The sequence below is a fragment of the Loktanella sp. D2R18 genome (genome assembly GCF_003318235.1).
Taxonomy (GTDB): domain Bacteria; phylum Pseudomonadota; class Alphaproteobacteria; order Rhodobacterales; family Rhodobacteraceae; genus Yoonia.
Genome location: NZ_QOCG01000016.1, coordinates 1 through 57,077 on the forward strand (window position 1 = coordinate 1; position 57,077 = coordinate 57,077).

General features: G+C 54.1%; 55 protein-coding genes and 1 tRNA gene. 24 read left to right on the forward strand and 32 right to left on the reverse strand.

The window, feature by feature from the left end; translation table 11 throughout:
* Nucleotides 1-117 precede the first annotated feature (117 nt).
* The 3 genes from msrQ to msrP are packed head-to-tail and all read right to left on the reverse strand — an operon-like array spanning nt 118 to nt 2,263.
* Nucleotides 118-762, reverse strand: coding sequence for a protein-methionine-sulfoxide reductase heme-binding subunit MsrQ (gene msrQ, locus DS901_RS09655; RefSeq protein ID WP_113776740.1), 645 nt, complete (start codon nt 760-762; stop codon nt 118-120).
* Nucleotides 759-1,361 (reverse strand): hypothetical protein, encoded by a 603-nt coding sequence (locus DS901_RS09660; protein WP_113776741.1) that lies wholly within the window; start codon nt 1,359-1,361, stop codon nt 759-761. Before DS901_RS09660 ends, msrQ begins: the two co-directional genes overlap by 4 nt.
* Nucleotides 1,362-1,363: 2 nt before the next feature.
* Nucleotides 1,364-2,263, reverse strand: coding sequence for a protein-methionine-sulfoxide reductase catalytic subunit MsrP (msrP, locus tag DS901_RS09665; protein WP_113776742.1), 900 nt, complete (start codon nt 2,261-2,263; stop codon nt 1,364-1,366).
* A gap of 280 nt (nt 2,264-2,543) precedes the next feature.
* Between msrP and DS901_RS09670 the strand changes: the two genes are divergently transcribed.
* A complete protein-coding gene (locus DS901_RS09670) occupies nt 2,544-3,020 on the forward strand; it encodes a fasciclin domain-containing protein (protein WP_113776843.1) in 477 nt (158 codons plus the stop codon).
* Nucleotides 3,021-3,070: 50 nt separating this feature from the next.
* Here the strand turns inward: DS901_RS09670 and DS901_RS09675 are convergent, their stop codons facing one another.
* Together DS901_RS09675 and clpB are read right to left on the reverse strand one after the other, a co-directional pair.
* Nucleotides 3,071-3,436 (reverse strand): STAS/SEC14 domain-containing protein, encoded by a 366-nt coding sequence (locus DS901_RS09675; RefSeq protein WP_113776743.1) that lies wholly within the window; start codon nt 3,434-3,436, stop codon nt 3,071-3,073.
* A 106-nt stretch (nt 3,437-3,542) separates the two neighbouring features.
* Entirely contained in the window at nt 3,543-6,155 is a 2,613-nt protein-coding gene (gene clpB / locus DS901_RS09680; RefSeq protein WP_113776744.1) for an ATP-dependent chaperone ClpB, read from the reverse strand.
* Nucleotides 6,156-6,312: 157 nt separating this feature from the next.
* Between clpB and pyrF the strand changes: the two genes are divergently transcribed.
* Nucleotides 6,313-7,020 carry an orotidine-5'-phosphate decarboxylase gene (gene pyrF / locus DS901_RS09685; protein ID WP_113776745.1) on the forward strand — a complete coding sequence of 236 codons (708 nt, stop codon included), beginning with the start codon at nt 6,313-6,315 and terminating at the stop codon, nt 7,018-7,020.
* Nucleotides 7,021-7,059: 39 nt separating this feature from the next.
* Here pyrF and DS901_RS09690 read toward each other — a convergent pair whose 3' ends face one another.
* Both DS901_RS09690 and DS901_RS09695 read right to left on the reverse strand, forming a co-directional pair.
* The gene (locus DS901_RS09690; RefSeq protein ID WP_113776746.1) at nt 7,060-7,332 is read right to left on the reverse strand and encodes an NfeD family protein; all 273 of its coding nucleotides are present in this window, start codon (nt 7,330-7,332) and stop codon (nt 7,060-7,062) included.
* 1 nt (nt 7,333) lies between these two features.
* Nucleotides 7,334-8,224, reverse strand: a complete 891-nt coding sequence (locus DS901_RS09695) for an SPFH domain-containing protein (protein WP_113776747.1) — start codon at nt 8,222-8,224, stop codon at nt 7,334-7,336.
* Nucleotides 8,225-8,407: 183 nt separating this feature from the next.
* Here DS901_RS09695 and DS901_RS09700 point away from each other — a divergent pair, with 183 nt between their 5' ends.
* Both DS901_RS09700 and DS901_RS09705 read left to right on the forward strand, forming a co-directional pair.
* Nucleotides 8,408-9,661 (forward strand): DNA polymerase IV, encoded by a 1,254-nt coding sequence (locus DS901_RS09700; RefSeq protein WP_113776748.1) that lies wholly within the window; start codon nt 8,408-8,410, stop codon nt 9,659-9,661.
* Between the two features lie 880 nt (nt 9,662-10,541).
* Nucleotides 10,542-12,053: an ABC-F family ATP-binding cassette domain-containing protein gene (locus DS901_RS09705; protein WP_113776749.1), complete on the forward strand. Its 1,512-nt coding sequence runs from the start codon at nt 10,542-10,544 to the stop codon at nt 12,051-12,053.
* On the opposite strand, the gene DS901_RS09710 is transcribed toward DS901_RS09705, so the two are convergent.
* Nucleotides 12,050-12,922, reverse strand: coding sequence for a LysR family transcriptional regulator (locus DS901_RS09710; RefSeq protein WP_113776750.1), 873 nt, complete (start codon nt 12,920-12,922; stop codon nt 12,050-12,052). The genes DS901_RS09705 and DS901_RS09710 overlap by 4 nt on opposite strands.
* A gap of 94 nt (nt 12,923-13,016) precedes the next feature.
* Here DS901_RS09710 and DS901_RS09715 point away from each other — a divergent pair, with 94 nt between their 5' ends.
* Entirely contained in the window at nt 13,017-13,298 is a 282-nt protein-coding gene (locus DS901_RS09715) for a DUF1330 domain-containing protein (protein ID WP_113776751.1), read from the forward strand.
* A gap of 28 nt (nt 13,299-13,326) precedes the next feature.
* Here the strand turns inward: DS901_RS09715 and DS901_RS09720 are convergent, their stop codons facing one another.
* The gene (locus DS901_RS09720) at nt 13,327-14,190 is read right to left on the reverse strand and encodes an N-formylglutamate amidohydrolase (protein WP_113776752.1); all 864 of its coding nucleotides are present in this window, start codon (nt 14,188-14,190) and stop codon (nt 13,327-13,329) included.
* Between the two features lie 154 nt (nt 14,191-14,344).
* On the opposite strand from DS901_RS09720, the gene DS901_RS09725 reads away from it, so the two are divergent.
* The 3 genes from DS901_RS09725 (at nt 14,345) to DS901_RS09735 (ending at nt 16,017) form a co-directional block, all read left to right on the forward strand.
* Nucleotides 14,345-14,419: transfer RNA gene (locus tag DS901_RS09725), tRNA-Val, on the forward strand.
* 74 nt (nt 14,420-14,493) lie between these two features.
* On the forward strand, nt 14,494-14,619 hold the full coding sequence (gene ykgO / locus DS901_RS18745) for a type B 50S ribosomal protein L36 (RefSeq protein WP_037210500.1): 126 nt from the start codon (nt 14,494-14,496) through the stop codon (nt 14,617-14,619).
* Nucleotides 14,620-14,823: 204 nt separating this feature from the next.
* Nucleotides 14,824-16,017, forward strand: coding sequence for a PPC domain-containing protein (locus tag DS901_RS09735; RefSeq protein WP_181820830.1), 1,194 nt, complete (start codon nt 14,824-14,826; stop codon nt 16,015-16,017).
* 68 nt (nt 16,018-16,085) lie between these two features.
* On the opposite strand, the gene DS901_RS09740 is transcribed toward DS901_RS09735, so the two are convergent.
* On the reverse strand, nt 16,086-17,576 hold the full coding sequence (locus DS901_RS09740) for a peptidoglycan-binding domain-containing protein (RefSeq protein ID WP_113776845.1): 1,491 nt from the start codon (nt 17,574-17,576) through the stop codon (nt 16,086-16,088).
* Between the two features lie 231 nt (nt 17,577-17,807).
* Here DS901_RS09740 and DS901_RS09745 point away from each other — a divergent pair, with 231 nt between their 5' ends.
* Nucleotides 17,808-18,539 carry a hypothetical protein gene (locus DS901_RS09745; protein WP_113776754.1) on the forward strand — a complete coding sequence of 244 codons (732 nt, stop codon included), beginning with the start codon at nt 17,808-17,810 and terminating at the stop codon, nt 18,537-18,539.
* Between the two features lie 122 nt (nt 18,540-18,661).
* Here DS901_RS09745 and fdhF read toward each other — a convergent pair whose 3' ends face one another.
* On the reverse strand, nt 18,662-21,430 hold the full coding sequence (gene fdhF, locus DS901_RS09750) for a formate dehydrogenase subunit alpha (RefSeq protein WP_113776755.1): 2,769 nt from the start codon (nt 21,428-21,430) through the stop codon (nt 18,662-18,664).
* A 159-nt stretch (nt 21,431-21,589) separates the two neighbouring features.
* Here fdhF and DS901_RS09755 point away from each other — a divergent pair, with 159 nt between their 5' ends.
* Nucleotides 21,590-21,889: an ArsR/SmtB family transcription factor gene (locus DS901_RS09755; RefSeq protein WP_113776756.1), complete on the forward strand. Its 300-nt coding sequence runs from the start codon at nt 21,590-21,592 to the stop codon at nt 21,887-21,889.
* Entirely contained in the window at nt 21,886-22,920 is a 1,035-nt protein-coding gene (locus DS901_RS09760; protein WP_113776757.1) for a permease, read from the forward strand. The genes DS901_RS09755 and DS901_RS09760 overlap by 4 nt, the downstream gene beginning before the upstream one ends.
* 43 nt (nt 22,921-22,963) lie before the next feature.
* Here the strand turns inward: DS901_RS09760 and DS901_RS09765 are convergent, their stop codons facing one another.
* Complete coding sequence (locus tag DS901_RS09765) at nt 22,964-23,230, reverse strand: YggT family protein (protein ID WP_113776758.1); 267 nt, start codon at nt 23,228-23,230, stop codon at nt 22,964-22,966.
* A 141-nt stretch (nt 23,231-23,371) separates the two neighbouring features.
* Here DS901_RS09765 and DS901_RS09770 point away from each other — a divergent pair, with 141 nt between their 5' ends.
* The 7 genes from DS901_RS09770 to DS901_RS09800 all read left to right on the forward strand — a co-directional run bounded on the left by DS901_RS09770 (nt 23,372) and on the right by DS901_RS09800 (nt 30,393).
* A complete protein-coding gene (locus DS901_RS09770; RefSeq protein WP_113776759.1) occupies nt 23,372-23,911 on the forward strand; it encodes an acyl-CoA thioesterase in 540 nt (179 codons plus the stop codon).
* A 63-nt stretch (nt 23,912-23,974) separates the two neighbouring features.
* Nucleotides 23,975-25,351: an MFS transporter gene (locus tag DS901_RS09775; RefSeq protein ID WP_113776760.1), complete on the forward strand. Its 1,377-nt coding sequence runs from the start codon at nt 23,975-23,977 to the stop codon at nt 25,349-25,351.
* Entirely contained in the window at nt 25,339-26,238 is a 900-nt protein-coding gene (mepA, locus tag DS901_RS09780; RefSeq protein WP_113776761.1) for a penicillin-insensitive murein endopeptidase, read from the forward strand. The genes DS901_RS09775 and mepA overlap by 13 nt, the downstream gene beginning before the upstream one ends.
* Nucleotides 26,239-27,072 carry an esterase-like activity of phytase family protein gene (locus DS901_RS09785; RefSeq protein WP_113776762.1) on the forward strand — a complete coding sequence of 278 codons (834 nt, stop codon included), beginning with the start codon at nt 26,239-26,241 and terminating at the stop codon, nt 27,070-27,072.
* A gap of 88 nt (nt 27,073-27,160) precedes the next feature.
* Nucleotides 27,161-27,790 (forward strand): queuosine precursor transporter, encoded by a 630-nt coding sequence (locus tag DS901_RS09790; RefSeq protein WP_113776763.1) that lies wholly within the window; start codon nt 27,161-27,163, stop codon nt 27,788-27,790.
* Between the two features lie 392 nt (nt 27,791-28,182).
* Entirely contained in the window at nt 28,183-28,599 is a 417-nt protein-coding gene (gene arfB / locus DS901_RS09795; RefSeq protein ID WP_113776764.1) for an alternative ribosome rescue aminoacyl-tRNA hydrolase ArfB, read from the forward strand.
* Nucleotides 28,600-28,725: 126 nt separating this feature from the next.
* Nucleotides 28,726-30,393, forward strand: coding sequence for an AIPR family protein (locus DS901_RS09800; protein WP_113776765.1), 1,668 nt, complete (start codon nt 28,726-28,728; stop codon nt 30,391-30,393).
* Here the strand turns inward: DS901_RS09800 and pncB are convergent.
* Genes pncB through DS901_RS09825 form a run of 5 tightly spaced genes read right to left on the reverse strand, consistent with a single transcriptional unit; the run spans nt 30,390 to nt 34,577 of the window.
* The gene (gene pncB, locus DS901_RS09805) at nt 30,390-31,682 is read right to left on the reverse strand and encodes a nicotinate phosphoribosyltransferase (protein ID WP_113776766.1); all 1,293 of its coding nucleotides are present in this window, start codon (nt 31,680-31,682) and stop codon (nt 30,390-30,392) included. The genes DS901_RS09800 and pncB overlap by 4 nt on opposite strands.
* Nucleotides 31,683-31,739: 57 nt before the next feature.
* Nucleotides 31,740-32,630 carry a glycosyltransferase family 2 protein gene (locus DS901_RS09810; RefSeq protein ID WP_113776767.1) on the reverse strand — a complete coding sequence of 297 codons (891 nt, stop codon included), beginning with the start codon at nt 32,628-32,630 and terminating at the stop codon, nt 31,740-31,742.
* Nucleotides 32,627-33,220: a bifunctional nicotinamidase/pyrazinamidase gene (gene pncA, locus DS901_RS09815; RefSeq protein WP_113776768.1), complete on the reverse strand. Its 594-nt coding sequence runs from the start codon at nt 33,218-33,220 to the stop codon at nt 32,627-32,629. Before pncA ends, DS901_RS09810 begins: the two co-directional genes overlap by 4 nt.
* Before the next feature lie 10 nt (nt 33,221-33,230).
* Nucleotides 33,231-33,749, reverse strand: coding sequence for an AAA family ATPase (locus DS901_RS09820; protein WP_113776769.1), 519 nt, complete (start codon nt 33,747-33,749; stop codon nt 33,231-33,233).
* 39 nt (nt 33,750-33,788) lie between these two features.
* Nucleotides 33,789-34,577 carry a metallophosphoesterase gene (locus DS901_RS09825; RefSeq protein WP_113776770.1) on the reverse strand — a complete coding sequence of 263 codons (789 nt, stop codon included), beginning with the start codon at nt 34,575-34,577 and terminating at the stop codon, nt 33,789-33,791.
* Nucleotides 34,578-34,679: 102 nt separating this feature from the next.
* On the opposite strand from DS901_RS09825, the gene DS901_RS09830 reads away from it, so the two are divergent.
* From DS901_RS09830 to DS901_RS09845, 4 genes are all read left to right on the forward strand, one after another.
* Nucleotides 34,680-35,924 (forward strand): Hsp70 family protein, encoded by a 1,245-nt coding sequence (locus tag DS901_RS09830; RefSeq protein ID WP_113776846.1) that lies wholly within the window; start codon nt 34,680-34,682, stop codon nt 35,922-35,924.
* 26 nt (nt 35,925-35,950) lie between these two features.
* On the forward strand, nt 35,951-36,859 hold the full coding sequence (gene trhO / locus DS901_RS09835) for an oxygen-dependent tRNA uridine(34) hydroxylase TrhO (RefSeq protein ID WP_113776771.1): 909 nt from the start codon (nt 35,951-35,953) through the stop codon (nt 36,857-36,859).
* A 71-nt stretch (nt 36,860-36,930) separates the two neighbouring features.
* Entirely contained in the window at nt 36,931-38,001 is a 1,071-nt protein-coding gene (locus DS901_RS09840; RefSeq protein WP_113776772.1) for an AbrB family transcriptional regulator, read from the forward strand.
* A 72-nt stretch (nt 38,002-38,073) separates the two neighbouring features.
* Nucleotides 38,074-39,303 (forward strand): APC family permease, encoded by a 1,230-nt coding sequence (locus DS901_RS09845; protein WP_113776773.1) that lies wholly within the window; start codon nt 38,074-38,076, stop codon nt 39,301-39,303.
* Here the strand turns inward: DS901_RS09845 and DS901_RS09850 are convergent.
* From DS901_RS09850 to DS901_RS09910, 13 genes are all read right to left on the reverse strand, one after another.
* A complete protein-coding gene (locus DS901_RS09850) occupies nt 39,300-40,040 on the reverse strand; it encodes a class I SAM-dependent methyltransferase (protein WP_113776774.1) in 741 nt (246 codons plus the stop codon). The genes DS901_RS09845 and DS901_RS09850 overlap by 4 nt on opposite strands.
* An 83-nt stretch (nt 40,041-40,123) precedes the next feature.
* On the reverse strand, nt 40,124-40,843 hold the full coding sequence (locus DS901_RS09855) for an OmpA family protein (RefSeq protein WP_113776775.1): 720 nt from the start codon (nt 40,841-40,843) through the stop codon (nt 40,124-40,126).
* A 125-nt stretch (nt 40,844-40,968) separates the two neighbouring features.
* A complete protein-coding gene (gyrB, locus tag DS901_RS09860) occupies nt 40,969-43,383 on the reverse strand; it encodes a DNA topoisomerase (ATP-hydrolyzing) subunit B (protein WP_113776847.1) in 2,415 nt (804 codons plus the stop codon).
* 151 nt (nt 43,384-43,534) lie between these two features.
* On the reverse strand, nt 43,535-44,155 hold the full coding sequence (locus DS901_RS09865; protein WP_113776776.1) for a LysE family translocator: 621 nt from the start codon (nt 44,153-44,155) through the stop codon (nt 43,535-43,537).
* On the reverse strand, nt 44,152-44,580 hold the full coding sequence (locus DS901_RS09870; protein WP_113776777.1) for a VOC family protein: 429 nt from the start codon (nt 44,578-44,580) through the stop codon (nt 44,152-44,154). The genes DS901_RS09865 and DS901_RS09870 overlap by 4 nt, the downstream gene beginning before the upstream one ends.
* The gene (gene recF, locus DS901_RS09875) at nt 44,577-45,677 is read right to left on the reverse strand and encodes a DNA replication/repair protein RecF (protein WP_113776778.1); all 1,101 of its coding nucleotides are present in this window, start codon (nt 45,675-45,677) and stop codon (nt 44,577-44,579) included. The genes DS901_RS09870 and recF overlap by 4 nt, the downstream gene beginning before the upstream one ends.
* A 61-nt stretch (nt 45,678-45,738) precedes the next feature.
* Nucleotides 45,739-46,857: a DNA polymerase III subunit beta gene (gene dnaN / locus DS901_RS09880; protein WP_113776779.1), complete on the reverse strand. Its 1,119-nt coding sequence runs from the start codon at nt 46,855-46,857 to the stop codon at nt 45,739-45,741.
* A gap of 122 nt (nt 46,858-46,979) precedes the next feature.
* Entirely contained in the window at nt 46,980-48,326 is a 1,347-nt protein-coding gene (gene dnaA / locus DS901_RS09885; RefSeq protein WP_113776780.1) for a chromosomal replication initiator protein DnaA, read from the reverse strand.
* A gap of 599 nt (nt 48,327-48,925) precedes the next feature.
* On the reverse strand, nt 48,926-49,189 hold the full coding sequence (gene rpsT / locus DS901_RS09890) for a 30S ribosomal protein S20 (RefSeq protein ID WP_113776781.1): 264 nt from the start codon (nt 49,187-49,189) through the stop codon (nt 48,926-48,928).
* Nucleotides 49,190-49,441: 252 nt separating this feature from the next.
* Nucleotides 49,442-50,284 carry a type IV pili methyl-accepting chemotaxis transducer N-terminal domain-containing protein gene (locus tag DS901_RS09895; protein WP_113776782.1) on the reverse strand — a complete coding sequence of 281 codons (843 nt, stop codon included), beginning with the start codon at nt 50,282-50,284 and terminating at the stop codon, nt 49,442-49,444.
* A gap of 119 nt (nt 50,285-50,403) precedes the next feature.
* Nucleotides 50,404-51,180 carry an enoyl-CoA hydratase gene (locus DS901_RS09900; RefSeq protein WP_113776783.1) on the reverse strand — a complete coding sequence of 259 codons (777 nt, stop codon included), beginning with the start codon at nt 51,178-51,180 and terminating at the stop codon, nt 50,404-50,406.
* A gap of 62 nt (nt 51,181-51,242) precedes the next feature.
* Nucleotides 51,243-52,094 (reverse strand): bifunctional DNA-formamidopyrimidine glycosylase/DNA-(apurinic or apyrimidinic site) lyase, encoded by an 852-nt coding sequence (mutM, locus tag DS901_RS09905; protein ID WP_113776784.1) that lies wholly within the window; start codon nt 52,092-52,094, stop codon nt 51,243-51,245.
* Complete coding sequence (locus tag DS901_RS09910; RefSeq protein ID WP_113776785.1) at nt 52,094-52,726, reverse strand: hypothetical protein; 633 nt, start codon at nt 52,724-52,726, stop codon at nt 52,094-52,096. The genes mutM and DS901_RS09910 overlap by 1 nt, the downstream gene beginning before the upstream one ends.
* Before the next feature lie 92 nt (nt 52,727-52,818).
* Here DS901_RS09910 and ubiE point away from each other — a divergent pair, with 92 nt between their 5' ends.
* Together ubiE and ubiB are read left to right on the forward strand one after the other, a co-directional pair.
* Nucleotides 52,819-53,571, forward strand: a complete 753-nt coding sequence (gene ubiE, locus DS901_RS09915; RefSeq protein ID WP_113776786.1) for a bifunctional demethylmenaquinone methyltransferase/2-methoxy-6-polyprenyl-1,4-benzoquinol methylase UbiE — start codon at nt 52,819-52,821, stop codon at nt 53,569-53,571.
* A 1-nt stretch (nt 53,572) separates the two neighbouring features.
* Nucleotides 53,573-55,102 carry a 2-polyprenylphenol 6-hydroxylase gene (gene ubiB, locus DS901_RS09920; protein WP_113776787.1) on the forward strand — a complete coding sequence of 510 codons (1,530 nt, stop codon included), beginning with the start codon at nt 53,573-53,575 and terminating at the stop codon, nt 55,100-55,102.
* Here ubiB and DS901_RS09925 read toward each other — a convergent pair.
* Complete coding sequence (locus DS901_RS09925) at nt 55,099-55,761, reverse strand: flagellar hook capping FlgD N-terminal domain-containing protein (protein ID WP_113776788.1); 663 nt, start codon at nt 55,759-55,761, stop codon at nt 55,099-55,101. The genes ubiB and DS901_RS09925 overlap by 4 nt on opposite strands.
* 9 nt (nt 55,762-55,770) lie before the next feature.
* A complete protein-coding gene (fliK, locus tag DS901_RS09930; RefSeq protein WP_113776789.1) occupies nt 55,771-57,054 on the reverse strand; it encodes a flagellar hook-length control protein FliK in 1,284 nt (427 codons plus the stop codon).
* Between the last annotated feature and the right edge of the window lie 23 nt (nt 57,055-57,077).

A 57,077-nucleotide genomic window follows, 5' to 3' on the forward strand; every position in this document is an offset into this window, starting at 1 on the left:
CACGTGAATCACACCAATCCAAACCCAAATTCGCAAAATCAACACCACGAGAATCAAAAATCCCAACCAAAAGCCGGGATTTTAGGAATCGATGTAGAAGAAACGGGTCGCTTAGCGTTATTCGCTCGCGGCCCCCTTGATCGCACGCGGCTTGAAGGTGCCCGTCGGCCATTTAAAGCCCGACTGACGTAATGCCAGCAACAATATGACAATGCCCAGATAGACGAATGGTTCAATCTGGAAACCTTTGACCAGCCAAAGGTAGTGTACGACCGCGCATAGTGCGATTGGATACGTCAGCTTGTGCAGTTTGCGCCAAGTGGCCCCGCCAAGCTTACGGATCGATAGGTTGTTTGAGGTCACCGCCAGCGGGATCAACATGATAAAGCTTGCCATGCCGACTGTCACATAGGGGCGTTTGACAATTTCGGTCCACATCCGCCCAAAGGTGCCCACATCAAGCAGCGCCCAAACAAGGAAGTGCGCCAGCACTACGAAGAACGCGGTGACACCAATGGCGCGCCGGAACTTCATCAAGTTCAACCCAGTCCATCTACGTAGTGGTGTAACAGCAAGACCAAGCACGATCAGCTTTAGACCTAGCTCACCATATTCACGCTCTAGCGCATTGATCGGTTCGGGGCCCATTTGGTTAGTTGCGGCCAAATAGAACATCCAAACAACCCAAGCGCCCCCGACTATATATATAGTCCATGTCGGGATTTTGCGCAAACCGCTGTTGATTGTTTGAGATAGGATCATTGCAAGCTCTCCGCGCACCGGGTGAAATTAAAGTCATCGGGGATCGTCGATGTATATAGTGTGGCAACAACTAACCGTGCTGCACATTCAGACACAGCCGCACGGTCCAATGATGCTATGTCGATGAAAAGGACGTGAGATAGCCAGGCTGATGAACCCGCAGGCTCCCCGCGCATCAACCGCGCCACTTCAACACCACCTTGGTAAAGTCTAGATATCGCCCTGAGCGAGACGTTTTCCGGGTTTTCAATCGGTTGATCGACAAGCGTGCCATCTAGGATGACCACAGCATATGGTGGATAATAGCTCAACCCCACAGCGTCGGTCCAATCAGCGTGATCCACAACATCACCCGTATCCGCCGTTATGACATGATGAGCGAAGTCGGCAAATGGCGCGGCATCGCCAACCCACATGGCGCTATAATCAAAAGCAAACAGCACCCAAATATCCGTGCCGGGCATCAAGGGATGGCCACCAGCCATTCCGCGCAAAATTGAGTCCTCGAAAGCGACCGGGGGCATCTCGCCGAGCGATGCATCGGCAACAGCGCCCCCACCAGCAAGACATAACAAAAAACTGAGCAAAGCGCGCATCATCTCTAGAAATCTACCGACAGGTCCATCCCTTCATAAAGGCTGGCCACTTCGGGGTAGCCATTGAACATCAACGTATCTTGGCGTGATGCGAACAAGCCACCACCGATCACCCGTTCAGATGCTTGGGACCAGCGTGGGTGATCGACAGTTGGATTCACATTACTATAGAACCCGTATTCGCGGCGGTTTGCCTTATTCCAGCTGATGGGGGGTTCTTCGTCGGTCAGTGTGATGCGGACGATTGATTTGATCGATTTGAACCCGTATTTCCATGGCACGACCAAACGCATCGGCGCACCGTTTTGCTTGGCCAGCGGTTCATCATAAAGACCGGTCGCCATAATCGTCAGCGGGTGCATGGCCTCATCCAAACGCAGACCTTCGACATAGGGGAAATCCAGCACGCGGCGCTGTACGCCAATCATGTTTTCTGGTTGCACTACAGTTTCAAAGGCGACGTATTTCGCAGATGACTGCACGCCAACCTTATTCAAGATATCGGCCAACTCGATCCCGTTCCACGGCACGACCATCGACCATGCCTCGACACAACGGAAACGGTAAAGGCGATCTTCAACACTGAGGCCAGCCAGCAGATCATCCATCGCATAGTCGCCCGGATTATCGACAAGCCCATCAACCTTCACCGTCCAATTAGAGGTGTCCAAATTATGTGCATTCAGCGCCGGATCTTCTTTGCCAGTACCGAACTCATAGAAGTTATTGTAAGATCGAATTTCTTCGAGTGTGTTTGGCTCCAACCCATCTTGCGCCTGCGCGCCTCCAGCCAGACCAATTGCGCCCAATCCAACGGTGCCCGCTAGAATTTGGCGGCGGTTGAGATAAGCAGACTTTGGGGTGATGTCTGCGTGGCTTAGGTCATTTTTCCAGCGATAGGCCATTGTGGGCTCCGATTCATACGTTTCAAATCAGTATATAAGGTAGAACGTATGAAAGATGTCTCACGATGCCGCCAGCGCAGTGAAATGTTTCGGCCATTTTTATGGCCCTTATTTTGGCCGCATCAAGTAAACAAAAACAGTCACTTAGACGTCAGGCCCTTATTTTGCGGAGGGTAGCATCCCATAAGATGTCGTTTATTTTTGATCCAAATGCGACCTAAAGGGCGTAATCCCTTCGATGCTACCAAACATGCATCTGTCAATCATTGGGAGATACCAAATGCTACGTAGAACTTTTACCGCCCTGAGCGCCACCGCTTTGCTTGCCACCGCCGCATGTGCGGGTGGTCATTCAAAAGACATCGTTGATACCGCTATTGATGCTGGCTCTTTCTCTACCCTTGTGGCCGCGACCCAAGCTGCCGGTCTTGTTGAGACACTCAAGGGCGAGGGACCATTTACCGTCTTTGCCCCCACCGACGAAGCCTTTGCTGCGCTGCCCGCCGGAACCGTTGAAGCATTGCTTGCGGACCCAGAAGCACTGGCCGAAATCCTGACATACCATGTCATCGCGGGCAAGGTCATGTCCACCGATCTAAGCGACGGCATGATGGCTGCAACGGTGAACGGCGCTGATGTGACCATCACGACGACAGACGGCGTCAAAGTGAACGGCGCGAATGTCATCGCGGCTGATGTTGAAGCCTCAAACGGTGTGATCCACGTGATCGACGCGGTGATCCTGCCCCCAAGCTAAACGTTCTTTCTTAAATCGGTTATCCCGGCGCGATGCTGGGGTAACACGAACTAAGTTGCGAGCCAGGCCTCGGCTGCCGCACGCTCGGACATTTCAAAGCTCTTTATTGTCATGCCCGGTAACAGCGCGCCCTCAAACGCGGCGATCTTGCGCACCCATGCTGCATCGGCCAGCACTGCACATTTGCTGATTTTACCTAACAGGCCAAACAGTTTGGGTAGCTTTTCCATCTCCACGCCAATTGCGCCAAGTGTCGGCATCGCAATATCTGTGATCGTATAAAGCATTTGGCCATCTGTGATGCCTTCGACTTTGGTAAATAGATCCTCAAGCCCTTCGCGCATCATATCGGCATCAAGCACACCATCGATCGCCACATCAACACGCGTCGCCGATTGTTTTGTAACTTTGATCATTGGAATACCTCCGTTGTTTGCAGCAGCATCCTAGCAATTTGGGCAGCGAGTGTCGTTGATTTCGCGCAAGTCACGAAAATGGCGCCCCGCGAGGCGCCATTTTGGGTTAGTGTACAACCGTATCTTCAGGCGGTTTGCGTTTGCTGGATGACACGCGGCCACCGACCAGCAGCCCATCCGCACCAGCGCTTACCGCAATCACATCACCGTCCATGACGTCGCCACCAAGTATCATTTCGGCAAGCTGATCTTGCAGCGCGCGTTGGATCACGCGTTTCAACGGACGTGCCCCAAAGACGGGATCATAGCCTTCGTCGGCCAACCATTTCAGCGCAGCCTCATCCAGATCCAGCGTGATGTTGCGCGCGGCCAGACGTTTGGCCAACAGACCAAGCTGGATCGTGACAATCCCAGACATGTCCTCGCGGGCAAGCCGGTCAAAGATGATCGTTTCATCCAAACGGTTCAAGAACTCCGGCCGGAAGTGCGCCCGGACCGCATCCATCACATCGCGTTTAGCATCAGACGCATCTGCGCCATCTGGCAGCTGGCTTAGCGATTGCGCACCAAGGTTCGATGTCAGAATGATCAGCGTTTGCTTGAAATCAACTGTGCGGCCCTGACCATCGGTCAGCACACCATCATCAAGCACCTGCAACAGCACGTTGAACACATCTGGGTGCGCCTTTTCGACCTCATCAAAAAGGATCACCTGATAGGGTCTACGCCGCACCGCTTCGGTCAAAACGCCGCCTTCATCATAGCCAACGTAGCCGGGAGGCGCACCAATCAGACGCGACACGGCGTGTTTTTCCATGAATTCGGACATATCGATGCGCACCATCGCGCTATCGTCGTCGAACAGGTATTCGGCCACGGCTTTGGTCAGCTCCGTTTTCCCGACACCCGTTGGCCCAAGGAACATGAACGACCCAAGCGGACGGTTTTCGTCATTCAACCCGGCGCGCGCACGCCGCACGGCATTCGCAACGGCCTTCACTGCGGAGCGTTGACCGATGACACGTTTGCCAAGCTCGTCTTCCATACGCAGCAGCTTGTCACGTTCCCCTTCCAACATTTTGCTGGTGGGAATGCCTGTCCAACGCTCAACGACTTCGGCGATCTGTTCAGGGCGTACAGCTTCTTCAACCATCAGATCTTCGTTTTCTTCGGCCTCTGACAACTTGCGTTCAAGATCAGGGATCACGCCATATGACAGCTCTCCAGCTTTGCCAAGATTGCCTTCGCGTTTCGCGATATCAAGCTCGGCGCGCGCACGATCAAGCTGTTCTTTCACCTCGCGGGTGCCTTCCAGTTTGTCGCGTTCCGCCTGCCATTTCACCGTCATTTCTGACGCGCGGTCCTGCAGGTCGGCCAGTTCTTTTTCAAGCTTTGCAAGCCGGTCAACGGAGGCTTTGTCATCTTCTTTCTTCAGGGCTTCGCCTTCGATCTGAAGCTGCAAAATCTGCCGGTCAAGCGCGTCCAGCTCTTCGGGTTTACTATCAACCTGCATCCGCAACCGCGACGCGGCCTCGTCCATCAGGTCAATCGCTTTGTCTGGCAAAAACCGATCTGTGATATAGCGGTGTGACAGGGTCGCTGCGGCAACAAGCGCCGCATCCGCAATCCGCACACCGTGGTGCAATTCGTATTTCTCTTTAATACCACGCAGAATGCTGACGGTATCCGTGACGGTTGGCTCTTCGACCATCAACGGCTGGAAACGCCGCGCCAAGGCCGCATCTTTTTCAACGTATTTGCGGTATTCATCCAATGTCGTCGCACCGATGCAGTGCAATTCACCACGGGCAAGCGCAGGTTTGATCAAGTTGGCCGCGTCCATCGCCCCATCAGATTTGCCAGCGCCAACAAGCGTATGCATTTCGTCAATAAACAGGATGATTTCACCTGCCGCAGCTTCGATTTCCTTGAGCACGGCTTTCAACCGCTCTTCGAATTCACCACGATATTTCGCGCCCGCGATCAACGCGCCCATATCCAAGGACATAAGTTTTTTGTTGCGCAAGGATTCAGGCACATCACCGTCGATGATGCGCAGCGCCAGCCCTTCGGCGATCGCGGTTTTCCCGACGCCGGGCTCCCCGATCAGAACCGGGTTGTTTTTCGTACGACGTGACAAAATCTGCATCGCGCGACGAATTTCCTCATCACGACCAATGATCGGGTCGATCTTGCCTTGCTCGGCGGCTTCGGTCAGATCGCGCGCGTATTTTGACAGCGCTTCAAAGCTGTCCTCGGCGCTCGCACTATCGGCGGTGCGCCCTTTGCGGATATCATTGATAGCCGCATTCAGGTTCATCGGTGTCACGCCACCTGCTTCCAACGCGTCTTTGGCCTTGGATTTAATCACGGCAAGCGCCGTTAGCAGCCGTTCTACGGGAACAAAACTATCACCCGCTTTCTTGGCAATCTTTTCGGCCTCGTCGACGACCTTGGCAGTGTTATTGTCCAAATAGACCTGCCCGGCATCACCGGTCACTTGCGGAATTTTCGCAACATTTGCGTCGACAGCACTGCGCACGGCAGCAGCATCACCACCTGAACGGGTGATCAGATTGGCAGCAAGCCCTTCTTCATCGTCCATCAATGCTTTGAGCAAGTGTTCAGGTGCGAGACGTTGGTGGTTTTCGCGCATTGCGATCGTCTGGGCGGCTTGAACAAAACCGCGTGACCGCTCTGTGAACTTATCAAGGTTCATGAGTTTTCTCCTTCATGGTAAGCGCCCATTCGTCTGGGTGCCCACATCTGCGGCACACCCTGTTTGGGCCTCATTATTAAGATGGGTATCGCGTCCACGTTGCGCAAGAGGTCCGCAAGCGTTAGACCGCGCAAAACATGCAGCAAAGGAACCCGCTATGCCTGATGACCGTTTGATTGTCGCAATGGATGTCCCCAACGTGATCGCAGGGATGGATCTTGCCGAAAAACTTGGCGATAGCGTGAATTTTTATAAAATTGGACTGGGCATGCTGACGGGTGGCGGGCTCGCTCTTGCCAATGAACTTAAGCAAGAATTTGGCAAGCGTATTTTCTTGGATATGAAGTTCTTTGATATCGGCGCCACGGTCGAGGCCGCCGTGCGCGGGGTCGCCCAATATGATCTTGATTTTTTAACGGTCCACGGGGACCCGCATGTTGTACGCGCCGCCCGCGAAGGTGCTGGCGGTTCCGATATGAAGATTCTCGCAGTCACGATCCTGACGTCGCTTGATCGGGCTGACTTAGACGCCTCTTGCGTCAAACCCGGCGATATCGCTGATCTGGTCCAAGAACGCGCAGGCATTGCGCTGTCAAACGGTGCCGACGGTGTGATCGCATCCCCGCAAGAGGCCGCGTTGATCCGCGCACTTCCCGAAGCCGAAGGCAAACTGATCGTCACCCCCGGCGTGCGCCCGGTAGGTGCTGCATTGGGCGACCAAAAACGGGTGATGACACCCGCTGAGGCCATCGTGAACGGTGCTGATCATGTGGTTGTAGGGCGGCCAATTTGGCAGGCGCAAGACCCTGCCAGTGTGGCCCGCGAGATTGTCGCAGAAATGAACAGCGCGAAATCTATTCACTAAACATAGAAAGGCCCGGCGTGATCCGCCGGGCCTTATTGTTTAATCATTGATGTCTGTTTCCCAGACTTTCACCTGACCGTTACGTAGACCAAAGACCTTGCGCATCACCAGATATGACGCAAGCGATGCTAGCGCAAAGATCAACAAGGTAACCGCCAACCCTTTGGCCGAAATTCCAACCATAATCAAAATCCCCATGACTGCCGCGCCCAGCGCGAAGCCTAAGAAAATGTAACCAGGCAAAATAACTTCGAGCGTGGCGAGGACGACAGCGGCCGACATCCATACCCACCATTGTGTCCACAGTGGCATATTAACGTCCTTTCAACATTTTAAACGCGTCACCAAAGGCATCGACAGCATTCGCGGGCAGTACGATGGTCTGATTGCCCTCTTTCGATGCGACAGCTTGGAACGCTTCAACTTGCTTAAGTGCGACTTGATACTGGGCGGCCTCAAGACCGTTTTCAGCAATCGCAACCGCAACCACTTGGGTTGCATAGGCTTCGGCGTCGGCGCGCACACGGCGGGCTTCGGCTTCTTGCTTGGCGGCGTAAAGCTCACCTTCAGCCTGCAATTCGACCGCACGTTTGGTCCCTTCGGCCTCTGTCACTTGTGCACGGCGCGCACGTTCCGCATTCAACTGTTGTAGCATGGCGGCGCGTGTTGCGGCATCAAGGTTCACGTCCAAGATTTCGGCACGGGTCACTTCGATGCCCCAGTCATCAACCTGCTGGGCAACTTGTTCACGCACAGCATCGATCAAGGTCGCACGGTTGGCTTGCACTTGATCCAGTTCCATCCGGCCAATTTCAGACCGCACAATACCAGCAACAGTTGTCGAGATCGCGCCATCAACGTCGCGGATCCGGTAGACTGTCTTTTCTGGTTCAATAATCCGGTAAAACACCGATGTTTCGACCTGCACCAGCACGTTGTCAGATGTAATCGCATCTTGGGTCATCGCAGGCAGCTGACGCTCAAGGATCGACACTTTGTGGCGGACACGGTCCAGAAACGGCACAATAAAGTTAATGCCCGGCCCAAGCACCGAACGCAGACGGCCAAGCCGTTCAACAACGTATTTTTGCGATTGCGGTACAATCCGCACACCCGCAAGAATGCAGACAACAATAAACACGGCCAAAAGCACGAACAGCACATTCTGCCCAATGAGTTCAGCAATCAAATCTTCATTATTCATATTATATCCCTCTTTGTTATGAAGAGTAGATAGTCATGGTGCGCGGTGATTTCAATGTATACTGGTGTATACTGTACTGCTTCACTCTGTAGCACGGCTCACAATCCGCATGGATCAGCTATCATCGCAAATTGTAAATGTTGCCCCATTGTTCGCAATGCATGCAGGGCTTAGACTATCGCTATGCCCGCTCTATGCCGTGATTGCCTGACCACATTTGATAGCGAAACCCGTTGTCCTCAATGCCGCAGTCCACGCGTGACACGGCACCCAGAGCTATTTGATCTGTCGATCGCCCATATGGATTGCGACGCGTTCTATGCCTCTGTCGAAAAACGGGACAATCCTGAACTGGCTGATAAACCCGTTATCATTGGCGGCGGCAAACGGGGGGTCGTGTCCACCGCCTGCTATGTCGCCCGGATCAGGGGCGTGAAATCTGCGATGCCAATGTTTCAAGCAATGAAACTCTGCCCTGATGCCGTCGTGTTACCACCCCGGATGGAGGCTTATGCCAAAGCCTCCAAAGCCATCCGCGCGATGATGGATGCGCTGACCCCAATCGTTGAACCGCTCTCACTCGACGAAGCCTTCATGGATCTATCCGGCACCATCCGCCTGCACGGTGCGCCGCCCGCTGTGATGCTTGCACGGCTGATCAAACGGATGAAAGCTGAACTGGGGCTTAGCGGGTCCATCGGACTATCACACAACAAGTTTCTCGCCAAAGTCGCCTCTGATCTTGAAAAACCGCGCGGTTTTTCGATCATAGGCAAGGCCGAAACAACCGCGTTCCTGCGTCCCAAATCAGTCCGCCTGATCTGGGGAATCGGCCCTGCAGGCCAGACCAGCCTTAACAAAGCCGGCATTCAGACGTTTGACGATTTGCTGCGCTGGGACAGACGTGATTTGCATGACCGGTTTGGCGGCATGGGTGAGCGGCTTTATTCGCTTGCACGCGGCGAAGACGCCCGACGGATTTCAACGCGTGCCCCGATAAAATCGATCACCAATGAGACCACTTTCAGCGTTGATACCGCTGATCCCGAGATTTTGGACGGGCATCTTTGGCGGATAGCCGAAAAGGTCAGCGCGCGCGCCAAAGCAACGGATAAGGCCGGACGAGTTGTGACGCTCAAGCTGAAAACATCCGACTTTAAACTAATTTCAAAACGTCAAAGCCTGCGTCACCCAACGCAGATGACCGACACGCTCTACCGGACCGCGCATGACCTATTTGATCAAGTATCCGGGCGCGGCCCGTTCCGGCTGTTGGGCGTAGGGCTTTCAGAAATCGCCAGCCCCGATGGCGCCGACCGCGAAGGCGATTTGCTAGACCCTGAAGCGGAAAAGCGCGCGCGTGCTGAATTGGCCACCGATAAGATCAGGGCGAGGTTCGGGAAGGACGCGATTATTAAGGGGCGGTCATTGCGGTAGCGAGAAAACGCCCGTGTCAGTACGGTTACCTCTGAAGATCTGAACATCAAAGTCTGGACGATAGTAGAAAAACCTGAATGAAGAAGTAGGGCTTTATTCGTATGCGATTGCGGAAAGCCCACTTTAGGCCGACTGCATGGCTTCGCGTTCTACACCTGCTGATACCGCTCAATCAAATAGGTTATGACTTGTTCAACATTGCGCAAGCGATGATTTCTCCGTCACGCCGAGCAACAATGATGACCCTTGATGTAGGTAAAGTGTATACACGTGTATCTAATTTGTCGTCCAAATTGGGATCCTTGAGCGACAAAGCTAATTGATGCAGCTCAGACCTATCTTCAAACGAAAGACGAGTGTTCGTCGCCCTAATCTCATAAATTCGCTGAATCTCCGAACGCGATACACCTCTGTTGCACACAATGGGTTCCAGTCTATGAACCGCTTCCCATTTCTGTTGGCACGATTTCATAAGAACTCTACGCTCTTGGCCTCCAATCCACAATTCCTCAAAACCTAAGCCCCCAATAACGTTCTACTATTTCCGTTAAACACACACAGAATTCCAGCCACTGGATACCCTGCCATACGATTCAAACAACTTGCATTGAAGCTAAGAGCATTACCGCCGCCAAGGACACCCAAACAAAGTCCGTAGGGTGGGTCTTGACCCACCGCCCTCATGCTGGCTAGGCTGGCCCTAGCAGTCACGCACCACAAAGGGAGGGCCCAAGCTGAACATGCGTATATTTCGCCAACTTCAGCATGGTCCCCGCAACGCCCTGTAAATCCGTTTGCAGGGCTGATCATTGGTCAACGGCCGCCGATCTGTCCTTCCCGTCGCCACCGCGCGACACGACTGCTATGATCAGAGACACCAATGACACTTTTCCATATCAATGCTTTGGGCATGACCCTTGGCGATCCGCTATTTACCAACCTCACCCTGACTATTTCCAAAGGCGACCGGATCGGGCTCGTTGCCGCCAATGGGCGCGGGAAATCAACCCTAATGGGCTGTATTTCGGGGACGTTTGAACCCACAACAGGCGAGATCACACGCGCCCGTGGCTTGCGTATCGGGCATGTGGCGCAACACATTGCCTCTGACCAATTGACCCAAACGCTGTATGAATTTGTGTTATCAGCCCTTCCGCCAGAGCAAGCTGATTTTGAGGCATGGCGTGTGGATGTCGTGCTTGGTGATCTTCAGGTTCCCTATGATTTACAGCGCAAGATGTTGTCAGAATTGAGTGGCGGTTGGCAGCGCACGGCCCTTCTGGCGGCTGCTTGGGTTGTGGAACCTGATCTCCTTTTATTGGACGAACCGACCAACCACCTCGATTTGCACCGCATTGGCCTGCTGCAAAACTGGCTGACCGCGCTACCGCGTGACACCCCTGTCGTAATCACCAGTCATGACCGCGCCTTTTTGGACGCGACCACCAATCGCACATTGTTTTTACGCGCCGAACGGTCAAGGATGTTTCATCTGCCGTTCACTCCAGCCCGCGCTGCCTTGGACGCGGCTGACGAAGCCGATGAACGCCGTTTTACCAATGATCTGCACAAAGCGAGCAAGCTGCGCAAACAGGCCGCGAAACTCAAGAATATCGGAATCAACTCTGGCTCTGACCTGCTCATCACCAAAACAAAGCAGCTGAACGACCGGGCCGCCAAGATCGAGGCGGCCGCAAAGCCCGCCCACCAAGACCGGGGGGCGGGTGATATCAAGCTGACCAACAGCAGCACCCATGCGAAATCTCTGGTGACGCTTGATGATGTGGTGGTAACCACGCCTGACGGGCGGGCGCTTTATAAAACGGGCAAGAAATGGATCAGCCAAGGGGATCGGATCGTCCTTTTGGGCACCAACGGCACCGGCAAAACGCAATTGGTGAAGATGATTCACCGCGCGTTGATTGGTGACTCATCTCCGGTCAAATGCGCCCCATCTGTCGCCTATGGCTATTCCGATCAACACCTGAGCCAATTACATGATGCCGGCACCCCCATGACCGCCATTGCCGGGCAATTTGATATCGGCGATCAACGTGCGCGCGGGCTGCTTGCGGGCGCGGGCGTGAACATTCAGATGCAGGATACCAGAATCGGAGGGCTCTCGGGGGGGCAAAAGGCGCGGCTTGCGATGCTGATCCTACGTCTGCAGCATCCAAACTTCTACCTGCTAGACGAGCCGACAAATCATCTTGATATCGACGGGCAAGAGGCGCTTGAGGCGGAATTGATCGCGCATGGAGCATCATGTCTGCTGGTCAGCCATGATCGCAGTTTTATACGCAACATCGGAAATAGGTTTTGGTGGATCGACCGTAAACGCCTGATCGAAGTTGACGATCCGGAACCGTTTTTAGCATCAGAAATCGGTTAAGCAATAAATTGGGCCCGCTGTCCGCGCATAAAAGGCACCAGCATTTCGCGAAACGCCATGACCTTGGCGGCGGCCCAGACATCACGGTGCGCGACCACCCATATATCGGGATAGGGTTGGGGCGGCAGAATTGGGACCTGTACCAACCCATCGCTCGCTCGCCCTAGAAACAAGGGCATCCGCGCGACACCAAGCCCAGCCTGCGCCGCGGCACGGATAGCGACCATGTCGTCAAAGGTCATGCGAATACGGTGGTTTGGGTAAGACGGGTCAACATTTTTTGGCACCGCCATGTAGTCGGCATAAACGATCCAGTCCACAGAGCGAGTCGGATCATCTGCAATTGCCCGCGCCAGCGCAGGCGTTGCGAAACTGGCCGATTGCTGCGCGGTCAGGCGCAGCCCCTTAAGGCTGTCGCCGGGGTCGCGGCTGATACGGATCGCAAGATCCGCTTCGCGCCGGTTCAGATCAAGCAGGTCATTTGTCGCCCGCACATGCAGGTCGACGTCCGGGTAGGCCATACAGAATTGGTCAATCACCGGCGTCAGCACATGTGCGATCAAAAGCTGCGGCGCAGTTATCGTCAACGGCCCACGCAAAGTCGCATCACGCCCCTGGAGTGCGCGCATCAGCGTGTCGGTTTGCGCCTCCATTTTGGCCGCGTGATTAGCAACCAATACCCCCGCTTCGGTCGGTTGATACCCGTCGGTCAGCCGATCAAACAGAGCAACACCCAAGCTGGCTTCGGCCCGCGCAATGCGTCTTGCGACAGTCGTGTAGTTCAGTCCCAATTCTGCCGCCGCCCCAGCGAGCGACTCGCCTCGTACCAAGCACATGACTGTGCGCATATCGTCCCATGAAAGCTTCATGGCAAGATTATTTGCACATCCAAAATGCAATTACACGCGTTTTCGCATGTCCGCGTATTCGCTAAGTCGGAGATGTCATAAATGGAGAGACACAATGATCTACGCTTACGCCAGCCTGACCGTCACGAACCCCGAAGCGCTTGCTGTATACCGCGAAAAGGCCGGGGAAGCCTTGGCCAAACACGGTGGAAAAGTTGAAACCGCGACCGCAGCCGCCCGCGCGATTGATGGGGTACCCGCAATCCCTGACGCCGCCGCCTTACTTTCATTCCCCGATGCGGAATCCGCGCTTGCTTGGGCGCATGACCCTGAATTGTCAGATATTCATGCGTTGCGCCGCAGTGCCGGGGCTTCTGACATTGTCTTATTGGGGTAATCTGGGGCGGGGTGGATCAAGATCCACCCTACTCTGCCGCGATTTGTTGATCTGAGGGCATGTCGATTTCAGCGATTTGCGCAATCACCCCCGATATCACCGCCTGAATATGTGCAAAATCTGGTTTCGGGGTCAGCGTGTGTTCGTTCATGTAAATACCCCGGTCGATCTCTACTTGAATTGCATGTTGTGATCGGGAGGGATGCCCATAGCGCTGCACAATATAGGCCCCTGCAAAGGGCGCATTGCGCGCCACCCGAAAACCAGCATCCACGAATGCCTGTTCAACCTGGCCCATGATCTGCGGTGCTGCCGTTTTGCCAAACCGATCCCCAAGAACAATATCAGGAAGCGTCGTGTTTGGGCTGATCATCGTCGACAGAGCTTCATGCGGCATTGAATGGCAATCGATCAGAACCGATTGGCCATAAGCCCGGTTGCTTTCATCCATCAGCGTTTGAAGCTGATCATGATAGGGTCGCCAGAAATTGGCAATCCTATCATGCGCCTGCGCGAGCGTGATTTTTCCGCGGTAGATATGCCGCCCGTTGGCGACGACCCGCGGAATAACCCCCAACCCGCTAGCAATACGCGGGTTCTGTGGCTTACGGTGAATATCTTCGATCAACGCAGGATCAAATTCATCCGGACCGCGGTTCAGATCAACAAACGCACGCGGGGCAATAGCCCGGATCAGTGGCGCGCCAAAATCGGGCGCGGCCGCATATAGCTGATCCACAAACGCGTCCTCAGACGAACGGATCACCGTCCCATCGAGATCGACCTGCCCCATAAAAGCAGCCGTATAGTCGGACCCACTATGCGGTGAGGCAAAAACGACGCTTGTGTTGCGTTGGCTTGGACGCGTAATTTGGTAGGCATTATTGGACAAAAATCATATCCCTTCGGCGCATAGCATAACCTGAATTTTGTTTTTTCCAAAAGCCCTTGATCCTGCCTCCGACTCCTTTTATAGACCGCACACCTGACGCGGTTTGCCCGTGTCCTATTTCGTTATAGGACGATGGCGGCTGCGGCAGCATAATGGATGATTAGCTCAGCGGTAGAGCACTTCGTTGACATCGAAGGGGTCACTGGTTCGATCCCAGTATCGTCCACCATGAATTCATCGGACTTCGGTCCGTCAATGCAACCCAAGGCGCAATCCGCGCGCCGCGACATGAAGGACACGACCATGAAGGTACGTAACTCCCTCCGCTCGCTCAAGCAGCGCCACCGCGATTGCCGCATCGTGCGCCGCAAGGGCCGCGTCTATGTGATCAACAAGACGCAACCACGGTTCAAAGCCCGCCAAGGCTAAGCCGCGAATGAGCATTTTTGAAAAGGTCGCGCCCTTCGGGGCGCGGCCTTTTTTTATGGAAAACAGGCCAGCGGTTCCCGACGATTATGTCGCGGTCAGGATTTCCACACTTTTTACCGTTTGGTCTAGTCACCAGTGACGCAATGCGACTATCGTATCACCACAACCTTGGCCGAATAGAAAAGGAATATTTTTATGCAGTTTATGAACATTAGATCAGGCGCACTTGCGGTTGCGATGTTGGGCCTTGCGGCCCCCGCTGCCGCTCAACAAGCATTTTGTGGTGGCGCTGGAAATGGCGGCCAGTGGATTGGCGGCGATGAATCATCATCAGACATCGCCACAGCAGGCTCTTATATGGAGCAAATGGCGCTTGTATTAGGTGGCAACGAATATGTGTCACTGTTTACGCTTAGCCAAGGGGCCGACGTTCGCATGGAAGCTGCAGGACGCGGCGCTGGCGATACCATTATCGACATTCTCGATAGCAACGGCAGCATCGTCGCGTCCGATGATGATTCTGGCGGCAACGCGGCATCACGCGCGGAATCATATCTGGAGGCAGGCACATATTGCATGGCGCTGCGTAGCTATGACGGCGGCCCAATGACCGCATTCGTGCGCGTTGGCTTGCAAGAACATGAAGCCCTGACCGAAGGTGTCATGGAATCAACTGGCGGCGGCGGTAATGCTGGTGGTTGTGAAACTGCGACCCCAATGGGTGGGCTTGGCAGCATTGTCACAGGTTCGGTTACAGATAACCCGAATTGGAGCTTCACGCTTGATGCGCCCGCACAGGTCAGCATCACGGCTGAAAATGAATCCGCTGATCCGGTGATCACACTTTACGGCGCGAATGACATGTATATCGCTGAAAATGACGATTATGATGGGCTCAATTCACGGATTGATGTCACTGACACGTTGGACGCTGGCACATACTGCATCGCGATGGCCGCACTGAGCGACGAATATGCGCCGATCACCGTGACGCTTTCCGAATATGACGCCGAAGCGGCGCTTCTATCGCTTTATGATCGCGGCGAAGCAGCCCCACCACTTGATGGCAGCGTTCCGGTGACAGACCTTGGTGTGCTTGAATCACGCGTACGTCAGGACGTGCAAGCCACTGACGATGTGACTTGGTTCACCGTCGATGTTCAGGACAACAGCTTGCTTGTCATCGAAGCGATTGCCGGAGGCAACAGCGACCCATGGCTAGTTGTCTATGATGATCTTGGCCGGGAAGTTGGGCAGAATGACGACTATGGTGATGGGCTTGATAGCCTCGTGATGGCGCGTGTACAGTCTGGCACATACATCATCGGCGTCCGTCAGTTCGACAACACTGCTGGCCTGATCCGCCTGTTGGCTGAGCGCTACGTACGCGCGCAATAAGCGTAACAAAACTAAAAAAGGGGCCGTCTGCATAACAGGCGGCCCCCTTTTTTTTGCGTCTCGAACGTCTATCGCCCAAATGTATCTGCAAGCAGCCGCGCCAATGTGCGCTCGTTCAGATATCCTGTTGCGGGCAGACCGCCGCGGGTTTGGTAGCGACTGATTGCGCCGCGCGTTTCACTGTCAAACCGCCCGTCAACTTGCCCTGGATTGAACCCCATTTGCGCCAAGCGGCTTTCAATTAGCCGCGCCATAACAGGGTTTATCCGTAGCGCGGCCTCTGCATCCGCAGCGGCTTGGTTGCTTTCGGCGCCACCGTCGCTTTCGGTCTCGTCCGCATCTTCGTCCAACGCTTCACGGGCTTCTTCGGCAAAAATCCCGTCGGGATAGGTGTTCAGATAGGCGCTGTAGCCAGCGGCATCGCCACGCGCACCGGTTTCTTCCCAATAGGCGCGGTCCAACTGTTCGGCTTGCGCGCGCACGCGTTCTTCTGCCTCGGCAATTTCAGCGGCTCTGCGGCTAGCCTGCGCATCGATCCGGTTAATCTGCTCTGCCGTCAAAAAAGAGGTCTGCGCAAACCCGTTGGATTGCTGCCAGTTACGGATGGCGCGGCGACTGCCCGGTCCAAAGATGCCATCAACGCCGCGTGTGCTGTAATCAAGCAAGGTCAAATCGCGTTGAATTTCGCGCCGCGCATTCCGCGTCAGCCCAAGATCCACCTCTGCGATTTCGGCAAGGCGTTGCGGATCGTTCTCTATCTCGTCCAGCCGCGTGCGGGCCTCTTGGGCGTAGGGACTGCGCGGATAGTTCAAGGCAAAGTCACGGTAGGCGTCAGCCGTGTTCAGCTCTTGCGCGGCAATCCAGAATTGCAGGGTCGGGTGGCCGGAGGGAGGCGTCTCAGCATCCTCATCGTTCGGCTGCATAACCAAAGCCCGCGGCGCAAACCCTGCAATATTCAACCAACGCGCATCTCGCGCAAACGCCATGACATCCGCGCCGGGTACGGTTATCGCCTCCATAACAACCCCATCGGTGGAATTGGGTTCAGCGTAAAGAACAGTCACGCCTTGTGGGATGTTGAGTTCCCCGACGCCTTCTCGCAAATAGTCGCCAAACTGAGCGTCGCTATTCAGATCATATCCAAGGATCAAGATCGCCTGCCCCGGCGTCTGTGCCAAAACCTGAAGGACACTGTCGACGGATACGGCGTCGGAAAGACCAAAATATGTTGGGCTCTGGCTATCTGTCGCCAAAAGCCAACTGCGCGCACCATCCGTTACAAAACGTCCCGACAGGCCGACAATCAAACGATCCGCCTCCGTTGCGCCCTGCGCAAAGCGGTTCAGCGTCCGCGTCATATTCGCGCTGGTTCCGTTGGACAATGTGGTCACATCATAGCCAGCACGCCGCAGGTCTTGTGCACTATCAAGCACATCTTCGGCACCCGGAGCCCGCCGCAATTCTTGGTATCGTTCAACCCCTATCAGCAAGGCAACATCATCTGCCGCAGCAGGCAAGGCAAAGGCCGTCAGGGCCGCGATTAAGCTTATTTTGCGCATATGCGTTTTCTCCAGAATACGCGTCACAACTATATCAAACGCGTTGTTTTATTCATTCAAAGATCGCGTTTCTAGACCTGCTATTCAATAGCAATGCCATGCAGGTCACTTGCGGCACACCATGCATTCAACCCATGGTGAAAAATCGTCGATAAACAAAACGTTATTGGACACACCACAACGATCACGCGATGTGCCAAGCACTATATAACTCATCTTGGAAACGCACGAATGAATACGAAATCGATTACGGCACTGCTGCTTTGTTTGACCGCGGCTTGCAGCAGTTCAGGTACATCACCAGAAACAGAGACGCCCTCTACATCCGATGTTACGAAGGTCGCGGGCCAAAGCATCGTTCTAGACCCCGGACTGGTTACATCCACGAGAACAGCACATATTTCAGCAGATGATTTTTCAGATTATTTTGATCAGGTCGACGAAAAGAACGTAGATTTGGAACTGATCAATTCCCGAGCGCACAGCCTCATACTGAGCGACACCCAGAATAAGGCGAGTGTGTATTCATTCGTCGGTTATGGGATAGAAGATGGCGAAGCCGTATTTTTCGCCTATTCTGGGCTGCGGAATAACACGCCTTTAGCGACATCTACCCCAGATAGCGGAATCGTCACCTTTAACACGGCGTATGAAATAGAAGAGATCACTAACATCACCACAGACCCACACGGCATTACGACAACCACCGGCAGAATGGATCTGGACGTTGATTTTGGAAACAATACTATTTCGGGCGGTAATGACCTATTTACCGTAGATGGCACAGCAGGATCAGCTGGCAATAATTCTGATCAGTTCATTGATGCTGATATCACTTGGCGCGGTGCGGATGGCAACCTTTATGGATTGGTCACAGGATCAGACCTGCTTGGCAGTTTTAGCGGCGGCGATGAGAATATCGTATATTCCGGTGTCATCACCGGGTCACCAGATTCCGAGTAAGCGGTTTCGCACCCCTGATGAAGAGCGGGATTTTTAATAGGAGTGCCCTGAGCCGTTCAGGGCACTCACTCCGCAATTGTCTCGCCGCATTCCGTAGATGCATGCGGAGAGAGCTTTATTCATCATTTTATACGTGATCCGCTTGGCACTGCTTCAATCCGCACAGCGGCAAACTTGAACTCTGGGATTTTTCCATAAGGATCGACAGCCGGGTTGGTCAGCGTGTTCGCCGCAGCCTCGACATAGGCAAACGGCACAAAGACCATATCGGGGGCCACAGCCCGATCCGCCCGCGCCATAATTTCGATACTGCCACGCCGGGTTGTCAGCCGGATCATATCGCCCGGCGCAGCCCCAAGATTGCGCAACGTTGACGGATGCAGCGAACAGTTTGCTTCTGGCTCGACCGCATCCAGCACCTTGGACCGCCGTGTCATAGATCCGGTGTGCCAATGTTCCAACTGCCGCCCGGTGGTCATCACCATCGGATAGTCTGCATCCGGAGTTTCATCAGGGGCAATCACATTGGCCGGGGTGAATTTAGCGCGCCCGCCTTCTCGCGGGAAACCGTCTGAAAAGACAATCGATTGGCCGGGGTCAATTGCAGACAGCGATGGATAGGTCACCGCATTTTCATTCTCGAGCCGATCCCATGTAATATTTGCAAGCGACGGCATGACCTGCGTCATTTCCGCAAAGACATCGCGCGGATGTTCGTATGTCCAAGGCAAGCCCAACCGTTTCGCAAGTGCCAATGTGATCCACCAGTCTTCACGGGCTTCACCCGGTGGGGTGATTGCGGCACGCCCCATTTGCACCTGACGGTTTGTATTCGTGACAGTCCCGTTTTTTTCTGCAAAGGCGCTCGCGGGGAGGATAACATCAGCGAAATTCGCAGTTTCGGTTAAGAAAATGTCTTGTACCACAAGATGGTCCAGCTTCGCTAAAGCATCCCGCGCATGATCGACATCTGGGTCAGACATCGCTGGGTTTTCACCGGACACATACATACCACGAATCGTACCAGCGTGTACCGATTCCAAGATTTCTGTAACCGTTAAGCCTCTGTTGGGATCAATCGCGTAACCTTGCCAGACATCGGCAAAACTGTCGCGCTCGGCGGCATCATCAACCGGTTTGTAGTCCGGTAGGAACATTGGGATCAGCCCCGCGTCGGACGCACCTTGCACGTTGTTTTGCCCGCGTAACGGATGCAATCCTGTACCGGGCCGCCCGACCTGCCCTGTCATCAACGCAAGACTAATCAAGCAACGCGAATTATCTGTGCCGTGGATATGTTGGCTAACCCCCATACCCCAAAAGATCATGCCAGCCTTTGCACCCGCAAACAGGCGCGCGACCTCGCGCAGGGTTTGCGCATCAACCCCGCAAATCCCTGCCATTTTTTCGGGGCTGAAATCTTTGAGATGGGCTTTCTCAGCTTCCCAATTTTCGGTGTAAGCTTCGATATATTGACGGTCATAAAGACCCTCTTCGACGATCACATGCATAATCGCGTTCAGCATCGACACATCTGCGCCCGGCCGGAATTGCAACGTATGTGACGCAAACCGCTTGAGCGCCTGCCCCCGCGGATCCATCACGATCAGCTTCCCCCCCCGTTTGGTAAACTGCTTGAAATAGGTCGCCGCCACGGGGTGGTTTTCTAGCGGGTTCGCACCAATGACAATCGCCACATCGGCATTTTCGATTTCATTAAACGTGGCTGTCACCGCGCCTGATCCGACATTTTCCATCAAGGCTGCAACCGAAGACGCATGGCAAAGACGCGTGCAGTGGTCGACGTTATTATGCCCAAAGCCCTGACGGATCAGTTTTTGGAACAAGTAAGCCTCTTCATTGGTGCATTTCGCTGATCCAAAACCCGCAACCCCCTTGCCGCCAATCGCGTTCAGCCCATTGGCGGCGACGTCCAGCGCCTCGTCCCAAGTGGCCTCGCGGAAATGCGTTTGCCAATTGCCCGGATCAACATTGAGCCCTTTTGCCGGTGCATCATCGCGCCGGATCAGCGGTTTGGTCAGCCGGTGATCATGGTGGATATAGTCAAAGCCAAAGCGGCCTTTGACACACAGCCGCCCCTCATTGGCGGGCCCATCAATGCCTTCGACGAATTTGACCTTCTCATCTTTGATTTTCAACGAAACCTGACACCCAACCCCGCAGAACGGGCAAACAGATTTCACCTCGCGGTCGAAATCCGCGGTATCGCCTTGCTGATTTTCGTCAGTGACGGTCGCAGGCAAAAGCGCGCCCGTTGGACAAGCCTGCACGCATTCGCCACAAGCCACGCAAGACGATGCGCCCATCGGGTCATCCATATCAAACACCGGGTACGCCCCAGCCCCGCGCCCGGCCATGCCGATCACATCATTGACCTGCACTTCGCGGCAGGCGCGCACGCATAGCCCACATTGAATGCACGCATCTAAATTCACCGACATCGCGACATGGCTATCATCAAGCAACGGGATCGCGGCGGCATCCTGCGTCGGGAAACGGCTTTCGTTCACGCCTTGCTGTGCGGCCATGTCCCAAAGGTGACTGGATTTATCATGGGCAACAGACTGTTCTGGCTGATCAGCAACCAATAGCTCCATCACCATTCGGCGGGCTTGGACCTCGCGCGGTTGATCGGTGGTCACGACCATACCTTCACTGGGTTCGCGAATGCACGAAGCGGCCAAGCTCCGTTCGCCCTCAATCGCGACCATACAGGCCCGACAGTTCCCATCAGACCGATATCCCGGTGTAGGTTTATGACAAAGATGCGGGATCACAAGACCACGCCCATTTGCCACCTCCCAGATGGTTTCGCCGGGCTGCGCGGTGACAGTTTTCCCATCAAGGGTAAAAGAAATGGGTTGTGTCATCTGGTCTCTCCGCCGGTTTGGCCCCGTCAATCATTTATGGGCCTCACGCAAGATTACCCCATGTACGCCCACGCGCCAGTTCAAAAGCGACATGATGGTTGACCTCTCCGTACAAATCGATAAAACTAGTTTTATCGATTTATTAATGCGAGACCCCAAATGGATAATGTCACGGCAGCACAGGGATTTTCTGCGCTTGGATCTGAATCACGGATTGAGGTGTTTCAGACCCTCGTCAAAGCGGGCGATGCAGGTCTTCTTGTCGGGGATATCCAGCAACGCACCGGAATTCCCGCGTCAACGCTTGCACATCACCTCAAATTTCTCAGCACGGCCCAGTTGATCGTGCAGGAAAAACAAGGGCGCACAATTATCAACCGCGCCAACTTTGATCACCTTCAAACCCTTGCGGCTTTCATCCTAGAGGAATGCTGCTCAGAGGCAGGACAATTGTCATGACTGATATCAACTCGACTTCGGCGCCACGTGTCGGCGCGCACCTGAATCGGCTCAAATCCCCATGGTCTTTGACACTCATTATACCAGTAATCGTTGCGATCCTTGATCAGCCAAAGGCAATTCCTGTCATCGAATTTGCGATCCGCGCGCTTTTAGGCACCCTGCCCTATATCCTATTTGCCGTGCTCATGATTGCCGGGCTAAAGGCGGCGGGCGCGGAAACCGTGATTGCCAGCATCTTTAAGGGGCGTGAAACAAGGATGATCGTCCTCGCCGCGCTGTTTGGCGGGCTCGCGCCGTTTTGTGCGTGTGAAGTCATTCCGTTTATCGCAGGCCTGCTTGCGCTTGGGACGCCGCTCGCCCCGGTGATGGCGTTTTGGTTGGCCTCACCGCTGATTGACCCGCCGACCCTACTCATCACGGCGGGTGCACTAGGCTGGCCATTTGCGATCGCCAAAGCCTTTGCCGCTGTCGGCCTTGGCGTGATGGGTGGATTTGCGATTAAGCTACTGCAATCGCGGGGACTTTTTGCATCGCCATTGCGCGCAACCCCGGTCAACCGCTGTGGTTGCGGCCCTGACCCGATGGATGGGAAACCCGTCTGGGCCTTTTGGAAAGATAATGCGCGCGTGCAAACTTTCAGACAGGAATTTGCCCATAACACACTATTTTTGCTAAAATGGCTCGCATTTGCCTATATGCTTGAGGCGCTACTAATCACCTATGTGCCCGCGTCGCTCATTGCTGGCCTCGTTGGCGGCGAAGGTATTTTGCCAATCGCAACCGCCGCCGTGGTCGGCGTGCCAGCATATCTGAACGGTTTCGTCGCACCCCCGCTGATCGCCGGGTTGATGGAGCAAGGCATGAGCAGCGGATCGGCGATGGCCTTTGTGATTGGCGGCGGCGTGACGTCTATCCCCGCGATGGCGGCTGTCTGGTCGCTCGTCAAACGTCAAGTTTTTGCCGCCTATATCGCCTTAGGCATGGCAGGAGCTGTTGCGTCGGGGATTGTGTTTCAGCTGGTGGGGTGACCCACCAGCGCTGGGAACTACTGGGGAAGTTCAATCAAGCCAATCATGTAATAATAATGATCAGGACTTCGAGACTTACAAGCACAACTATGGGCGACAGGTCGATACCTCCCAAATCAGGCATAAAACGTCGGACGCGGCTGTAAATTGGTTCAAGCAATCGCTGTAGACCGTACCAAACTTGCGCAACAAAATCTTGCCTAATATTAAGCACCTCAAACCGGATCAGCCAGCTCATGATAAAATGGGCGATGACAAAGAAGCGGACAAGGCTGATCAAGTAAACGAGAATATCGCTAATAGTTTCCATTTCACCGTGAACCCTTTGATTTGTTTGCACTGAATTAAGCACTTGCGGCCCTATCTACAAGCCCAGGGTTTCCGCGAGGTTAAAGTTGACGTTAGCGTCAATTTGGATCATCCCTGATGCGAAACAATCCAGAGGCCCCCGATGTATCCTGTTGTGCGCGTCATTAAAGAACTGATCACCAACAAACGGCGGCCAAAGCTACACCCCCTAGATACGCATGTGTCCTATCACCGCTGCTGGCCCCAAGACATTGATACCTACTTTGAAATGAACAACGGGCGTATCCTGACCATCATGGATTTAGGGCGCACTGGACTGGCCCAGCGCGTGGGTTTGATCGCATTGCTGAAACAAAAACGCTGGGGATTGACGATGGCGGGCGTATCTGTGCGCTACCGCAAACGCATACGCCCCTTTGCCAAATTCCGAATCGTCAGTAAAACGGCAGGCTGGGATCATCGGTTTGTCTATATTGATCAATCCATTTGGATTGGTGACACCTGCGCGACGCAATCTATGTATCGTTCAGCGCTGACCAGCAAAGACGGCATCGTCCCCCCCAACGAGGCCTTTGCCGCACTTGGTTACGATGGATCGTCACCTGAACTGCCCGAGTGGATCAAAAACTGGATCGACGCGGATGCAACGCGGCCCTGGCCTCCGACCGACGCGGGCACCTAAACGCTTGCAATTCATGCGGGTCACAGTGTCTTATCGCCGTAAAGAACACGCAGGGACAGGCACATGGCAGTCGCAAAGAAACGCATCTGGGGGTGGATGGCCTTTGATTGGGCATCGCAACCTTATTACACGCTTGGCCTAACCTTTATCTTCGGCCCCTATTTTGCATCGGTCGCAACTGAATATCTGCAAGGCACCGGATTGGATGCAGAAACAGCCAACGCACAGGCCCAGTCGATCTGGTCCACAGGGCAAGTGGTCGCTGGCTTATTCATCGCACTCACCGCGCCGTTTCTAGGGGCGTTTGCTGACCATTCGGGCCGCAAGATCCCGTGGATCGCGGGTTTTTCTGTGATCTACGTCATTGCCGCGTTTTCGCTGTGGGGCCTGCTGCCTGATAGCAGTTCGGTCTGGCTCTATATGGCGATCTTCTTTGTTGGTTTTGTCGCCGCGGAATCATCGTTGAACTTTGTGAATGCGATCTTGCCCAGCCTTGGTGACGACAAAGAAGTCGGGCGCATCTCGGGGTCTGGGGCCGCGTTTGGCTATTGGGGCGGGGTGCTTTCGCTGATCTTGATCCTGCTGCTTTTGGCCGAAAATGGCGACAGCGGAAAAACCCTGATTGGGCGTGACCCGCTATTTGGGCTGAACGCGGACGCCAAAGAAGGCACCCGCGCAACAGGGCCTTTCATCGCGATTTGGTACGCCCTATTTATGATCCCGTTTTTCATGTGGGTCCGCGACAAGCCGCAAGAAAAGCCTGCAAAGGTAAAGCTGGGGGTTGTCGCGCGAAATCTTGGACAAACCCTACACAACGTCGCAAAACGTAAAAGCCTGCGCAGCTTTCTGCTTGCCTCAATGTTCTATCGTGATGCCGTGAACGCGCTTTATGCCTATGGAGGAATCTATGCGGCATTAGTTCTGGGGTGGGAAATTACATTTATCGGCGTCTTTGGCGTTATTGCCGCCATTGCCGCCGCGATCACAACATGGCTGGGTGGTCTGGCTGACAAGAAATACGGCCCGAAACCCGTGATCATCACCGCCGTCTGGGCGATGATCGCCGTGTCATGCGTAATCGTGGGCATGTCGCGCGAGGCCTTGTTTGGCGTGCCCTTAGCCCCCGCATCACAGCTGCCTGACATCATTTTCTTTGTCTGCGGCGCGATCATCGGCGGCGCTGGCGGCGCGGTTTATGCGTCGTCGCGCTCGCTCATGGTGCGGCACAGCCACCCTGATCACCCCGCCGAAGCCTTTGGCCTGTTTGCCTTATCGGGCAAGGCCACTGCCTTCTTGGCCCCCGCGATGATTGGCGTCGTGTCCTACTGGTCCGGCAATGTGCAAATCGGATTTACGCCCGTTTTATTCCTGTTCATCGTGGGCCTTTTCTTGTTACGCTGGGTTAACAAAGACGGAGATCGCGCAGAATGGTCCGCATAATCGCAATTGCTTGTTTCGCCCTAGGGTTGGCCGCATGTCAGGCCGAAGAGCCTACCGCGCCAACATCCACGCAAAACGCGAATGACACGCGTATTGCCAAACAGCTATTCGGTGCCGCAGCGCAAGGGTCAAACCAGCGCTCGCAGTCGCTTGGCGGCTATGCCCGCGGCTGTCAGGCTGGTGCAGAACAGTTGCCCGAAACCGGTGAAACATGGCAAGCCATGCGACTGTCGCGCAATCGCAACTGGGCACAGCCAGAAACCATCGATTTCGTCCAAGATCTTAGCCGCTTTGCCGCGACCCAACCCGGCTGGGAAGGGCTATACATCGGGGATATGAGCCAACCGCGCGGCGGGCCGATGTTGACTGGGCACCGCAGCCACCAAACCGGGCTTGATGCCGATATTTGGATGCTGCCACCAACCCGACTGGACCTCACCGCGACGGAGCGTGAGAACCTTTCGTCCATCTCTATGCGCCGGAACGCCGGTGCTTACACCAACAGTAATTGGACCTCACAACACGAAGCGATCCTGCGCGCCGCCGCCTCTGACCCGCGCGTCGCCCGGATTTTTGTTTTCCCCGGCGCTAAGGTCGCCATGTGTAATAGCGCAACCGGCGATCGCAGCTGGCTGAACAAAATTCGCCCTTGGTGGGGGCATCATTATCATTTCCATGTCCGGCTGAATTGCCCGGATGGTGCAACCGGCTGTACGGACCAAGCCCCACCACCCGCTGGTGACGGATGCGCCGATGCTGAGCGCTGGGTGAACAACATCATCAACCCACCGCCCCCTGATCCCAACGCGACGCCGCCAGCACCGCGCGCGGAACTCACCATGGCGAACCTGCCGGGCCAATGTCTTGGCGTTCTGAACGCCGAATAAATGCGGCTAATTTACGCCCTTGTGGCGATAGCCTGGAGCGCTACCGCTTCAGCAGAAACCACATATATTGGCAGCTATCTTTGGGCATCCGATAATCCGCAATTTGGCGGAATATCGGCAATGTCCTTATCGGAAGACGGGATGGAACTTGTTGCTGTTAGCGACCGTAGTTTCTTTGTCACCGGCAACATTACCCGCGCGGATGGAATCATCACAGCGGTAGAAAACGCTCAGATCACCCGCATGAGCGACACCGGCACGCAAGGTGACAGCGAAGGCATCGCAATTGCGAAAAACGGCGCGATCTTTGTATCATTTGAAGGCGTCCACGGTGTGCGCCAATTTGACGGCGTCGACGGCACGTCAACCCCATTACCAACGGCCGAAGCCTTTGCTGGTATGCAAAATAATTCGTCACTCGAAGCGCTGGCGATTGGCCCCGATGGGGCACTTTATACCATCCCCGAACGATCCGGGCGCGCGACGCGCCCATTTCCCATTTACCGTTTCAAAGATGGCATATGGGACCAGTCATTTACGATCCCACGACGCGGCGCTTTTCTAGTTGTGGGCGCGGATATTGGACCAGATGGCAATCTATATATTCTTGAACGTGATTTTACCGGATTTGGGTTTCGTAGCCGTGTCCGCCGCTTTGATCTCTCTGGACAAAACGAGGAACCCATCCTTGAAACGGCACCGCTGATCCATGACAACCTCGAAGGAATCAGCGTCTGGGATGATGGGATTGGCATGCGGATCACGATGGTCTCGGACGACAACTTTCGGCTATTCCAACGAACCGAAATTGTTGAATATCGGATCAGCGATTGACAGCAACCCGGCAAAAGCGTTACCCCGCGCCGTCCTCGGATGATCCGCAGGGCCAAGTGCCGCACCCTTGTCAAAACGGAAAACCAATATGACACGCATCCTTCCCGGCGTTATCGCCATGGCCATCATTGTTGTGGCCTCAAATATTCTTGTGCAATTCCTGATCCTTGACGGGTTGCTGACCTGGGGGGCGTTTACCTACCCGCTGGCCTTCCTTGTGACCGATATCATGAACCGCGTTTACGGCGTTTTCGCAGCGCGCCGCGTTGTGTTCGTCGGGTTGATCGTAGGTATCATCTGTTCGCTGATTGGCTCGCAGATCATGCTTGAATACGGGCCCGCCGTTGCCTTGCGCATCGCAATCGCATCGGCCACCGCCTTCACAGTCGCACAACTCCTTGATATTGCAGTGTTCAACCGGTTGCGCGCCGGGTCATGGTGGAAAGCACCACTGGGAAGCACCTTGGTTAGCTCTTCGGTTGATACGGTGATCTTCTTCTCCATCGCATTTGCCACCGCCTTTAACGGGTTCAGCGAAATGGCTGCCGATCAGATCATCTGGGCTCAAGAGGCCGTGCCGTTTTTGAACGCGGGGCCGCTGGTGCCGCTTTGGGTGTCGTTGGCTGTGGCCGATTGGGGTGTGAAACTGACCATCGCGCTGCTGGCTTTGGTGCCGTTTCGCATCATTGTTGGGCGGATTGCACCGGCGAACACATAATCGCGAGATCGGGGATATTTTTACTTGAAATAAACCCGATCTGTGCGAACCTACCTTTAGGCGAAATTTTTGAAAGGAGGTGATCCAGTGCATCATGAGGTATTGGAGACGTGTGTCGGGACAACTTGTGGGGGTCGCAGCTAGGGCAGCCCTTGGCTGAGAAAACCACAAGGTGGAGTTCCTAACCGACTCACCTCCGAAATTCAGAGAAGGGCTATCCCGTCGCCGGGGTAGCCCTTTTTCACGTCGCATGCAGAGCATGCGACGGGTGGGTATGCGTTTGGGCTGAGCCCAAATGCGGCCGCCGGGTGCCGTGGTTTTGACGGTCGGCACAACGTCGGATAAGTGTCGGACAAACGTCGGCGCCTCCGGCGGGAGTATTTTAGGGCAAGATGATGCGGGTAAATGACCAAATTGAGATAGCGGATTGGGAACTGACCGAGAGCTTTGCGCGCGCGTCCGGCCCCGGCGGACAGAACGTGAATAAGGTTTCCACGGCGGTTGAATTGCGTTTCGAGGCCGCGCGATCCCCAAACCTGCCCGACCCGGTCAAAACCCGGCTGCGGCGGCTGGCGGGGCAACGCTGGACCAAAGACGGGGCGATTGTGATCTTTGTGCAAGAAACCCGCAGCCAAGCCCGCAACCGCGAAATCGCGCGGGACCGTCTGGCCGCACTGATCCTCTCAGCCACCGTCGTGCAAAAACGCCGACGGGCGACAAAGCCAACTTATGGGTCGGTGAAACGCAGGCTGGCGGGGAAGAAAGCGCGTGGGGAAGTGAAGGCGCTCAGGGGGAAGGTTGATGAGTGACTGAGGTGGGTAGAGGTCCAGTCCGCTCCGTTTGACAATTGGCATCCAAATAATACTCTGGGTTGTGACTGGATTTATAAATTTAATGCATGTAGCGTCCCTGTAACAAAATTTTTGGACGAGTACATGCAACCTGAAGAACTTAGTTACGATAACCTAAAGCACCTAATCTCGAATTTTGAAAACAAGGGGCGATCCGAAGCTCGTTCATTTTTGAATTGGTTTCTTGAAAACATCTTCCGCTTGGACGCTATCGAAGCAGATGATTGCATATGCGACAAACCAAATGACAGAGGCATCGACGGCATCTTTGTCGATCACAATCAGAATGAAGTCATAATTTTTCAAGGTAAAATTCGGCAAAAGGAATCTTCTATTGGTGACGCGCCCCTACGAGAGTTAGCTGGCACAATAACTCAAGTTGAGAACGCTGATGCGATAGAGGGGTTGTTAGAAGGTGGAGGCAACGAAGACCTCAAGAACTTGTTGGTTAGGTTGAAAATCAGAGAGTTAATCGAAAACGATTTCACTGTAATTGGGGCGTTTGTTTCGAATCAACCGTTAGACCAAAACGGTCGCGAGTTTGCTGACTCACATGGCCGGATACGCGTCTTCGATCGATTAAGAATTTCCGGGGAATATATAGATATTCAGGCCGAAGGTGGGGTTGATGGGGACTTTAGTTTTGACACTTCATACGTCGCCCCACTTGAGCTACAAACGGGGTCAGGCGTTTGTTCTTTTATCCTACCGGTACAAGCACTCGAGCTCGTTAAGATGTCAGGTATCGAAGACGGGAAACTCTTCTCACAAAATGTAAGACAGTCCTTAGGGAACACTAAGGTCAATCGCGCGATGCGTGAAAGTGTGAATGACAAAGGGCAACATCAGTACTTTCCACTTTACCATAACGGAGTAACAATTCTGTGTGGGAAGGCTAAACTCGAAGCCGACACTCTAAAAATATCAAATTACGTAGTTGTAAATGGTGCACAAAGCATTTCGACGTTTAAGCGTGTCGAAGGCAGCCTATCAGAAGACCTACGCGTGATTGCAAAGATAATAGAATTAAATGACAGTGAGCTTGCAAAAGCGATCACAGTTAACAGCAACAATCAGAACGCCATCCGTTCTCGCGACCTAAAATCGACCAATGCAGTTCAAATTAGATTAGCTCGGGAATTCGAGAAAACCTTTGAAGGAAAGTTTGATCTTGAGATCAAACGAGGACAAGACTGTAGGGATGATGCCGAAGTTATTACAAATGAGGAAGCAGGTAAGCTGCTGTTGGCATTTGATTTGTTGGAACCTGAAGCCTGTCATTTGGTTTCGAAACTATTTGAAGATAAATACTCAGACATTTTTGCTCGGCCAGCGGTTACAGCCTCGAGAATAATTCTTTTACACCTCATCATGCAACGGATTCATTATGAAATTGACGGCATAGAGTATAAGGCCTTATCAAAATATGGCCTAACACGCTTCTTTCTGTTGTCAGTTTTGCGTAAGATTCTTCAGATCGACGACGGCGCAACAGATGTTGTAAAAAACCCGGAGAAAATTATCTCAAGTGAGACCCTTGAGCCTTTGCTAGAGGCTATAAGCACTACACTGAAATCTATCATTATCGATTTGAATTATGAGATCAAAGATCGGGGCGATACCTTCGACTATAAAGATGAACTGAAAAATTCGTCAAAGGTTGCTGAACTGCGATCTGAGCTATTGAAAAGCTACGAAAAGGAATTGGCTAAGAGCAAAATTTCTCCAATTAGCTCGTCGCTAGAATCCTAAACCACGACCTCAACCCGTTCCTGTTCGCCCACCCCAAACACCCGTTTGTACCGCGCGATCTCCTCAACCGGTCCCATCGCTTTATTCGGATTGTCCGAGAGTTTTACGGTGGGGCGGCCGTTGGCTTTGATGGCTTTGCAGACAAGGCTGAACGGGGCGAGCGCGTCGCCTTCCGTCAGCCCTTTGAAATCATTGGTCATCATCGTGCCCCAGCCGAAGGACACGCGCACGCGTCCCTTAAATTGCCGTTGCAGTTCGATGATTTTATCGACGTCGAGCCCATCCGAGAAGATCACCAGCTTTTGCGTCGGGTCTTCGCCGCGTGATTTCCACCAGTTGATTGCGTTTTCGGCGCCTGTTGCGGGATCGCCGCTGTCGATCCGCATGCCGGTCCAATCGGCCAGCCAATCGGGCGCGCGGTCAAGGAACCCTTGGGTCCCGTAGGTGTCGGGCAGGATGATTTTGAGGTTGCCGTCGTGTTCGTCTTGCCAATCCGACAGCACGTCGTAGGGCGATTGCAGCAGGGCGGCGTCGGTTTCGGCAAGGGCGGCGTAGACCATCGGCAATTCGTGGGCGTTGGTGCCAATTGCCTCGATCTCGCGCATCATGGCGATCCGACAGTTTGACGTGCCGGTAAAGCTGCTCCCCAGCCCTTCCATCATCGCCTGCACGCACCAATCCTGCCAGAGGTAAGAATGCCGCCGACGGGTGCCGAAATCTGCGAGTTTGAGGCCCTCAATGGGTCGTAATTGTTCGACTTTTTCCCACAGTTTGGTCATGCCGCGTGCATAAAGCACCTGTAGTTCAAACCGCCCCATGTCGCGCAGCACCGCCCGCGACCGTAGTTCCATGATCGTGGCGAGCGCGGGAATTTCCCAAAGCATGACTTCGGGCCATGACCCTTCGAACGTCAATTCAAACTGCCCGTCGACCTTTTCAAGGTGGTAGGGCGGCAGTTGCAGGTTTTCGAACCATTCCATGAAATCAGACCGGAACATTTGCCGTTTGCCGTAGAAGGTATTGCCCCGCAGCCATGTGGATTCACCGCGCGTCAGCCGCAGGGATCGAATGTGGTCAAGCTGCTCGCGCAGCTCGCCTTCGTCGATCACCTCGGCGAGCCGAATGGTTTTGGTGCGGTTGATCAGCGAAAAGGTGACTTGGGTATCGCGGTGGTTCCGAAACACCGATTGGCACATCAGCAGTTTGTAGAAATCCGTATCGATGAGCGACCGCACGATGGGGTCGATCTTCCATTTGTGGTTCCAGACACGTGTTGCGATATCAACCATTTTGCGGCCCTCCCGTTTTGGGTGTTAGACCAATTGATGCCCAGCGTGGCAAGGGGGCTAACGCAGGTGCTGCCCGGCTTTCTTCATTTGCCAGAACAACCAGCCTTTGATTTGCAAAGACCGCGGGCGTAATCCGCTCAATAGCTGTTTTGCGCCATCATCAGTCCCGGTGCGCGCGGCAACCCGTAACGCGCGGCGCAAGAGGAACCAGTGATCGGCGGGGCGAGACCGAAACGCGGGGCCGTGTCGTTGAAATGTACGCACATAGCACGCCACCATCGCGGTGGGGTCTGTGCTTTGGGTAAGTTGCGGGGCGGTGGTTTCGTTGGTGTCATACCCGCTGTGAACGGCGCAGCCCGGCACCGGATCATACCATGCGCTGTGGCCCTGTGCGTATAGCTTGCAACACAGGTCAGTGTCTTCGTCGTTCACCTGATCCGGGGCAACGCCCCCAACCTCGAAAAATGCGTCACGACGCACCCAATACCCTGCTGAAAACGCCGCCAGTTTCGCAGAAAGCGGGGTGTCATGGAGGAGCATCCCGGCCGACAATTCGGGGCGCTGTTCGGTCTCTTCGTTTCCATTTTCAACCTGCATCCGCGCAGAAAACCCAAAATTTGCCCCAGTTTGCGCCGCCGCTAACACCCGCCCCGGATAATCCGCGATCAACGTGTCATCATCGTCAAAAAATAGCAGTATTTGCCCGGTCGCCACCTGCGCCCCGGCGTTGCGCGCGCCTGCGGCACCTTTATCCCCGGGATTGGTCAAAACCGTTAGGCGCGAGTCACTGATAACATCATGCAAGGCGCTTTCGGCCGTGTCAGAGCGATCATCCACGACGATAATTTCAGCTCCATCAGGACATGCCACCAAGGCAGATTGTACCGCCCGCCGCAAAAGCTTGGGGCGATTGTAGGTGGGAATAATGATCGAAAGGGGCCGCGTCACGCGAGCGTCACACCGGCTGCAATCATCCCACCTGTAGCCGCGGCAAGCGATCCGTCAAAATCAATCGCGCGGCATAGGTCCATTTGAACGGTCACTTCAAACCCTAATTGGGCGGCATCGACCGCCGAATAGTTCACGCAAAAATCAGTCGCCAGCCCCACCATCGTCAGCTTGGTGATCCCGCGCGTGCGCAGATAACCTTCCAAGCCGGTTGGCGTTTTGTGATCGTTTTCAAAAAAGGCAGAGTAGCTGTCGATCGCCGGGTTATACCCTTTGCGGATGATCATATCCGCGCGATCTAAATTCAGGTCGTCATGGAACTGCGCACCGCGTGACCCTTGGATGCAGTGATCAGGCCATAGCACCTGCGGCCCATACGGCATTTCGATCAGCGACATTGGCGCTGCATTATGGCTGGACGCAAACGAAGAATGGCCTGCCGGGTGCCAATCTTGGGTCAGTATCACGGCATCAAAACCATCCATCGCGGCGTTGATGCCCGTAACAATTTCATCGCCACCAGTGACGGCCAAAGCCCCACCGGGACAAAAATCATTTTGGACATCAATGACAAGAAGGGCATGCGTCATATCGAGTCTCCTAATTTATTTGTAGGTTAGCAATATACGCGCGCACCTGCGAGCGTGTTTGCAGATGGTGCACGGTCAAATGCGGGTGGGCGGCGATCAATCGCACAATTTTGGCGCGTGTACGTTTGCGCGAAGTGAATATCCACAGCCAGAATGCAAAGGTTTCGCCATGAAAAACTTCGGGGCAATTGTTGGTCATGTCTTCACGGGTCTTTCCGTAGTCGCGGAACAATCTACGCACGACCCGCCAAAACCTTAGGGAAACGGGTAAATCCAACCAGATCAACATATCCGCGCGGGTGGCACGATGATCATAAGTTTTTGAAAACCCACCTTCAAATATCCAGCTTTCACCGTGTTCAATGGCGTGACACATCAATTCTCGTTCGGACATGTCGCGCGGTTCCCATCCCGGCTTCCAATGAATTTTGTCCATGTGATGAATAGGCAGCCGAGTGCGCGCGCCCAAAATTCGGGCGATCGTGCTTTTACCGGACCCCGGCCCACCAGTGATCATGACGCGTTGCATAGATGTTTGCTACTGCTGGGGCGCCGCAATGGAAAGGTGTCAATTCTCGAAACCAGTCTCGTAGTTACAAAACTGGGTGTACTGAAGCGTCACGTCACCATTAGAGATATGCAAAACGCCATAGTGTGGCGCCTCGGCAGGTGGTACAAATCCATCCCAATGCCATTCGGGGCGGGGGGCAGGCGCTTGGAATGAAATCGCGCCAATTGTTGCAAATGGAATGCCGCGGACTGTTCCGCACGTTGGCCGATGAACGTGCCCCATGAACAAATGCTTCACGTTACTGTAGCCACTAATCAGATCAAGGAACTGGTCAGCTTTTTCAAGCATGATTTCATCCTGAGCAGGCAAGTTTAATGTCATCGGCGGGTGATGCATAAAAATATAAGCGGGCTTTTCACGAAGCGCGTCCAATATCTGCACGAGCCAATCGCTGCGCTTACTGCAAAGTTCGCCAGCGTGTGAGCCCAACTTTTGCGTATCGAGGCATATGAAAGCCGCGTCATCTGTATTGATCACGTATTGAACAAAATCTGGCATCGCCTGATCTGGCAGTGCAAGATGCGCCCGTAATCCGCTGCGGTCATCGTTGTTCCCCATCATCGGGTGCATGGGGATCTTTGATTTGGCTAAATGGAACGCGATACCTGTGTAGTCTCCTACGATATCATCGCCGACAAGGTCACCCGATATAATCCCAAAATCCGCATCGGCATGCTGCGCATGCATGTGGTCAATCGCAGCCTTAATTCGCAAGCGCGGGTTAAGGCCATCAATAGTGCCCTTGTTTTGAAAATGTGGATCCGACATCCAAATAATTTTTGTCATGATTGCCCCCTTATTTCCATCCTAGGAGGCGGTGCTGAGGGCTTGCAAGTACCATATTATTCACTTAAACGCCCCATCTTTCACCAATGAATGGGCGCAAACATGGCGGTTTTGGGTATTGATTTTGGCACCTCAAACACTGCGGCGGGCGTGTTGGCAGGGGATCGTCCATTTTTAATTGAGGTTGAACCGGGGCGCAAAACGTTGCCAACTTCGGTATTTTTTGACTTTGACCGCAAGGTCACGACCTATGGATCCATCGCCAATGCCGCGCTGATTGACGGGCGTGAGGGCCGTTTTATGCGGGCGCTCAAATCCGTATTGGGCACGCCATTGATGCGCGAAAAACGGCAGGTGGCTTATGAGCGCCTTACCTTGATCGAAGTTGTTGCGCGGTTCTTGCGGATGATCCGTGAACGTGCCGAAGCCGCGACAGGACAAACCTATGATGTGGCCCTTTCTGGCCGCCCTGTCAGGTTTCATTCAACCGATGACGCACGCAATGCCCAAGCCGAGATTGACCTGCGCGACGCCTATCTGATCGCCGGGTTCAAAGACGTACATTTCATGTATGAGCCCGAGGCCGCAGCGCTGGCCAGCGGGCCATTGGATGCGGGCAGCCTTGGGCTGATTGTCGATATTGGCGGCGGGACCTCAGACTTTTCGGTGTTTGAACGTGACGGCGACGCAACCCGCGTGATCGCGAGCCACGGCATTCGTGTCGGCGGCACCGATTTTGACCGAGCCATTAGCATTGATCAGGTCATGCCACTTTTGGGGCGCGGTGCAGAGGTGCGCAACGCGATGGGCGCGGGGCATCACACTGCCCCTAACGCGATTTTTAACGATCTTGCGACGTGGCAGAAAATTCCATTCACCTATACGCCAGAAAACAAACGCATGGCCGGCGATTTTGTAAAGCTTGGCGTCGACCCGCGCCTGTTCAGCCGGCTGCAAACCACGCTTGAGATGGAATTGGGCCACGACATTGCCTTTGCCGTTGAGGCCGGAAAAATCCACATCAACAAGCCCGACGTGACCGACGCCGGGATTGATCTGCGTGTGATCGAACGCGACCTATGGGCCCGGTTTAACAAACCCCATCTGGCCAACATTCTGTCCGAGCATGCAGCGGCAATTAGCACCTGTGCCACTGATACCTTAAAAATGGCCGACGTGCGTGCCGATCAAATCAGCAAGATTGTTTTCGTCGGTGGATCAAGCCTGCTGCACGTCGTTGAGAATGGGATGGTGTCACTCTTCCCGCACGCGTCCCTTGAGCGCGCCGAAGCCTTTACCGCCGTCGCGGATGGTCTGGCGATTGCGGCATCGCGTCCCTTGCCCTAACAAAACAACAGGCGTATTTGACCGATATGTATACAGTCGCAGCCCTATATCACTTCACCCGTTTCGATGACCCTGCCGCATTGCAAGGGCCGCTTTTGGATCTCTGCAAATCGCAGGGGGTTAGCGGTACTTTGCTGCTGGCCAAAGAAGGGATCAACGGCACAATCGCCGGGGATCGTACAGGCATCGACGCGGTCGTCGCACATATCCAGGCCCTGCCCGGCTGTGCTGATTTCGTCTGGAAAGAAAGTACCGCAACCGTGCCGCCATTTCACCGGATGAAAGTGCGACTGAAGCGCGAGATCGTCACCATGGGCCAGCCCGATGTGGACCCAATCGCGAACGGCACCGGCCATTACGTTGAACCTGCTGATTGGAATGCGCTGATCACATCCCCCGATGTCGCCGTCATCGACACCCGCAATGATTACGAAGTTGCGATTGGAACCTTTGATGGGGCGATTGACCCGCTAACAAAATCCTTTGGTGAGTTTCCCGCATGGTGGGAAGAAAACAAAGACAGGTTCCATAACAAGCGCATTGCGATGTTCTGCACTGGGGGCATTCGTTGCGAAAAGTCGACGAACTTCTTGATGGGTCAAGGGGTTGAGGACGTCTATCACCTGAAGGGTGGCATTCTGAAATACCTTGAAGAGGTCCCACAAGAAGACAGCACATGGGACGGCGAATGCTTTGTGTTTGATGCACGTGTCAGCGTCGGCCATGCGCTAAAAGAAGGCCCGCATATCCTGTGCTACGCCTGCCGACGCCCAATTTTGCCCGACGATCGCAACCGCCCCGAATTCGAAGAAGGCGTCGCCTGCCACCAATGCACGGCTGAAACCTCGGACGAAGACAAAAGCCGATTCCGCGAACGTCAAAAGCAGATTGCCTTGGCCAAAAAGCGCGGGACGCACCATATCGGCGGACTATAGTCGACAATCGTTGACCCACCAGCCTGAACCCCATATTCCGGTCATGTCATCGACTGGAATCGAAACGATTTATGCCCCCGGCCTTTCTAACCTCAGCTGATTTGCGCGCACAGGGCTTGGCCTTGTCGATTGGTGTCGCGGCTGGGGTCTGTGCGTTTTGGGTGGGGCTGCCGTTGCCGTGGATGCTAGGCCCAATGATCGCGACGACAATTGCAGCCATGTCCCATGTCCCGGTGCGCGCGCCTATGCGCTTGCGCCCCATTGTGATCCCGATCATTGGTGTTTTGCTGGGATCAAGCGTGACCGCGCAGGTCTTTGGTTTGTTGCAAAATTGGGTCGTCACATTGGTCGCTTTACCTGTCTTTCTGGCCATCGCCTCGGCTGTTTCATTTGCAGTCTACCGCCAGATTGGCGGCTATGATCGTGTCACCGCATTTTATGCCGCGATGCCTGGTGGGCTAAACGAAATGCTGATTATGGGCGAACAAGCCGGCGGGGATGGGCGCCGCATTGCACTGGCCCATGCGGCGCGCATCCTCGTTGTCATTGTGTTTGTCGCCATGTTCTTTGGGCTCGTGCTTGGGGTTTCAAGCGGTGCGCGCGGTGCCACACAGTGGATACCTTTGGACGCGCTAACCGGGTTCGATTACGCCGTTCTCGCCACATGCGCTGTTCTGGGGAATTGGCTGGGAACGCGGCTGGGAATGCCCGCCGCACCCGTTTTCGGGCCAATGATCTTAAGCGCTGCGGCCCATATCGCAGGGGTGGTGACTGTATCGCCACCAACGGTGTTCATTATTGCAGCCCAAGTCACGATGGGCACCATCATTGGCAGTCGTTTTGCGGGTGCCAGTATCGCGCAGGTCGGTCGGGACATTGCGCTTGCAATGGTGGCGAGCGCCTTCATGCTTGTGGTTGCAGTCCTGTTTGCGATCGGCATCGGCTGGGCAAGTGGTATCCCCATCAGCCAAGCATTCCTTGCCTATTCACCGGGCGGTTTGACCGAAATGTCGTTGCTAACGCTCGCGCTTGACCAAGACGTGACATATGTCTCTGTCATGCACATCTTGCGCATCACGTTCATCATTGCAGTGGCGCCAGCAATCTTTCGCATTTGGGCAGGTCGGTCCGGTAATCTGTAAATCGTGATTTAGATCAACCCAGCTGTGCGCCTTACGCATTAAGCTAAGAGGCGCTGAATAAGGAGTTGAGCAGTGCCGCCTGAACCAAACCCACCGACGCTAAAGCGTGCAATCGGGCTGCCATTACTTGTGCTTTATGGGTTGGGCATCACCATTGGCGCCGGGATCTATGTGCTAATCGGTGAAACCGCTGCGGTCGCAGGTGTTTATGCCCCTGCGGCATTCTTGGTCGCTGCATTTGTCATGAGCTTCAGCGCGCTCAGCTTTGCTGAGTTTTCGGGACGTATTCCGCTTAGCGCCGGCGAGGCGCTTTATGTGGATGCGGCGTTTGGGTGGTCTTGGCTGACATTGGCCGTCGGCCTGTCAATCATCTTTGCGGCAACGATATCAGCAGCAGCGATCAGCCTTGGCTGCGCAGGATATGTTGCTGCGCTCGTTTCATTGCCGGAGCCTGTTATCGTCGTTGCGATTGTCGTCACGATGGGATGGATTGCCGCGCGCGGGGTCCATCAATCGGTCATGTTTGCGGCGATTTTGACGGTGATCGAAGTCCTTGGGCTGCTCGTTATTATCGCGGCCGGCTACCGCGCTGATCCGGCAATGCTGTCGGAATTGGGTCAGGTCATACCACCGCTCGGCGACGGCCCCGCGATGGCGGCTGTTCTTGGTGCCAGCTTGATTGCGTTTTTTGCATTCATCGGGTTTGACGACGTCGTCAATATGGTCGAAGAAACAAAGAACCCCAATAAAACAATGCCATGGGCCATTGGCATATCACTGGTGTCGGTCACCGTGATCTATTTCTTGGTGATGCTTGTCGCCGTGCGCGCCGTACCCCAAGATGATCTGATCGCATCAAAAGCACCGATAGGATTGCTGTTTGAACGGCTCACCGGCGTCTCGCCCGTGACCATCACCCTCGTCGCGATTGTCGCGACGATGAACGGCGTCGTGATCGAAATTATCATGGCAGCGCGCGTGGCTTACGGGCTGGCCAAACATGGGCGATTGCCCGCCAAGTTGGCGCAAATCTCACCAAGCAGACGCACCCCTCTTAATGCCACGGTTATTATTACTGTCATCGTTCTCCTTGCGGCACTTGCCGTGCCGCTCGATTTCCTCGTCTCGCTCACGTCGCAGATTATCTTGGCGGTATTTTTCTTGGTCAACGTCGCCTTAGTCCACGTCAAACGCAGAGGCGACCCCGCCCCAGACCATATCTTTACGGTCTCAATCATCTTTCCGATCATAGGGGCGATCAGTTGCATGCTTCTGCTGCTGGGGCCGATCTGGATCAACTAGCTGAACGGTTTTTCATAGACCGAGACGTGGAAGGTACTGTCGGCGTCAAAATCCTGTTTATCCCAGCCACCCCAACGGTGTTTGCGCCGAAGCCCGGCCAAACGTGCCATCAGGTCGATTTCAGCGGGGTAAGCATAGCGCATGGGAAGCGGCACCAGCTTCATTCCGTCCGCGGTGATGTGAACACGCTGAAACGCCAAGACCTGTGCGACCGGATCATTTGTCACGGCCTCAATACACAGCCGATCTAGCTCTAACTGCTTTGTTTTGACCCGTTGATTTTCCGTGAACCCTGTAAAATTGGGCACAAAAGCTTCGATCAGAAACGTCCCGCCGGGTTTCAAATGCTTGAATACGTTTTCAAAGCACCTGATCTGGGCCTCTTGGCTTGGTAGATTGAACAATGTGTTAAAGACCAAAAATATATGATCAAACCGACCTTCAATATCAACCTCGGCCATATCGCCAATCACGGTGGGGATCGCGTCACCGCCGGGTTTCGCGCGCATCTTGGCGACCATTTCGGCTGAGGCTTCGATCCCCGAAACGGCAAATCCCATCTGTGACAACGGCAATGCAACGCGGCCTGTCCCAATGGCTAGTTCAAGCACCGCGCCGCCAGTTGGGACCAAACCCGCAATCAATGCGACGGTTGAATCAGTCGTGCCGGGGTCGTGTTGCGCGTCATAGTCGGTAGCGTTCAGTTTCCCAAAAGTGTCGGGCCTAAAATTGTCCATTATCGTTATCCCTACGTCACTTAAATATGCGTGACCCTAGGGGACACGCATCGTAACGCAAGGAATTTCCACACCCCCGGACGTTAGCCCGCGTCAGGAATTGTGAATTCGACACGGCGGTTTGCGGCACGCCCTTCGGGATTATCGGTACCGTCGTCGTTGAGATTTGGAAGAATAGGATCGGCCTCGCCTACCCCTTGGGCCGTCAGGATATCAGCCGTCAGGTCAGTGTTTGCAATCAGCCAGTCACGCACCGCATCCGCACGCCGTTGCCCAAGCGCAAGATTATATGCATCATCCCCAACCGCATCCGTGTGCCCTGTGATCTCAAGCGCGCCAACGCCATCAAGTTTTTCGGCGACACCCGCAAGAACATCAAGTGCTGCGGGTTCAAGGGTTGCATCACCAAATGCAAACAAGACGTCTGACAGCATAACCATCGCGTCAACTTCGCCTTCTGCGTTCACGCGCACATCAAGCGCAGGGTCCGCGGCAGCAATTGCTGCAAGATCAGGGGTTTCCTCAGCCAATGCATCGGCTTCGGTCGCCTCATCTGTCATTGCGTCTTCTGCCATTTCCTCACTCATGGCGTCACCCTCGGCCACATCGTCAGCCATCGTCTCATCTTCAGCCATTTCCTCGACCACTGCATCAGCATCAGCCATGTCTTCGGCGATCAATTCTTCGATGAGTTCTGGTGTGAATTCTGGCTCGGTTGCATCTGCATCGGCATCTTGGGCGTGCAGCACACCGCCGGAAACAGCGACCAAAAGGGCAAGGGTAGATAGAGAGTAATTGTGCATTGGGGATGCTCCATACAAATATTGTGTTTGGAACAGAGGTACTGCAGGCACCGAAAAAACGGAAATAAAGCTAAATCATTTCCGCGTCAGACTATGTTTCAAAGCCTGACGCGGGTAGATCGTGACTAGAAATCCAAATGTTCGACGTTCAGCGCGTTGTTTTGGATAAATTCGCGCCGTGGCTCGACCACATCACCCATCAGCTTGGTGAACAGATCATCCGCTTCGGCGACATCTTCGACCTTTACTTGCAACAATGTGCGCGCGTCAGGGTCCAGTGTCGTCTCCCAAAGTTGATCTGGGTTCATTTCGCCCAAGCCTTTGTAGCGTTGCAGTGAAAGACCTTTTTCGCCTTCCTCCAAAATCGCTTTCAACAGATCAAGCGGGCCGTGAATCAATTGGCTGCGATCTTTACGGACAAGTGTTGCAGGCAAGTCGTAGACCTCTTGCAAGCTTTGGGTAAAGCTGCCGGTTTTGCGGGCTTCGCCCGACCGTAGCATACCGCCATCCAGCGTGCGGACTTCTTCGACCCCGCGCAAAATACGGGCCAAACGCATGCCTTTGTCTTGGGTAATACGTCCCTGCCAGCCCCGTTCCCATTCAAGCGCGATCAGGTTCAGACGCGCGGCGACGCGGTCGGCCGTACCCTGCAGGTCGCTTTCGACGACGCCCGGCACAAAGGCACCTGCGATGGCCGCTTGTTCGAGAATATGGCGTGGGTAATGCGTCGGGAATGCATCCAAAACGCGTTTCATCTGACGAGCAAGATCAACCACACGGCGCAGGTCGGCACCCGCAATTTCTTCGCCGTTGCCTTGGCGCAGCATGGCGCCATCGATACCCTGTTCGATCAGGTATTCATCCATGGCGGCCTGATCTTTAAGATACACTTCGGACTTCCCGCGTGAAACCTTATAAAGCGGCGGTTGCGCAATATACAGGTACCCACCTTCGATCAGTTCGGGCATTTGACGGAAGAAGAACGTGAGCAAAAGAGTCCGAATATGCGCGCCATCAACGTCAGCATCGGTCATAATGATGACCTTGTGGTAACGTAACTTGTCGATGTTAAATTCGTCGCGACCAATGCCTGTCCCCAGCGCCATGACCAATGTGCCGATTTCTTGAGAATTCAACATCCGGTCAAAACGCGCACGTTCGACGTTCAGGATTTTACCTTTCAACGGCAAAATCGCCTGTGTTTGACGGTCGCGCCCTGTTTGAGCAGACCCACCAGCAGAATCACCCTCCACGAGGAAAACTTCGGTTTTGGATGGGTCTTTTTCAGAGCAATCCTTCAGCTTAGAGGCATTGAAATTCACATCCATCGCCGATTTGCGCCGAATTTCACGGGCCTTACGGGCTGCTTCGCGCGCGGCAGCAGCTTCGACGATTTTGCTAATGATCGATTTGGCGATCGCAGGGTTTTCCTCAAACCATTCGTTCAGTTTCTCACCCATCAGGTTTTCAACCGCGGGGCGGACCTCAGAGCTGACCAACTTATCTTTGGTTTGGCTTGAGAATTTTGGATCAGGTACTTTGACAGACAGCACACAGGTCAAACCTTCACGCGCGTCATCGCCGGTTAGCGAGACTTTCTCTTTCTTGGAAATGCCGGTTTCCGTTGCATATTTCGAAATCGCACGGGTCAAGGCCCCACGGAAGCCAGCCAAATGCGTGCCGCCATCGCGCTGTGGAATGTTGTTCGTAAACGGCAGCACCATTTCATTGTAGCTGTCATTCCACCACATCGCGACCTCAACCCCGATGTCATCGCGTTCCCCGGTCACATAGATCGGTTCTTCCATCAAAGGCGTTTTCGACCGATCGAGGTATTTCACAAATTCTTTGACGCCCCCGTCATAGAATAGGTCCGCCTTCAACGGCTCAGCGGGGCGTAAATCCTGCAAAATGATCCGCACGCCCGAATTCAAGAATGCGAGTTCACGCAGGCGTTTTTCAAGAATGTTAAATTCAAAATCACGGTTACTGAAAGTTTCGGTCGAGGCAAGGAATGTAACCTCGGTGCCTTTGCGCCCGTCGGCCTCGCCCATGACTTTCAAGTGTTCGGTGGTGAAACCACCCTCAAAACGGGCGTAATGTTCTTTGCCGTCCCGCCAGATGCGCAGTTCAAGGAAATCAGACAGGGCATTCACAACCGACACGCCAACACCGTGCAAACCGCCAGAAACCTTATAGGAATTGCTGTCGAATTTACCGCCCGCGTGAAGCTGAGTCATGATTACTTCGGCGGCAGAGACGCCTTCTTCTTCGTGGATACCCACGGGGATCCCGCGGCCGTTGTCGCCAACGGTGACCGACCCATCAGCGTTAATATTCACATAAACATGATCGGCATGACCGGCCAAAGCCTCATCAATTCCGTTGTCCACGACCTCGTACACCATATGGTGCAAGCCAGAGCCGTCATCCGTGTCCCCGATGTACATACCAGGGCGCTTACGAACCGCCTCTAAGCCTTTGAGAACCTTAATCGAATCGGCGCCGTAGTCATCTGGTTTTTTGGTGTCGTCGACCATATGCATTTTCCCGTGTCACTATGCGCAAAATATATGCGATTTACACATGGTTGTCACGCAACTGACACAAGATTTTGTGGTTTTTAGCCGATCATTGGTTACCGCAAATGTGGCGCAAAAAAGAGTGACTGTCGTTGGCCTAAATTTGCGCCTAGGTCAGCGCAATAACGCAGCCAACGCCGATCAAAAGCCAGCCCGCGATCAGGTTCATCCGCCGCACGGCGACAGGTGATTTTAGCAACCCGCGCACCTTGTCCACACTAAGCCCAAGGATCAGGTTGCCCATCAACGGCACGACAAAGCTTAGCGTGCAGATCGCCACGATATCTAGCACTGCCATCTGCGTCAGATCAAAGAACCCCGGCAAGATACCCATGTAAAACAGCGCCGCCTTCGGGTTCCCTATGATCACGGCCAATCCAGCAACGAACCCCGCCCACATGCCGGGGCGGGTCAAGCGGCTGTTGCTCGACAGGGACTTATCCGCCGATCGGATCAAGAGAACGCCCATCAACAAAAACACGACGACTGCGACCCAGCGCAGCACATCCATGAACCATGTAAATTCCGACACCAGCCAGCTTACGCCCAATACGGCAACCAGCGGCCACAGGATATCGCCAATTGCTACGCCCATGGCCAGCGGCCAGGCGGCTTGGAACCCGCCTGACATCGACCGGGCCAAAAGCGCGACCCACACCGGGCCGGGTGTCAAAAACAGCACGAATAGCGCGCCTGCGTACAGCAGCAGATCATAGGCTGAGACGGTCATTCTGCAGGCAAAGTCAGGCTGCCGTCGGAATTCAGTGGCCAAAATGGGTTATATGCAACTTCCCAGACGTGCCCGTCAGGATCCGCATAATACCCTGAATACCCGCCCCAAAATACCTTTTCCGGGGATTTCAGTGCCGTTGCGCCTGCGTCCAGCGCGGCGGCGTAAGCTGAATCGACCTCGCCTTCGGATTCAAAGCTTTGCGCAAGCGTCATCGCACCTGTCCCAAGAGTGGCGCCTGATCGCCCCTGATCTTCGGCCAGTGAATCTAGGCCGAAGAACCCCAAAACCATGCCGTTAATCTGATAGAAAACAACGGTTTCAGTTTCCGAGGTTGGTTCCCACCCCAGCGCCGCATAAAAAGCCTTGGCGCGGGTTAAATCGGCGACACCTAAAGTAATCAAGGTCACGCGCTGCGGTGTCATTGGCTTTCCTTTCGGGTCAGGGTCGATTGCCCTTCGACTTCGGTCACTTCGGCATATTGGGCACGATCGCCCAGTTCCGCAAATAATTCTTCCCCGGTGCCCGTCATAAATGCCTGCGCACCAAGATTGCAGATTTCATCATAAAGTGCTGCGCGACGTGTGGCGTCAAGATGGGCTGCGACCTCATCAAGCAACAAAATCGGCGGTGCGCCAAAATCATCCGACAGCGCACGACAGTTGGCCAAAATGAGACTGATCAACAATGCCTTTTGTTCGCCCGTCGAGCAGTCCTTTGCATCAACACCTTTGTCAGCAAACACTGCTTGCAAGTCAGCGCGGTGCGGTCCAACCAACGTGCGTCCGGCGGCCATGTCGCGGTTGCGATTGTCGGCAAGCATCGCGCGCATATCTTCAGCGATCGGGTCCGGGGTGGTCAGGGTTAGTGTCGCCGTAGGAAAAGCAGTTGTTGCGGCGTCTTGCGCTCTGGACAAGGCCACGATCGTGCGTTCCCGGTTTGCTTGGATCACGGCGCCCGCCTCAGCCATTTGCGATTCAAGCGCGGTGTACCAATGCGCGTCGCGCACCATGTCTTTGAGCAATCGATTCCGTTCACGCATGGATTTTTCATACGACAAAACTGCCTCGGCGTGATGCGGTTCAAAACTGAGCGTCGCGCGGTCCAAAAACCGTCGTCGCCCATCGGCCCCTTCGATCCAAAGCCGATCCATCGCGGGCACCAGCCAAAGTATACGCGCGACCCGGCCAAGCGCGACTTGCGGTGCAGATTTCCCGTCGATGCGAAGCTGACGTGCTGCGCCAGCCTCGGCCCACGTTTCAAGCTCATGCGTTTGTTGCAGTGATTGCAAATTCGCCGTGATTTTCCACCCCAATGCTTCAGGGCGGCGGGTCAAATCATCTGTCGCAGCCCGGCGCAAACCACGCCCCGGCGACAAAAGCGACAAGGCTTCAATCAGGTTAGTTTTGCCCGCACCGTTGGGCCCAAACAGTGCAAGCGGACGCGGATCAAGGTCAAGCACAACCCGTTTATGCGACCGAAAGTGCGAAAGCACCACCTGAGAGAAAGAAAGGCCTGTCATATCTGTCGGCAAAGGTTTTGCACAAACCTTTGAGCAAAAATTCTACGAATTTTCAGGCCCGTCAAACCCGCATCGGCATGACAACATAAACTGCTGACATATCATTGCCTTCGCGCATCAAAGTCGGATCACCCGATGAATTGAACATGAACACCGCGTTTTCGCGATCTACTTGGCTGGCAATTTCCAACAGATATTTCGCGTTAAACCCAATTTCTAACCGCTCATCGCCGTAGGCTACGGCCAGTTCTTCTTCGGCGGCGCCGCTATCTGGCGCATTCACGGATAGAATCAAACGGTCTTCGTCCAGCGATAGTTTTACCGCACGCGACCGTTCAGACGACACCGTTGCAACGCGGTCGACGGCTTTCGCAAATTCGCTTGCGTCAACTTCCATCCGGCGTGTGTTGCCTTGCGGAATGACACGTGTGTAATCGGGGAAAGTTCCGTCGATTACCTTTGAAATCAATGTGATGTCTGGTGTGGCGAAACGAATCTTGGTTTCAGAGACCGACACCGCGATTTTCATTTCGTCGTCGTCCAGCAGCTTACGCAGCTCACCCACGGTTTTACGTGGGACAATAACCCCAGCCATTTCGGCGGCCCCTTCGGGCAGTTCAGCATCGATCCGCGCCAAACGGTGGCCATCGGTCGCCACGCAGCGCAGCACCTTGCCGCCATCGCTTTCGGCGACATGCATGTAAACGCCGTTCAGGTAATACCGCGTTTCTTCGGTCGAGATCGCGAATTTCGATTTATCGAACAAACGACGCAGCACAGGCGCAGGCGCTGCAAAATTCGCCGCGTATTCCGATGTCGCCATCACTGGGAAATCTTCTTTGGGCAATGTCGCGAGCGAGAAATTCGACCGCCCTGCTTCGATTGTAAGACGCCCGGATGCACCATCTTCTGTCAATGACACCAGTGCGCCATCGGGCAGTTTGCGGACAATTTCGTTCAACGTAACCGCCGACACTGTGGTCGCACCGGGGCGTTCCACCACGGCGGGGGCACGATCGACAACTTCGATATCAAGGTCGGTTGCGCGGAACTGCACCTCGGCGCCTTCGGCCTCGATCAGCACGTTGGCGAGGATCGGGATTGTGTTGCGCCGCTCAACAACAGATTGGGCCTGTGCAACCGCCTTTAGCAAGGCTGCGCGTTCGATGCTAAATTTCATGTCCCAATGCTCCGCATATCTTGGTGGCTTGGCCGCCGGGACGGGAAATGTACTGCATTTCCCCGGCGGCTCAAGTACTTTTATTTGACTGTTAACGATGGGCGCAGCCGCGTCAAGCGAGGTTACTCCTCGAGAGCGCGCCGCAGTAGTTCAAGGTCATCCGCGATTTGGCTATCGGTGACTTTCAGTTCTTCGATCCGCTTTACGCCGTGCATGACAGTTGTGTGGTCACGGCCACCAAAACGGCGCCCGATTTCGGGCAGTGACCGGCTGGTCATACGCTTGGCCAAGAACATCGCAATCTGACGTGGGCGGGCATAGTTGCGCACGCGTTTTGGACCAATCATATCTGACAGGCGGATGTTGTAATGCTCGGAAACCTTACGCTGGATTTCTTCAACGGTAACCTTGCGATCAGAGGCTTTAAGCACATCCGATAGGCAATCTTGCGTCAATTCCAACGTGATTTCACGCCCCACAAGCGAGGCAAACGCGAACAGGCGGGTCAGCGCACCTTCCAGCACACGGACGTTGGTTGAAATACGGTGCGCAAGGAATTCCAAAACACCCGGTACGATTTCAAGATCCGGGTACTGCGCCGCGTATACATCAACCTTCGACTGTAGGATACCCAAACGCAGTTCGTAATCAGTTGGATGTAAATCAACAACCAAGCCACATTGCAGGCGTGATTTAATCCGCTCTTCTAGGTCTTTGATTTCACCGGGCGCGCGATCAGCAGAAATGATGATCTGCTTTTGGCCGTCAACCAGCGCGTTGAAGGTGTGAAAAAACTCTTCTTGGGTGCTGTCTTTTCCGCCGATGAACTGCACATCATCAACCATCAGCACGTCAACGGATCGGAACAGCTGTTTGAAGTCCATCATTTTACGTTCGCGTAAAGCAGTAATGAAACGGTACATGAACTGTTCTGCCGACAGGTACAGCACATTCAGTTCGGGCGAACGCTGTTTTAGTTCGTGCGCAATGGCATGCATCAGGTGGGTTTTCCCAAGCCCGACGCCGCCGTATAAAAACAAGGGGTTAAACGTTACGGGACCACCATCAGCCACACGGCGCGCGGCCGCATGGGCCAATTCATTGGGCTTACCGACGACAAAAGTGTCAAACGTAAACCGCTGGTCAAGCGGCGCGCCAGAAATGTCAGCGGTCGCCGTGGGTTTTGGCGCAGGGGCGGCTTTGGGCGCTGCCGCAGCAGGTGCGTTTTTCGCAGGCACCGCGAATTCGAGCCGCCGAACAGAGGCACCCGTCTGGTTCATATGATAGATAATCTGGTCGCCGAAATTTTGCGAAACATAGTTGCCAATGAAATTTGTTGGCACGTGAAAAGTCATTACGCCGGCTGAAATACCTGAAAAGGCAAGCGGTTCAATCCAGCTCGAAAAATTATTCACCCCAAGTGCCGTCTTTAAGGTTGATTGTACTTTTGCCCAAGTTTCGTTCGTCATCTTAAATATATGTCCCCACACACATGTCTCCATCTTTGGGGCATTCGCCCCAAACGACCCACATATTTCAAAAGACAAAAGATCACCTGTGCTTAAGCGTGTCCCCACTTAAACAAGTCTCGTTTGTCAAATTCATAGGCCTGGGCGCTTACGTGCCAAGCAAAATTGGCAGCAAGACGCCTGAGCGGCAGACAAGGCAACATAACCGACAAGATCACCAAAGAGCAGCCTTTGATAACCGTGCAGATCTGCGTTGTAAGCGGCAGCTACAAAGAATGATGTAGCACCCGCCAGCGCAGCATGAGATTTCGTGACAGTTTAATATAATGCAGAAAAATAAAGCTATTCTGCACCAAGATGCTGCCAATCCCTCATGTCCCCCCGGAACGATGTGAATCGCTCAGCTAAACTAGCAAGCTCTTCGCGGAGGCTTCAACACAACATCGTCCTTGACTCTAAGATTGCGTGAAAAGAATCTATCTGCCCGCGAAATCGGAGAAATTCAGCGCAAAAACACAACACTTGCGCAAAAAAGACGCGCCCTGTTACGGACGCGTCTTTTAGCAATAATCCGCTAAGGCAGTGTAGAATCAGGCGACTTAGGCGATGGCCTTCACACGAGCGGCCAAGCGCGAAATTTTGCGCGCGGCTGTGTTTTTGTGAACGACGCCTTTTGTAACACCGCGCATCAGTTCTGGCTGTGCTGCCTTCAGTGCTGCGGCAGCAGCGTCTTTGTCGCCAGAAGCAATCGCTTCTTCAACAAAACGCAAGTATGTGCGGATACGTGAACGGCGCATTTTGTTGACCGCAAAACGTGCTTCGTTCTGACGGGCGCGTTTTTTCGCTTGTGGTGTATTTGCCATGTGGTCTTTCCCTTCGTCGGGTCAAATTAAAATTCAATAGCGCAATAAGCCCCGACCGGGTTCAGAACCGGTTGTTCTGGCCAAAGCGGGCCTCACACGCATGTACGCCGCAGCGCATAGGCCACTTTCATCAACAATGCAACGCCAATTTACAGATCAATATACGCGCTTTGAATAGTCCTGATACAATTCCTCTAGCTCTTCTATTTTGTGCAGCTTCACAGCCAGCAAATGATAGAGCGCGGCCCGATCTTAGATGTTTGTTGTCTCGCCCGCCGACACGGCGTCCAAGATTCTACGAATATCAGACCAGACTTGCGCGATATCATCAAGCGAGGCGGCAATTTCAGGTGTCGGCGCTGGGCGCAGGCCAAGCTCAGGTAGCCCGTTGGTTAAACCTGCCATGCTCGCTTCAAAATGACCAATCGTTTTACGCAAATCCGCGACCATTTCTTCGTTGCCCTCTCCTGCCCATGTCCGGCAAGATTCATATGCAATACGCTGGGTAAACATCGCCATGCGCCCGGACACTTCGAGATTAAGCATATCCGATTGAAGCAGTTCGACCGGGTTGGAATATTCCGCCTCGATTTCCACCAATAGATGGTAGGTCGCATCCAGCATTGGGTCAGCTGACGCATAGACCAGCATCGCCGCGTCAAGATCGCGAGGGTCGTTCAATACGCTTATGGCAGCCTCATGAATGGGCTCCCATACGTGGACCAACTCATTAATTTCACGCACAACCCGCGGCAAGCGCTCTGCGCCGATAATGCCAAGGTTCTCATTCCCATCGCGCAAAGCGACAATCGCAAGATCAAAATGCGCAACGCTGGCGTTGAGCAAGTCGCTTGCCTCTTCGACATCCACATCATGCGAAAGGTAGCAAACAGCGGCGGGTATCTCTTGTGAAAGAGTCCGCAAAAGATCTGCCGCGACAACCCTGTTCGCCGCGCCATGGTCCGTGATAATGTTACTTTGTTCAACCTGTACAAAGTGATCCAGAAATTGATCGGCGCTGGCATCACCTGTCTGCAAAAAAACTGACAATGCGACCGAAGCCACCGACAGAATCGGCACCCCAAAATATGACATGTCTTCCCTCTCCTAAAACCTCAACGAATCAAACCAATGAATGCGCTCGATTCGATTATAATTTTATGGCTTAGGTTGAAAACATCACCAGCAAGGCAATCATGGGTTTAATTCGAACTTTAGCGGTCGCGGAATTGGGGTTCACGCTTTTCAAGAAAAGCAGCCATACCTTCGGACTGGTCTTCTGTCGCGAACAACGACTGAAACAACCGCCGTTCATAACTTAAACCTTCAGCCAAGGTCGTTTCATAAGCTCGATCCACGGCTTCCTTGGCAGCGATCACCGCAATTTGGGACTTCTCCGCGATTTTCTCGGCGGTCGCGCGTGTTTCCGCCATTAATTTTTTTGCAGGAACCACGCGGCTGACAAGCCCGCTGCTTTCTGCCTCTTGCGCATCCATAAAGCGGCCCGTCAGATGCATCTCCATCGATTTCGCCTTGCCGACAAAGCGGGTCAACCGTTGCGTCCCGCCAAGACCAGCAACAACCCCAAGGTTAATTTCAGGTTGGCCAAATTTTGCGTTATCTGCTGCAATAATGAAATCACACATCATGGCCAATTCGCAGCCCCCGCCCAGCGCATATCCAGCAACGGCGGCAATGATCGGTTTGCGGGTATTGTTAAAACGGGTGGTTTCGCTTTCGAAAAACCGCGTGCTGTACATATCAACAAACGTCTTATCAGCCATTTCGGCAACGTCGGCGCCGGCGGCAAATGCCTTTTCCGACCCAGCAATGATGATGCAACGCACCTTGTCGTTTGCGTCGGCCTGTTCCAGCGCCGTGCAGAGTTCGCGCAACAACGGCCCGTTCAGGGCATTCATCGCATTGGGGCGGTTCAATGTGATCGTCGCAATTGAATCGCTAATGTCGACAATGATTTTTTCAAAGGCCATGCTTGTGCTTTCTGTAACCACGAATTGTCTTAGTGCTTAGCAAAGGGGAGAAACGGCGCAAGTTATCTTTGGCATTGCGGGCAAAAGAAAGATGAGCGTCCCGACTGTACGATTCGCTGGATTGTCTTTTGACATCCGGGTGTTACGCATGTTTTTCCTTCTTGTCCGTAAACCCGAAAAACATGTTGAAAATATCCCAACTCACCATCTGATTGCCGAAAATCCCGCAATGAGGACCCACCTGCAGCGATCGCTTCTTCTAGCACTTCACGGATCAACGGCACCAAAGTCGCAATCCGCTTTGCGCTGATTTGTCCAGCTTTACGCTTGGGGTGGATGCCCGCGCGAAACAAGACCTCGCACACATAAATATTCCCCAACCCAGCAACAATGGTTTGGTCAAGCAGTGCAGTTTTGATCGGGGTGTTCTTCCCCTTCAACCGACCCATCAGATATGTTTCGTTAAATGCATTGCCCAACGGTTCCGGGCCAATATCGCGCATGAGCCAATGATCATCTTGGGTCGCCGTGTCCAACAGGTCCATCGCCCCAAAACGACGCGCATCGTTAAATGTAACCCGCGCACCGTTCTCCATATGCAGCACAACATGGTCATGTTTGGCGGGCACGGGGTGCGGGTGATGGAATTCACCGACCTTTACGCCGGACACCAACATGCGCCCCGACATGCCCAAGTGAATAAGCAACGTTTCACCGCTATCCAAATCCACCAGAATATATTTTGATCGCCGCCTTAGGCCCAAAACACGGGTATCTTTCAACCGCGCCGCCATATTTTCAGGAAACGGCCAGCGCAGATCAGGGCGGTTCACATCCGCGGCCACGATCATTTGGCCTTCCATCGCAGGGGAAATCCCTGCTTTGACGGTTTCCACTTCGGGCAGTTCAGGCATTATGACTCACAGTTCTTTTCGATTTGTGCGTGCGCATATGTCAAGAAAGGGCGAATGCCGACAAGGTATTTCATGACCTCGGCTTTCTTTCCATCTGCCGTGCGCACAATATATGCATAGTGGCCATTATCGCGTAGCGACACCACATCGTGCCATACAAAATCAACCTCGCGAAAGAACCAATCTTTGTGAATAACGCCGTACTGATCGTACCGAAGTTCATACAGGTTCGTATACAGCAGACTATAGGCGACGATCACACTCACCCCAACTTTTAGGTAGGGAATATCGGGCACATAATCTGCGCCGCCTAGCCACACCATCCACAAGAGTGCCCCGCTTACCCCGAGGCTGATCAGCCGCAAACCGATTGTCGGACGCAAAACCGTTTCATTTAGCGACTGCTGCGGCGCGGCATTTTTTCCAACACCCGCGATGAGACTTATATCTGTGGGCAGATTACTCAATTGTGTCTTGGCAAGCCGCGTTTGCGCAACCTCGCGCCCATCGCTGTCACGCACATTGGTAAAACCATTCACCCGTTTTTTGAAACGGAACCACAAGTAATAGCCCCCGCAAAGCACCGCCAACCAGAAAATGATCCCAAAAACACTAAAAAATGCGCCAAGCATGTTTGTTCGGTCCCCCGTGGCAGATTGACAGTTTGTCTATTGCCTCAACTGCGTATAACCCATTTGGGACAGTATTCGGGCGAAAGATTGACATGACCGACAAGCCAGAGACAACCACCCACTTTGGGTTTGAAACCGTGCCAGAAGGCGACAAAGCAGGCCGCGTGCAGGGCGTGTTTTCCTCCGTGGCCAGCAAGTATGACATTATGAATGATGTCATGTCCGTGGGCATTCACCGGGTTTGGAAAGATGCGATGATGGATTGGTTGGCTCCGCGTCCCGGCCAACGGCTGCTAGATGTGGCGGGTGGAACGGGCGATATTTCGTTCCGCTTCTTGAAACGCGCTGGGCATGGGCATTCGACCGTGCTCGATATTACCGAATCTATGCTGGTCGAGGGCCGCAAACGCGCCGAAGCCGAACGCATGTCAGACAGCCTTGACTGGGTTGTCGGCGACGCGATGGCCCTGCCTTTTGATGACAACACATTCGACGTTTACACCATCAGCTTTGGCATTCGCAACGTGACCCGCCCCCAAGAAGCGCTGAACGAAGCCTACCGAGTGCTCAAACCCGGCGGACGTTTGATGGTTCTGGAATTCAGCCAACTGCCGAATCCGATGATGCAGGCCGCATATGACGCCTATTCGTTTAACGTCATCCCGCGCATGGGGCAGCTGATTGCGGGCGACCGTGATAGTTACCAATATCTCGTCGAATCGATCCGCAACTTCCCTGACCAAGACACATTCTTGGGGATGCTACGCACTGCGGGCTTTGGAAATGCGAAATATCGCAACCTATCGCTGGGCATTGCGGCGCTGCATTCGGGCTGGAAACTTTAATATGCGCGGGCCTCACAACATTATCCGCCTGATCAGAACGGGTGCGACGTTTGAACGAACGGGCGCGATGAAGGTTGTTCTGGACGCATTAGACGCGGGACCGGTTCTGCGTATCGCGTTGCGTGCACTTGTCTGGCCTGTCCAGTGGCTCGGGTATGAAGGCGACAAGTCGATGCCCCCAGCAACGCGGGCGCTGACGGCACTTGGTCCTGCCTATATAAAGTTCGGTCAGGTTCTTTCGACCCGGCCAGATGTCGTCGGCGACGACATGGCGCAACAACTACGGGTCTTGCAGGACCAGCTTCCGCCGTTTTCAATGGCTGCGGCCAAGGCCGCGATCCAAAGTGAACTGGGCGCATCAACCGATGATCTGTTCACCACATTTTCGGAACCCGTCGCCGCCGCATCATTGGCCCAAGTCCACAAAGCACATTTGGCAGACACCGGCGAAGCCGTCGCCGTAAAAGTCCTGCGTCCCGGCATCGAAAAAGCGTTTCGCAAAGACATCGACGCCTTCTACTTTGCGGCCCGCGCGATTGAGTTTCTTTCACCATCATCCCGCCGACTACGCCCCATAGATGTGGTCACCCATTTCGAAGGTATCGTGATGGGCGAACTGGATTTGCGGTTGGAAAGCTCTGCCGCGGCAGAGTTCGCGACCAACACCGAAGGTGACGCAGGCTTTCAAGTGCCGCGAATCCGGTGGCACCTGTCCAGCCGACGTGTGATGACGCTTGATTGGGCAGAGGGCGGGAGTATTGGCGATAATGCAGCGCTTGACGCCGCCGGCCTTGACCGCAGTGTTCTTGCCACACGGGTGCTGCAGTTGTTTCTGAACCAAGCATTGCGCGACGGTTTTTTCCACGGCGACATGCATCAAGGCAATCTAAAAGTCGCTGCGAACGGCGATATCATTGCCTATGATTTTGGGATCATGGGGCGGATTGATGAATACACCCGCCGGGTCTACGCCGAGATCCTTTTTGGGTTCATTCGCAAGGATTATCAGCGCGTTGCCGAAGTCCACTTCGAAGCGGGCTATGTTCCGGCGGACCAAGATGTCGACGAATTTGCCCGTGCGTTGCGCGCTGTGGGCGAGCCGATATTTGGAATGGATGCCAGCCATATTTCTATGGCCCGCTTATTGAATTATCTCTTTGAAGTGACCGAACGTTTCGGCATGGAAACCCGTACCGAATTGATTTTGCTACAAAGAACCATGGTTGTTGTTGAAGGTGTCGCGAGGTCGCTTGATCCACATATGAACATTTGGCAAGATGCTAAACCCGTTGTCGAAAACTACATAAAGCAAAGCATTGGACCAAAGGCATTGCTGCGTGATCTCGGCAAAACCATGATGATCTTGTCTCGGTTCGGGCCGCAATTGCCCCGTATCGCCGAAGAGACCCTGATCCGCCGCAACAATCCAACACCACCTCTTCAGCAAAACACTATCGCCGATGGCATAAAGTGGATGCTTCTTGGTGCTGGGTTAGTAGCGCTTGGTGTATGGATCAGTGCGGTTCTTTAGGCCTCCGGATCGCGCAATGCACTGACTTGTGATGTTGCAACCGCGACATCACCTTCTAGGATCAATATCGTCTCGCCTGCCTGCGCACGTACTTCGGTGACGGTACTATACACCTCCACCGCGTCTTGGGTCAGGATTTCGCCATCAAGTGAGCTCGTCAGTTCGAAAGAATAAAGCCCATCCGCGAATGGGTAGCCGCCTGTATCCACACCCGCCCATTCAATTGGATCAGCACTAATCGGAACCTCAAAACGCTGCACCTCAACCCCCAATTCATTGCGCACGACAACTTCGGCATGATCAGCGAGCGCCGCAGGGTTCGGTGACAATGTGACGGGTTGGCCATCAAAATATGCAGGTGTCGCGGCGCGCGCCTCTTTGCCGACCCAGGCAGCCATATCGGCAAGCCCGCCTGACGTTAACTGCACGCTAAGCGCTTTAAGCAGATCATTTGTCATCACCGCCTGCTCAAGCCCCGAAAATGTTGCAAGCTGTGTCGCATAATCGGTTGAATCGACCGGATTGAGCGGGTCCTGGTTTTGCATTTGCACCGTCAACATATTGAGAAACATTTCAAAATCCGCGCTGATACCTGTTGTCGTCGCGGGAGACGACGTGGTCGTTGTCGCAGTGGTCTGAGTTGTATCGGTTACTTCCATGGAAGACTCCTATAGTTTGATGTCCAAACCGCTTATGCTTACGATCTGTATTTCTTGTTGAATTAAGACCTCGTCGGCCTCGTCGGCTTGATCATATGCACCTTCAGTAGCGCTCTGGTGTGACTGCGATGCATTTTCACGCTGCCCAAAGGAAAATGAGATGTCATTGTAACCAAGTTCCCGAAACTCTTGGCTCAGCGTCTCAATATGCTTGCGCAGAAGGTCCGCTGTTTCTTGGCGCTCTGCGGAGATGGTCAATGTAATGGCCGTATCGATCACGGACATTGTCATCCGTACGCGCCCCAGCTCTTCGGGGTTAAGTGAAATTTCTGTAGGACGGCCCGACCGCTCTGTCACCGCAACAGCAATCTGCGATGCCACGTGACGGGCCGTATCGACCTGCGCTGTCGTCGCCGGTTGGCTGACAAGCGCTTGGGTCTGCAAGACGCGATCCGCCTGCGCGACAAACAATGGTTCAATTTCTGCAGGCACCGCGGGGCCATATGCAGCGAGCGTCTCTCTTTGAAATGCAGCAACAATAGGTGCTGTCGTTGCGGAAGGAACCACGCGTGAGACATGGTCTTTATGCGAAGCTGGGGCCAGCTCCTGCAATTGCGGCCTTGGTACAGATCGGCCTTGATCCACAGCGGTCGATTTCGGACCCAGCCCAGGTGTGATTTGCGCTATTTTTGACGTGTCTTGATCGACCCTGTACACTGTTTTTTGAACACCCAGCCGGTCATTTAGCGATGCTTTTGACATATCAAAACGATCATCACGCACCATCTTTAACCTATCTCGAGTATCAGTTTGCAGCCCAATCACGGTTTGTGGAATGTCCCGAACTTTGTGCGGCCCCGATTGCTCTGGCGAAGGTGTTCGTTGTCTTTCAAGAACGAGCCGTTCATGTTTCTCAGGTACCTCAATCGGCGGGACCTTTACGGTGGTGCTGTCTCGCGAAAATGGTTTATTTCCTATGGACGCAGAACTGGCAGCAGACTTGACCTCAACTTGTTGTCCTTCATCGCGCCCCATGTTTGGCGGCACCGGATGCGCCACCACTCCCAATATTTCACCAAACGGAACATCATCATCCTGATCTCGGCTGATCTCGGCCGCGTCAGGCTCAACGGCAACCTCGGCCTGTTCCGTGCCCTCAGCACCTTCGCCCGCCGCAAGCCCATCTAGCAAATCGGCAAACCTCGCCCCCCCTTCGGCAACCGATAGGGTTTCGCCATGGGTTGGGGTCAGCGCACTGGTATTGGCCGCGTCTGGCTGCAAGAAGGGTATCATCGGCGCTCCGGTTGAATTTATGG

Excerpts from the sequence above, each read along its gene's own strand:
- msrQ (WP_113776740.1), bottom strand. The coding sequence starts at position 762 with ATGATCCTATCTCAAACAATCAACAGCGGTTTGCGCAAAATCCCGACA.
- DS901_RS09660 (WP_113776741.1), bottom strand. The coding sequence starts at position 1,361 with ATGATGCGCGCTTTGCTCAGTTTTTTGTTATGTCTTGCTGGTGGGGGC.
- msrP (WP_113776742.1), bottom strand. The coding sequence starts at position 2,263 with ATGGCCTATCGCTGGAAAAATGACCTAAGCCACGCAGACATCACCCCA.
- DS901_RS09670 (WP_113776843.1), top strand. The coding sequence starts at position 2,544 with ATGCTACGTAGAACTTTTACCGCCCTGAGCGCCACCGCTTTGCTTGCC.
- DS901_RS09675 (WP_113776743.1), bottom strand. The coding sequence starts at position 3,436 with ATGATCAAAGTTACAAAACAATCGGCGACGCGTGTTGATGTGGCGATC.
- clpB (WP_113776744.1), bottom strand. The coding sequence starts at position 6,155 with ATGAACCTTGATAAGTTCACAGAGCGGTCACGCGGTTTTGTTCAAGCC.
- pyrF (WP_113776745.1), top strand. The coding sequence starts at position 6,313 with ATGCCTGATGACCGTTTGATTGTCGCAATGGATGTCCCCAACGTGATC.
- DS901_RS09690 (WP_113776746.1), bottom strand. The coding sequence starts at position 7,332 with ATGCCACTGTGGACACAATGGTGGGTATGGATGTCGGCCGCTGTCGTC.
- DS901_RS09695 (WP_113776747.1), bottom strand. The coding sequence starts at position 8,224 with ATGAATAATGAAGATTTGATTGCTGAACTCATTGGGCAGAATGTGCTG.
- DS901_RS09700 (WP_113776748.1), top strand. The coding sequence starts at position 8,408 with ATGCCCGCTCTATGCCGTGATTGCCTGACCACATTTGATAGCGAAACC.
- DS901_RS09705 (WP_113776749.1), top strand. The coding sequence starts at position 10,542 with ATGACACTTTTCCATATCAATGCTTTGGGCATGACCCTTGGCGATCCG.
- DS901_RS09710 (WP_113776750.1), bottom strand. The coding sequence starts at position 12,922 with ATGAAGCTTTCATGGGACGATATGCGCACAGTCATGTGCTTGGTACGA.
- DS901_RS09715 (WP_113776751.1), top strand. The coding sequence starts at position 13,017 with ATGATCTACGCTTACGCCAGCCTGACCGTCACGAACCCCGAAGCGCTT.
- ykgO (WP_037210500.1), top strand. The coding sequence starts at position 14,494 with ATGAAGGTACGTAACTCCCTCCGCTCGCTCAAGCAGCGCCACCGCGAT.
- DS901_RS09735 (WP_181820830.1), top strand. The coding sequence starts at position 14,824 with ATGAACATTAGATCAGGCGCACTTGCGGTTGCGATGTTGGGCCTTGCG.
- DS901_RS09740 (WP_113776845.1), bottom strand. The coding sequence starts at position 17,576 with ATGCGCAAAATAAGCTTAATCGCGGCCCTGACGGCCTTTGCCTTGCCT.
- DS901_RS09745 (WP_113776754.1), top strand. The coding sequence starts at position 17,808 with ATGAATACGAAATCGATTACGGCACTGCTGCTTTGTTTGACCGCGGCT.
- fdhF (WP_113776755.1), bottom strand. The coding sequence starts at position 21,430 with ATGACACAACCCATTTCTTTTACCCTTGATGGGAAAACTGTCACCGCG.
- DS901_RS09755 (WP_113776756.1), top strand. The coding sequence starts at position 21,590 with ATGGATAATGTCACGGCAGCACAGGGATTTTCTGCGCTTGGATCTGAA.
- DS901_RS09760 (WP_113776757.1), top strand. The coding sequence starts at position 21,886 with ATGACTGATATCAACTCGACTTCGGCGCCACGTGTCGGCGCGCACCTG.
- DS901_RS09765 (WP_113776758.1), bottom strand. The coding sequence starts at position 23,230 with ATGGAAACTATTAGCGATATTCTCGTTTACTTGATCAGCCTTGTCCGC.
- DS901_RS09770 (WP_113776759.1), top strand. The coding sequence starts at position 23,372 with ATGTATCCTGTTGTGCGCGTCATTAAAGAACTGATCACCAACAAACGG.
- DS901_RS09775 (WP_113776760.1), top strand. The coding sequence starts at position 23,975 with ATGGCAGTCGCAAAGAAACGCATCTGGGGGTGGATGGCCTTTGATTGG.
- mepA (WP_113776761.1), top strand. The coding sequence starts at position 25,339 with ATGGTCCGCATAATCGCAATTGCTTGTTTCGCCCTAGGGTTGGCCGCA.
- DS901_RS09785 (WP_113776762.1), top strand. The coding sequence starts at position 26,239 with ATGCGGCTAATTTACGCCCTTGTGGCGATAGCCTGGAGCGCTACCGCT.
- DS901_RS09790 (WP_113776763.1), top strand. The coding sequence starts at position 27,161 with ATGACACGCATCCTTCCCGGCGTTATCGCCATGGCCATCATTGTTGTG.
- arfB (WP_113776764.1), top strand. The coding sequence starts at position 28,183 with ATGATGCGGGTAAATGACCAAATTGAGATAGCGGATTGGGAACTGACC.
- DS901_RS09800 (WP_113776765.1), top strand. The coding sequence starts at position 28,726 with ATGCAACCTGAAGAACTTAGTTACGATAACCTAAAGCACCTAATCTCG.
- pncB (WP_113776766.1), bottom strand. The coding sequence starts at position 31,682 with ATGGTTGATATCGCAACACGTGTCTGGAACCACAAATGGAAGATCGAC.
- pncA (WP_113776768.1), bottom strand. The coding sequence starts at position 33,220 with ATGACGCATGCCCTTCTTGTCATTGATGTCCAAAATGATTTTTGTCCC.
- DS901_RS09820 (WP_113776769.1), bottom strand. The coding sequence starts at position 33,749 with ATGCAACGCGTCATGATCACTGGTGGGCCGGGGTCCGGTAAAAGCACG.
- DS901_RS09825 (WP_113776770.1), bottom strand. The coding sequence starts at position 34,577 with ATGACAAAAATTATTTGGATGTCGGATCCACATTTTCAAAACAAGGGC.
- DS901_RS09830 (WP_113776846.1), top strand. The coding sequence starts at position 34,680 with ATGGCGGTTTTGGGTATTGATTTTGGCACCTCAAACACTGCGGCGGGC.
- trhO (WP_113776771.1), top strand. The coding sequence starts at position 35,951 with ATGTATACAGTCGCAGCCCTATATCACTTCACCCGTTTCGATGACCCT.
- DS901_RS09840 (WP_113776772.1), top strand. The coding sequence starts at position 36,931 with ATGCCCCCGGCCTTTCTAACCTCAGCTGATTTGCGCGCACAGGGCTTG.
- DS901_RS09850 (WP_113776774.1), bottom strand. The coding sequence starts at position 40,040 with ATGGACAATTTTAGGCCCGACACTTTTGGGAAACTGAACGCTACCGAC.
- DS901_RS09855 (WP_113776775.1), bottom strand. The coding sequence starts at position 40,843 with ATGCACAATTACTCTCTATCTACCCTTGCCCTTTTGGTCGCTGTTTCC.
- gyrB (WP_113776847.1), bottom strand. The coding sequence starts at position 43,383 with ATGGTCGACGACACCAAAAAACCAGATGACTACGGCGCCGATTCGATT.
- DS901_RS09865 (WP_113776776.1), bottom strand. The coding sequence starts at position 44,155 with ATGACCGTCTCAGCCTATGATCTGCTGCTGTACGCAGGCGCGCTATTC.
- DS901_RS09870 (WP_113776777.1), bottom strand. The coding sequence starts at position 44,580 with ATGACACCGCAGCGCGTGACCTTGATTACTTTAGGTGTCGCCGATTTA.
- recF (WP_113776778.1), bottom strand. The coding sequence starts at position 45,677 with ATGACAGGCCTTTCTTTCTCTCAGGTGGTGCTTTCGCACTTTCGGTCG.
- dnaN (WP_113776779.1), bottom strand. The coding sequence starts at position 46,857 with ATGAAATTTAGCATCGAACGCGCAGCCTTGCTAAAGGCGGTTGCACAG.
- dnaA (WP_113776780.1), bottom strand. The coding sequence starts at position 48,326 with ATGACGAACGAAACTTGGGCAAAAGTACAATCAACCTTAAAGACGGCA.
- rpsT (WP_113776781.1), bottom strand. The coding sequence starts at position 49,189 with ATGGCAAATACACCACAAGCGAAAAAACGCGCCCGTCAGAACGAAGCA.
- DS901_RS09895 (WP_113776782.1), bottom strand. The coding sequence starts at position 50,284 with ATGTCATATTTTGGGGTGCCGATTCTGTCGGTGGCTTCGGTCGCATTG.
- DS901_RS09900 (WP_113776783.1), bottom strand. The coding sequence starts at position 51,180 with ATGGCCTTTGAAAAAATCATTGTCGACATTAGCGATTCAATTGCGACG.
- mutM (WP_113776784.1), bottom strand. The coding sequence starts at position 52,094 with ATGCCTGAACTGCCCGAAGTGGAAACCGTCAAAGCAGGGATTTCCCCT.
- DS901_RS09910 (WP_113776785.1), bottom strand. The coding sequence starts at position 52,726 with ATGCTTGGCGCATTTTTTAGTGTTTTTGGGATCATTTTCTGGTTGGCG.
- ubiE (WP_113776786.1), top strand. The coding sequence starts at position 52,819 with ATGACCGACAAGCCAGAGACAACCACCCACTTTGGGTTTGAAACCGTG.
- ubiB (WP_113776787.1), top strand. The coding sequence starts at position 53,573 with ATGCGCGGGCCTCACAACATTATCCGCCTGATCAGAACGGGTGCGACG.
- DS901_RS09925 (WP_113776788.1), bottom strand. The coding sequence starts at position 55,761 with ATGGAAGTAACCGATACAACTCAGACCACTGCGACAACGACCACGTCG.
- fliK (WP_113776789.1), bottom strand. The coding sequence starts at position 57,054 with ATGATACCCTTCTTGCAGCCAGACGCGGCCAATACCAGTGCGCTGACC.